Source organism: Zoogloea ramigera (genome assembly GCF_006539865.1).
GTDB lineage: Bacteria > Pseudomonadota > Gammaproteobacteria > Burkholderiales > Rhodocyclaceae > Zoogloea > Zoogloea ramigera.
The window spans coordinates 1-45,028 of record NZ_BJNV01000041.1 but is presented as its reverse complement, the minus strand read 5'-3'; the positions used below and the strand labels follow the sequence as shown (position 1 = coordinate 45,028).

At 68.2% G+C, this 45,028-nt stretch carries 34 protein-coding genes, 4 tRNA genes and 2 riboswitches; of the genes, 23 read left to right on the top strand and 15 right to left on the bottom strand.

The window, feature by feature from the left end; all coding sequences use genetic code 11:
- The 11 genes from ZRA01_RS12280 to ZRA01_RS20555 form a co-directional block, all read left to right on the top strand.
- On the top strand, positions 1–849 hold an 849-nt coding region (locus ZRA01_RS12280), incomplete at its 5' end, for an energy transducer TonB (protein ID WP_141352582.1).
- Between the two features lie 21 nt (positions 850–870).
- Positions 871–2,151 (top strand): Tol-Pal system beta propeller repeat protein TolB, encoded by a 1,281-nt coding sequence (gene tolB / locus ZRA01_RS12275; protein ID WP_141352580.1) that lies wholly within the window; start codon positions 871–873, stop codon positions 2,149–2,151.
- Between the two features lie 63 nt (positions 2,152–2,214).
- Positions 2,215–2,766, top strand: a complete 552-nt coding sequence (gene pal / locus ZRA01_RS12270) for a peptidoglycan-associated lipoprotein Pal (protein WP_141352578.1) — start codon at positions 2,215–2,217, stop codon at positions 2,764–2,766.
- Positions 2,766–3,557: a tol-pal system protein YbgF gene (ybgF, locus tag ZRA01_RS12265; protein ID WP_141352576.1), complete on the top strand. Its 792-nt coding sequence runs from the start codon at positions 2,766–2,768 to the stop codon at positions 3,555–3,557. Before pal ends, ybgF begins: the two co-directional genes overlap by 1 nt.
- Positions 3,558–3,631: 74 nt before the next feature.
- Positions 3,632–4,291, top strand: coding sequence for a 7-carboxy-7-deazaguanine synthase QueE (gene queE, locus ZRA01_RS12260; RefSeq protein WP_141352574.1), 660 nt, complete (start codon positions 3,632–3,634; stop codon positions 4,289–4,291).
- Between the two features lie 66 nt (positions 4,292–4,357).
- Positions 4,358–5,035, top strand: coding sequence for a 7-cyano-7-deazaguanine synthase QueC (queC, locus tag ZRA01_RS12255; protein ID WP_141352572.1), 678 nt, complete (start codon positions 4,358–4,360; stop codon positions 5,033–5,035).
- Positions 5,036–5,050: 15 nt separating this feature from the next.
- Complete coding sequence (locus ZRA01_RS12250; RefSeq protein WP_141352570.1) at positions 5,051–6,142, top strand: YeeE/YedE family protein; 1,092 nt, start codon at positions 5,051–5,053, stop codon at positions 6,140–6,142.
- A 41-nt stretch (positions 6,143–6,183) separates the two neighbouring features.
- A tRNA-Lys gene (locus ZRA01_RS12245) sits at positions 6,184–6,259 on the top strand.
- Positions 6,260–6,268: 9 nt separating this feature from the next.
- Positions 6,269–6,344, top strand: a tRNA-Lys gene (locus ZRA01_RS12240).
- Positions 6,345–6,401: 57 nt separating this feature from the next.
- Positions 6,402–6,477 (top strand) — tRNA-Lys (locus tag ZRA01_RS12235).
- A gap of 294 nt (positions 6,478–6,771) precedes the next feature.
- A complete protein-coding gene (locus ZRA01_RS20555) occupies positions 6,772–7,299 on the top strand; it encodes a hypothetical protein (RefSeq protein ID WP_170182969.1) in 528 nt (175 codons plus the stop codon).
- A gap of 16 nt (positions 7,300–7,315) precedes the next feature.
- On the opposite strand, the gene ZRA01_RS12225 is transcribed toward ZRA01_RS20555, so the two are convergent.
- Both ZRA01_RS12225 and ZRA01_RS12220 read right to left on the bottom strand, forming a co-directional pair.
- The gene (locus ZRA01_RS12225) at positions 7,316–7,570 is read right to left on the bottom strand and encodes a type II toxin-antitoxin system Phd/YefM family antitoxin (protein WP_141352568.1); all 255 of its coding nucleotides are present in this window, start codon (positions 7,568–7,570) and stop codon (positions 7,316–7,318) included.
- Between the two features lie 120 nt (positions 7,571–7,690).
- Positions 7,691–8,317, bottom strand: a complete 627-nt coding sequence (locus ZRA01_RS12220; RefSeq protein ID WP_141352566.1) for a pentapeptide repeat-containing protein — start codon at positions 8,315–8,317, stop codon at positions 7,691–7,693.
- A gap of 383 nt (positions 8,318–8,700) precedes the next feature.
- A riboswitch (cyclic di-GMP riboswitch) is annotated at positions 8,701–8,785 on the bottom strand.
- Between the two features lie 239 nt (positions 8,786–9,024).
- Positions 9,025–9,104: riboswitch (cyclic di-GMP riboswitch) on the top strand.
- A gap of 328 nt (positions 9,105–9,432) precedes the next feature.
- Here ZRA01_RS12220 and ZRA01_RS12215 point away from each other — a divergent pair.
- The 6 genes from ZRA01_RS12215 to ZRA01_RS20770 all read left to right on the top strand — a co-directional run bounded on the left by ZRA01_RS12215 (position 9,433) and on the right by ZRA01_RS20770 (position 17,287).
- On the top strand, positions 9,433–10,170 hold the full coding sequence (locus ZRA01_RS12215) for an OmpA family protein (protein WP_141352564.1): 738 nt from the start codon (positions 9,433–9,435) through the stop codon (positions 10,168–10,170).
- Between the two features lie 81 nt (positions 10,171–10,251).
- A complete protein-coding gene (locus ZRA01_RS12210) occupies positions 10,252–11,625 on the top strand; it encodes a caspase family protein (RefSeq protein WP_141352562.1) in 1,374 nt (457 codons plus the stop codon).
- Between the two features lie 60 nt (positions 11,626–11,685).
- On the top strand, positions 11,686–12,552 hold the full coding sequence (locus ZRA01_RS12205) for a DUF4384 domain-containing protein (RefSeq protein ID WP_141352560.1): 867 nt from the start codon (positions 11,686–11,688) through the stop codon (positions 12,550–12,552).
- 41 nt (positions 12,553–12,593) lie between these two features.
- Entirely contained in the window at positions 12,594–15,605 is a 3,012-nt protein-coding gene (locus ZRA01_RS12200) for a tubulin-like doman-containing protein (protein WP_141352558.1), read from the top strand.
- A gap of 45 nt (positions 15,606–15,650) precedes the next feature.
- A complete protein-coding gene (locus tag ZRA01_RS12195; protein WP_141352556.1) occupies positions 15,651–16,409 on the top strand; it encodes a tetratricopeptide repeat protein in 759 nt (252 codons plus the stop codon).
- Positions 16,406–17,287: a TPR end-of-group domain-containing protein gene (locus ZRA01_RS20770; protein WP_174851613.1), complete on the top strand. Its 882-nt coding sequence runs from the start codon at positions 16,406–16,408 to the stop codon at positions 17,285–17,287. The genes ZRA01_RS12195 and ZRA01_RS20770 overlap by 4 nt, the downstream gene beginning before the upstream one ends.
- A 124-nt stretch (positions 17,288–17,411) precedes the next feature.
- Here ZRA01_RS20770 and ZRA01_RS12185 read toward each other — a convergent pair whose 3' ends face one another.
- From ZRA01_RS12185 to ZRA01_RS20855, 3 genes are all read right to left on the bottom strand, one after another.
- On the bottom strand, positions 17,412–19,049 hold the full coding sequence (locus ZRA01_RS12185; RefSeq protein WP_170182968.1) for a ShlB/FhaC/HecB family hemolysin secretion/activation protein: 1,638 nt from the start codon (positions 19,047–19,049) through the stop codon (positions 17,412–17,414).
- A gap of 98 nt (positions 19,050–19,147) precedes the next feature.
- Positions 19,148–23,629, bottom strand: coding sequence for a beta strand repeat-containing protein (locus ZRA01_RS12180; protein ID WP_141352552.1), 4,482 nt, complete (start codon positions 23,627–23,629; stop codon positions 19,148–19,150).
- Complete coding sequence (locus tag ZRA01_RS20855; RefSeq protein WP_141352550.1) at positions 23,550–24,611, bottom strand: two-partner secretion domain-containing protein; 1,062 nt, start codon at positions 24,609–24,611, stop codon at positions 23,550–23,552. The genes ZRA01_RS12180 and ZRA01_RS20855 overlap by 80 nt, the downstream gene beginning before the upstream one ends.
- A gap of 945 nt (positions 24,612–25,556) precedes the next feature.
- On the opposite strand from ZRA01_RS20855, the gene infA (ZRA01_RS12170) reads away from it, so the two are divergent.
- The 5 genes from infA (ZRA01_RS12170) to ZRA01_RS12150 all read left to right on the top strand — a co-directional run bounded on the left by infA (ZRA01_RS12170) (position 25,557) and on the right by ZRA01_RS12150 (position 28,971).
- The gene (infA, locus tag ZRA01_RS12170; RefSeq protein ID WP_141352548.1) at positions 25,557–25,826 is read left to right on the top strand and encodes a translation initiation factor IF-1; all 270 of its coding nucleotides are present in this window, start codon (positions 25,557–25,559) and stop codon (positions 25,824–25,826) included.
- Positions 25,827–25,994: 168 nt separating this feature from the next.
- Entirely contained in the window at positions 25,995–26,810 is an 816-nt protein-coding gene (locus tag ZRA01_RS12165) for a class I SAM-dependent methyltransferase (protein ID WP_141352546.1), read from the top strand.
- Positions 26,811–27,052: 242 nt separating this feature from the next.
- Positions 27,053–27,127, top strand: a tRNA-Thr gene (locus tag ZRA01_RS12160).
- 126 nt (positions 27,128–27,253) lie between these two features.
- Complete coding sequence (gene infA / locus ZRA01_RS12155; RefSeq protein ID WP_141352544.1) at positions 27,254–27,517, top strand: translation initiation factor IF-1; 264 nt, start codon at positions 27,254–27,256, stop codon at positions 27,515–27,517.
- Positions 27,518–27,786: 269 nt separating this feature from the next.
- Positions 27,787–28,971, top strand: a complete 1,185-nt coding sequence (locus ZRA01_RS12150; RefSeq protein ID WP_141352542.1) for an MFS transporter — start codon at positions 27,787–27,789, stop codon at positions 28,969–28,971.
- 97 nt (positions 28,972–29,068) lie between these two features.
- Here the strand turns inward: ZRA01_RS12150 and ZRA01_RS12145 are convergent, their stop codons facing one another.
- The 10 genes from ZRA01_RS12145 to ZRA01_RS12100 all read right to left on the bottom strand — a co-directional run bounded on the left by ZRA01_RS12145 (position 29,069) and on the right by ZRA01_RS12100 (position 42,781).
- Positions 29,069–31,069: a protein kinase domain-containing protein gene (locus ZRA01_RS12145; protein ID WP_141352540.1), complete on the bottom strand. Its 2,001-nt coding sequence runs from the start codon at positions 31,067–31,069 to the stop codon at positions 29,069–29,071.
- Positions 31,070–31,082: 13 nt separating this feature from the next.
- On the bottom strand, positions 31,083–31,955 hold the full coding sequence (locus tag ZRA01_RS12140) for a Tll0287-like and HAMP domain-containing protein (protein WP_141352538.1): 873 nt from the start codon (positions 31,953–31,955) through the stop codon (positions 31,083–31,085).
- Positions 31,956–32,113: 158 nt separating this feature from the next.
- Entirely contained in the window at positions 32,114–33,394 is a 1,281-nt protein-coding gene (locus ZRA01_RS12135; RefSeq protein ID WP_141352536.1) for an ATP-binding protein, read from the bottom strand.
- Between the two features lie 39 nt (positions 33,395–33,433).
- Positions 33,434–36,796, bottom strand: a complete 3,363-nt coding sequence (locus tag ZRA01_RS12130; RefSeq protein ID WP_141352534.1) for a CHASE domain-containing protein — start codon at positions 36,794–36,796, stop codon at positions 33,434–33,436.
- A gap of 143 nt (positions 36,797–36,939) precedes the next feature.
- Positions 36,940–38,508: an ATP-binding protein gene (locus ZRA01_RS12125; RefSeq protein ID WP_141352532.1), complete on the bottom strand. Its 1,569-nt coding sequence runs from the start codon at positions 38,506–38,508 to the stop codon at positions 36,940–36,942.
- A 139-nt stretch (positions 38,509–38,647) separates the two neighbouring features.
- Positions 38,648–39,277: a thiamine phosphate synthase gene (gene thiE / locus ZRA01_RS12120; RefSeq protein WP_141352530.1), complete on the bottom strand. Its 630-nt coding sequence runs from the start codon at positions 39,275–39,277 to the stop codon at positions 38,648–38,650.
- Positions 39,270–40,103, bottom strand: coding sequence for a hydroxyethylthiazole kinase (gene thiM / locus ZRA01_RS12115; protein WP_141352528.1), 834 nt, complete (start codon positions 40,101–40,103; stop codon positions 39,270–39,272). Before thiM ends, thiE begins: the two co-directional genes overlap by 8 nt.
- A 61-nt stretch (positions 40,104–40,164) precedes the next feature.
- Complete coding sequence (locus ZRA01_RS12110) at positions 40,165–40,923, bottom strand: SDR family oxidoreductase (RefSeq protein ID WP_141352526.1); 759 nt, start codon at positions 40,921–40,923, stop codon at positions 40,165–40,167.
- 398 nt (positions 40,924–41,321) lie between these two features.
- Positions 41,322–41,948, bottom strand: coding sequence for an oxidoreductase (locus ZRA01_RS12105; RefSeq protein WP_218028713.1), 627 nt, complete (start codon positions 41,946–41,948; stop codon positions 41,322–41,324).
- Between the two features lie 47 nt (positions 41,949–41,995).
- A complete protein-coding gene (locus tag ZRA01_RS12100; protein ID WP_141352524.1) occupies positions 41,996–42,781 on the bottom strand; it encodes a PEP-CTERM sorting domain-containing protein in 786 nt (261 codons plus the stop codon).
- Between the two features lie 352 nt (positions 42,782–43,133).
- On the opposite strand from ZRA01_RS12100, the gene ZRA01_RS12095 reads away from it, so the two are divergent.
- Positions 43,134–44,984, top strand: coding sequence for a bifunctional diguanylate cyclase/phosphodiesterase (locus tag ZRA01_RS12095; RefSeq protein WP_170182967.1), 1,851 nt, complete (start codon positions 43,134–43,136; stop codon positions 44,982–44,984).
- Positions 44,985–45,028 lie beyond the last annotated feature (44 nt).

The following is a 45,028-nucleotide window of genomic DNA, read 5'->3' as shown; positions in this document are numbered from 1 at the left end:
CCCGCCGCGGCACAGCTTGCCCCGCCGCCTCCACCAGCCCCTCCGGCCCCTGCCCGCCCGGCGCCCCCGCCGCCGCGCCCCGAGCCCGACGACGAGCCCGAGCCGCCGCCCCGCAAGCAGCCCGACATCGCGATCAAGGCCCCCGAACCCAAGAAGCAGCCGCCCAAGCCCGAGAAGGAAATCGTCAAGCCGGAGCCCAAAAAGCCCGAGCCGAAACCCGAGCCCAGGAAACCCGAGCCCAAGCCGGAACCCAAAAAACCGGAGCCGAAAAAGCCCGAGCCCAAACCCGAGCCGAAGAAGCCCGAACCCAAACCTGAACCCAAAAAACCCGACCCCCGCGAAACCGCCAAGGCCGAGGCCCAGGCGCGGGCCGAGCAGGCACGCCTCGACAAGATCCGGGCCGACAAGGAAGCGAAGGACGCCAAAGTTGCCGCCGAGCGCAGCCGCGCCCTCGAAGACCGCCGGATGCGCGAGCTGATGGCCCGCGACAGCGAGAACGCCAAGCAATCGGGCGAGATCCAGAAAGAGCTGGCCCGCATCGCCAACGAAAAAGCCAAGGCCGCCGACAGCCGCGCCCTGAAGGCCTACACCGCCAAGATCGCCGCCAAGGTGCGGGGCAACATCATCCTGCCGCCCGGCGTTTCCGGCGACCCGGTGGCGCTGTTCTATGTAGACCAGCTGCCCGACGGCTCGGTGATCGAGGTGCGCCTCAAGCGCTCCACCGGCAACGCCCAGCTCGACGCCGCGATCGAACGCGCCATCCAGAAATCCAGCCCGCTGCCCAAGCCCGACCGTTCCGAGCTGTTCCAGCGCACCCTCAACTTCGAGTTCTACCCGCTCCGCGACTAACCCCTCCCCGAGCCCACGCCCATGAACCTCATCCTGTCCATTCTGCGCAGCGCCCTGCCGGCCGGCGTCCTGGTGCTGGCCAGCACCTTCGCCCACGCCCAGCTGACCGTCGAGGTGAGCGGCGCCGGCAGCAACCGCGTGCCGGTGGCCGTCGCCGCCTTCGAGGGCGAAAGCGCCCTGCCCCGCGCCGTCACCGACGTGGTCCGCGCCGACCTCGAACGCAGCGGCCTCTTCAAGCTGGTCGAACTCGGCCCCACGCCAATGGGCGCCGACGCCCCCGACTACGCCCGCGTCCGCTCACGCGGCGCCGACTCGGTGGCGGTGGGCACCATCTCGCCGGCCGGCGGCGGCCGCTATCAGGTGCTGGTGCGCCTGATGGACGCCCCCAAGCAGGTCAGCCTGGGCAGCCAGGCCATGACGATGACGCCCAACCAGTACCGCACCACCGGGCACCGCATCGCCGACTTCATCTACGAGAAGCTCACCGGCGAGCCCGGCGTGTTCTCCACCCGCATCGCCTACGTGGTCAAGTCCGGCTCCCGCTACGAGCTCCAGATCGCCGACGCCGACGGCAGCAACGCACAAACCGCGCTGGCCTCCCGCGAGCCGATCATCTCGCCGGCCTGGTCGCCCGACGGCACCCGCCTCGCCTACGTCTCCTTCGAGGCCAAGAAGCCGGTGGTGTATGTGCACTCCCTCGCCAGCGGCCAGCGCAACGTGGCCGCCAACTTCAAGGGCTCCAACTCCGCCCCGGCCTGGTCGCCCGACGGCCGCCGGCTGGCGGTGGTGCTCACCAAGGACGGCCAGTCCCAGCTCTACTCGGTCAATGCCGACGGCTCCGGCGTGCAGCGCCTCGCGTCCTCGTCGGGCATCGACACCGAGCCCGCCTGGTCTGCCGACGGCATGATCTATTTCACCTCCGACCGCGGCGGCAGCCCGCAGATCTACCGCGTGCCAGCCGGCGGCGGCGACGCCCAGCGGGTCAGCTTCGAGGGCAGCTACAACGTCAGCCCGCGCCCCTCCCCCGACGGCAAGAGCCTGGTTTACGTCTCCCGCAACGGCGGGCGCTTCCAGGTCACGCTGCTCGACCTCGCCTCGCGCCAGACCCAGATCCTCACCGATTCGTCCAAGGACGAGTCGCCCAGCTTCGCCCCCAACGGCCGCATGGTCCTCTACGCCACCGAAGTCGGTGGGCGCGGCGTGCTCTCCGCCGTGTCGTCCGACGGTCGTGTCAAGCAGCGTCTGTCGGTACAATCGGGCGATGTACGCGAGCCGGCGTGGGGGCCGCAGCCGCGCAACTGAGGTCCAAGCCCCGTCCCGCATCCAAATTTTTTGCGACCACCCGGCCGCTCACGGAGTCAAACCATGAAGTACGCCCGTCTCACCCTGTCCCTCCTCGCCGCCGGCCTGCTGGCCGCCTGCAGCTCCGCCCCCAGCACCGACGGGCAGGGCGCCGCCGTGGAAGACCGCTCCAGCGCCAACGCCTCCGGTGTCGGCGGCAGCGGCGTCACCACCGTCAATGCCGACGGCCGGACCCCGGGCGCAGCCTACCCCGAGCTCAAGGACCCCAAGAACATCCTGTCCAAGCGCAGCGTGCTGTTCGACTACGACAGCTACGTGATCAAGGACCAATACCGCCCGCTGGTCGAAGCCCACGCCAAGTTCCTGGTGTCCCACCCCAAGGTCAAGATGCTGATCCAGGGCAACACCGACGAGCGCGGCAGCCGTGAATACAACCTCGCCCTCGGCCAGAAGCGCGCCGACGCCGTCAAGAAGGCCCTCGGCCTGCTCGGCGTCTCCGAAGGCCAGCTCGAATCCGTCAGCCTGGGCGAAGAGAAGCCCAGCTGCTCCGATTCCGGCGAAAGCTGCTGGGCCGCCAACCGCCGCGGCGACATGCTCTACTCGGGTGAATTCTGATGTTCCCCCGCCTTCTGCCCGCGCTGATGGCCGGCCTGTTCGTCGGCCTCGCGGCTGGCCAGGCCCACGCCGGCCTGTTTGACGACGAGGAAGCCCGCCTGCGCATCAACGAGATGCGCAACGAGTTCAACGGCCGCGTCAGCAAGCTCGAATCCGGCGCCCGGGCCCAGCTCGAGCTGGCCGACCAGATCGAACTCCTGAAGACCGAGATCGCCCGCCTGCGCGGCGAGAACGAAGTCCTCAGCAACGATCTGGCCAACGCCATCAAGCGGCAGAAGGATTTTTACGTGGATCTCGACAACCGCCTGCGCAAGCTCGAGCCCCACGCCGACGCCGCCGCTGCGGCGCCCCAGCCGGCCACGGCCGCGCCGGCGGCCGCCCCGGCAGCTGCGGTGGCGCCCCCGGTGACCGCCGCCGACCCCGCCGCCGAGAGCCGCGACTACGAAGCTGCCCTCACCCAGCTGCGCGGCGGCAAGTACAAAGAGGCCGCCACCGGCTTCATCGGCTTCATCCGGCGCCACCCCGGCAGCAGCTTCCAGCCCAGCGCCCACTTCTGGGCCGCCAGCTCGCTGTATCAGCTGAAGGACAACGCTGCGGCCGCCGAGTACTACGCCAAGGTCGCCAACCAGTGGCCCGACGACAACCGCGCCCCCGACGCCCTGCTCGGCCTCGCCAGTGCCCAGCAGGCCCAGGGCGACGCCAAGGCCGCCACCCGCAGCCTCGAGCGCCTGGCTGCCAAATACCCCAGCAGCTCCGCAGCGCAGATCGCCCGGCAGCGCCTCAAGAAGTAATCCGGCCCGGGCCGCCCCGCAACACCACCGCGGGGCGGCCCCGCCATCGCATCGCCAGTCAAGCACTCCCCGTCATGACCCAATCCGGCCGCACCACCAGCCTACGCATCACCGAGATCTTCCACTCGCTGCAAGGGGAAACCTCGCGCAGCGGGCTGCCGACGGTCTTCGTCCGCCTCACCGGCTGCCCCCTGCGCTGCAGCTGGTGCGACACCGAATACTCCTTCACCGGCGGCACCACCCGGGCGCTCGACGACATCCTCACCGAAGTCGCCAGCCACCACTGCCCCACCGTCTGCGTGACCGGCGGCGAGCCCCTCGCCCAGAAGGGCTGCCTGGCGCTGCTCACCGCCCTGTGCGACGCCGGCTATTCGGTGTCCCTCGAGACCAGCGGCGCCCTCGACATTGCCGGCGTCGACCCGCGCGTCTCGCGCATCGTTGACCTCAAGGCCCCCGGCTCCGGCGAGGAGGCCCGCAACCTGCTCTCCAACATCCCGCTGCTCAGCCCCCACGACGAGCTCAAGCTGGTGCTCGCCAGCGAGGCCGACTACGAGTGGGCCAAGGCGCGGATCGCCGAACACCGCCTCACCGAACGCTGCCCGGTGCTGATGGCCCCGGTGCAGGGCCAGCTCAAGCCCGCCGAGCTGGCCGCCTGGATCCTCCGCGACCGGCTGCCGGTGCGCATGCAGGTGCAGCTGCACAAAGTCATCTGGGGCAACGAACCCGGGCGCTGAGCCCCTGAACAAACGGGCGGCACGGCCACGCGCCGGCCCCCCGCGCGTCCATCACCAGGAACCACCATGACCAAACCGCGCGCCCTCGTCCTGCTGTCTGGCGGGCTCGACTCCGCCACCTGCCTGGCCATCGCCCGCGACGCCGGCTTCGAAACCTACGCCCTGTCGGTCGAGTACGGCCAGCGCCACGCCGCCGAGCTCGCCGCCGCCCGGCGTGTGGCGGCCGCCCTCGGCGCCGTCGCCCACCGGGTCGCCCACGTCGACCTCGGCCAGTTCGGCGGCTCGGCCCTCACCGACCCGGCCCTCGCCGTGCCCACCGACGGCCTCGATGGCGGCATCCCGATCACCTACGTGCCAGCCCGCAATACCATCATGCTGTCCATCGCGATGGCCTGGGCCGAGGTGCTGGGCGCCCGCCACATCTACGTGGGCGTGAATGCCGTCGATTACTCCGGCTACCCCGACTGCCGCCCGGCCTTCATCGAAGCCTTCGAGACCATGGCCAACCTCGCCACCAAGGCCGGCGTCGAGGGCCACCGCCTCACCATCCACGCGCCACTGATCGATCTCTCCAAGGCCCAGATCATCCAGCGCGGCACCGAGCTCGGCGTCGACTACGGCCTCACCGTGTCCTGCTACCAGGCCGACGACGACGGCCGCGCCTGTGGCCTGTGCGACGCCTGCCGCCTGCGCCGGGCCGGCTTCGAAGCCGCCGGCCTGCCCGACCCCACCCCCTACCGCTAAGCCCGGCGCCCCGCCATGGAAACGCCCCTCGCCCTGCCGACGATCGCCTGGATCGCCTTCGCCATCGGCTCCGTGTTCGGCGCGGCGGCCCAGCGCAGCAACTTCTGCACCATGGGCGCCGTCGCCGACATCCTGCTGATGGGCGACTGGACCCGCCTGCGCATGTGGGCGCTGGCCGCCGCGGTCGCCATCACCGGCACCAGCTGGCTGCAGCTCGCCGGCCTCATCGACGTGCATGAATCCATCTACACCGCCCAGCGCCTGCAATGGCTGTCGCACCTGGTGGGCGGCGGGCTGTTCGGCGTCGGCATGGTGCTGGCCTCCGGCTGCGGCGCCAAGACCCTCATCCGCCTCGGCGGTGGCAACCTCAAGTCGCTGGTGGTCTTCGTCTTCCTGGGGCTCTCCGCCTACATGAGTCTGCGCGGGCTGTTCGCCGACGGGCGCCTGTGGCTCAACACCGTCGCCGTGCAGCTCCCCGCCCCGCAGGACCTGCCCGCCCTCGTCGCCGAGCGCTACGGCCTCGCCCCCGGCAGCGCCCTCCTCGCCTGCGCCGTGGTGAGCGCCGGCAGCCTCGGGCTGTTCGCCCTCTCCAGCCGCGACAGCTGGCAGCCCGGCCCGCTCATCGGCAGCGTGCTGATCGGCGCCACCGTCGTCGCAGGCTGGTACCTCAGCGGCCAGCTCGCCTTTACGGCCGAAGACCCCGAAACCCTCGCCCCGGCCTTCCTCGCCACCCACAGCGGGCGCATGGAATCCCTCAGCTTCGTCGCCCCCTACGCCTACAGCCTCGAGCTGCTGATGCTGTGGACCGACGCCAGCCGCCACGTCAGCATCGGCATCGCCACCACCGCCGGCGTGATTGCCGGCGCCCTGGCCGCCGCCGTAGCCAGCCACAGCTTCCGCGTCGAAGGCTTCCGCGACACCCCCGACCTCGTCCGCCACCTGGCCGGCGCCGCCCTGATGGGCTTCGGCGGCGTCACCGCCCTCGGCTGCACCATCGGCCAGGGCCTGAGCGGGCTGTCCACCTTGTCGGCGGGCGCCGCCCTCACCGTCGCCGGCATCATCACCGGTGCCGCCCTCACCCTCAAGGTCCAGCTAAAAAACGCTTGACGTCCCTGTAAAATCCGCTAAAATGCGCGCTTCGTTTTGATGGGTCGGTAGCTCAGTTGGTAGAGCAGCGGACTTTTAATCCGTTGGTCGCGAGTTCGAATCTCGCCCGACCTACCATCAAACGTTGGGTTGTTAGCTCAGTTGGTAGAGCAGCGGACTCTTAATCCGTAGGTCGAGTGTTCGAGCCACTCACAACCCACCACAGAATTCCCTCCCGCAGCCCATGGGTTGCAGGACGCAGCAAAAAACAGCAGTAGCCGGGTTGTTAGCTCAGTTGGTAGAGCAGCGGACTCTTAATCCGTAGGTCGAGTGTTCGAGCCACTCACAACCCACCAAGCTTTCAAAGACTCAGGCCACCTTCGGGTGGCCTGAGTCTTTTTGCGTGGGCTTTCGGTACGCGGCGCTGCCCATTCCCCGGGCAGGGCAGCGACAGACCGACACGCCGCGGGCCGACCACCGCCGTGCACCCATCAGCCCATACGGCGTCCAGAAGCACGGGGCGCGCCGGAGCGCCGCCAAAACGCCCTCGCCCAGCCACAGAAGGCGGGCGAAAGATCATTTTTTCACGCAAAAAAAACCCCGGGGCGGCATCGCAAAAACCTCGGGGCGCGTCACAAAAACATTTGTTCATGTCGCGGAACGATTTTTTCTGCCTGCCCGGATTTTTTGTGGCGCGACAAAAAAGCTGCGAAGGCCCGCCAACATCTTTTGTGACGTCGCCAAAAAAATTATTTTGTCCGCCGGAAGTTTTTTTCATGCGAAAAAAACATTTTTTCCCTCTGCTGGCGGTTTTTTACACGCTGCCAGAAGTTCCAGTCACGCCTCTCGGATTTTTCGTCACCCCGCCGGATGGTTTTGTCAGGCATCCCGCATATTTTGTCATGTCACAAAATCGTTTTTACACGCTGCCAGAAATTTTCGTCACGTCGACAGGGAGTTTTTTCACAACAAAAAAAGTCCCCCAAAACGCTATTTTCGCGCACCTCCAGTCTCCCCTTGAAGCCGTAAAACCCTGCCCTGGCGCGGGTTTCCAGCGAAACGGCGGTTCGCAGACGGGCAAGCGCGGCGAAGGCGCTGCTCAAGGTTCTGGACAAGGCGCCCGAAGCCGCATTGGCAGCGCTCCGCTGACTCGCCGGATCGGGTCGGAGCCCCTTTGACGGGTCAACGGCTCAATCAGTCGCGGCCGCCCTCGATCGCTTCACGCAAACTGCCACCCAGCGCCCTCCCCTGGCGCAGCCCCCGCAGGCGCGCAAAGATGCCGGCGACCCGCTCGCGCTGGGTGAGGGCGACGGCGGAGGCGTCTGCCACCGCGACGATCCGGGCAACGGGCCGGCCATGTCGGGTGATGGTGATTTCCTCACCGAGTTCGACGGCAGCCAGCAACTCGGAGAGCCGGGTTTCAGCCTCGTGGACGGGAACAGTCTTCATCGCGGGACTCCAGCCAGGGTCGATCGGCAGATTGCAGACCGACAGCCGACAGCAACGCCCACACCGAGAATAAAGGGCTCATTGCCCCACGGATCTCCCCAGGGGTTCCCGCCACCCGCCTTATCTCATCAGGCTCAGGGCCATCTGCGGCGCTTGAGCCGCAGCCGCCAGCTCGGCGGTGGGCGCCTGGGACAAGACCTTGTCGAACTGGGCGGCAAATGTGTTGGCCCGGCTGAAATCGACATCCCTGATGGCCGCCCCTCTCAGGTCTGCCCCCTGCACGTTCGCATCGCCGATCTTCGTCTCTAGGAGGCTGGCGCCCCTCAGGTTGGCGCCGAAGAAGTTTGCGCTGTTCAGGTTGGCCCCCTTCAGGTTCGCGCCGCTCACATCTGCGCCCTGAACCGTCGCGGACGTCATGCTCGCGCCGCTCAGGTCGGCGCTCTTGAGGTTGGCGCCGAAAAGGTTTGCGCTGTTCAAGTTGGCGCCTTTCAGGTTCGCCCCGCTCAAATTGGCGCCCTGCAGGTTGGCGCCAGTGAAGTCCACCCCGCTCAGATCCTGCCCGCTCAGGTCTGCGCCAAAGAGATTGGCGTTGGTGTAATCGGTGCGCCGGGTAAATGTCGCCGACGCCGCAGCCTGGGCGGGAGCCTTGGCGCTCGCCGACTGGATGCCACTGCTCTGCCGGATACCACTGGCAAGGCTTGTGCCTTGAAGAATGCCGGATAAGGCTGAACCGAGACCGGAGATCATTTTGTGCCTCGTCTTTGTTCAAATGAATCGGAAAGCAGGCGGGAGGCCCGCTTGTTTCGACTGGCTGCAAGCGCTCGCCACGAACCACCGGCCAAGCTCCAAGCCAACCTCTACAACGGGATGCGTGGCGGGCTGCGACGGGGATTGACGGGCGAGACAGGCCCCACGCGCAGTGACCGCCGACACCCGGGAAGGGAGCAGATGTGACCCCGAGGCCCCCTGCGGAACAGCTGGCGGGACGACCCCTGGCGGCGTTTCGACACGCGGGCCCGAAAGACGATGTTGTCGGTTCTTGCGCTCAGTCATGATGCCCCCGGGAGAGGACAAGCTGAAGACACAGCCCAGAGGGAAGCAACAGAAGCCGGGCGCGAAGGCGCTCTGGCTGAGGCAACCCGGCCACCCGCCATGATCTGGTTGGGGCCCGAGGCTTTGCGTCCGGGGCTTACACCCCGTTTGCTTTTCTCTGACAACTGCAAACAGTTACAGACTACCCCTGCGCGCCGTCGGCGGTTTGATATGTGTCAAACTGTGACGCCAGCCCCAGCACGACACGCGGGCGCACCGCCGATCACACCGCAAGAGCCCCTTCCGTCGCACCCCCCTCCCCCCAGCGAGCTCGAAGCCACGCAGAGGCCACCCCCGCGAAATACGTCACGCAGGCACGCGCCGCGCTTAGGCCTGTCGCATTTTTTGTGTTAATGTGTTTCGCAATTCAAAGGCAAACTGCAGGTAACTGCAGGACGCAAAGCCACGGGCCCTTTTGAGCAAGGGTAGCCGGGTTGCAATTGACTGATCCCTCCAGGGTCAGTGCGTCAATTCAGCGTTTCCTTTGATGAGCAGCCCGGCTCAGGACTCATAGGAAGCGCAAAATTCTTCTCCCGCCCCCCACCGTCGATTGCACCCGGCACCGCGCCCAGCGCGCTGCAGGCCACAGGTCGTCCGTCGCCCTGACTGGCGTCCGGGTGCAGCCCTCCGCACTTCGGCGAACCTCCGCGCCCTTTGAATCCGTGCCGCCGGGCTTTCTGCCGGAGCGCCCTACTTTGCCCATCCCGTTGTGGCTCATGCCCGCCCGGGGCTGCGTGCCGGCGTCCTCTCATTCGTCCAGAGAACTCATCATGCACGACCGCAAAATGAACCCCACCCGCCACCTCGCCACCAGCCTCGTCGCCTCCCTGATGTGCCTGTCCCTGGCCGCCCACGCCCAGGAATCCGCCAACGCGGATCTGGACGCCTGCGTGAAGGAGCAGCAGATCGTCCTGACCGCCAAGGGCGCCGGGATGGGCGCCCTCGCCGGCCTGGGCACCGCGCTGTTCTCCAAGAACAAGGACGCCCTCAAGAACGCGGCCATCGGCGCTGTCGTCGGTGGCGCGGCGGGCTTCGCCACTGCCTACTTCACGGCGATCGACACCTGCTACAAGCAAAACCCGGCCTGGATCCCCGAATCGAAGATCGAGCGCACCAAGGCCTACGCCCAGGTCAAGAAGGAGACCAAGTACAAGGCCAGCGAGGGCATCAAGGCCCAGGCGACCAAGCTCGCCATGCCGGCCACCGTCAAGGCCGGTGAGGCGCTCGACATCGCCAGCACCTTCATCGTGCTGACCCCGAACGGCGCCGAAACCCCCGTGACCCTCGAGCGCAAGCTGTTCGCCATCGTCGAGGGCAAGGAGACCCCGCTCACCTTCACCGGCAAGAACAACGAGGAGCGCACCGTCGAGCCGGGCGAGCACCAGGACACCGCCCGCCTGCCGATTCCGCCGGACGCCAAGGCCGGCACCCAGTATCGCTACGAGTTCGGGGTGATCGCCGGCGGCAAGCCCGTCTCCAGCGTCACCTCGACCGTCACGGTCCAGTAAGGCCGCCGGGGCCGTGCCGCGCTGGCCGGCCCCGCAGCGCCCGCTTCAACTCCAGAGCGCGCCAGGCGCCCGAGCTACGCCATGAACCTCAAGTCACTGCACAACATCCTGATCCTTGCCGGCCCGATCCTGCTGGGTGGCTGCGCTGCCAGCCAGATGCACGGGTTCGAGAACGCCTACCAGGGCTACAGCGTGCCCGAGCCGCTGGTCGAGCAGATCCGGCTCGAGCTGAAGCGGGTCGGCCTTACCAACGCCCAGGTCACGCGGGACAACGTCGGCCGCATCCGCCTCGTCGGCAACTACCGGAACGAGGACGAGGTCGATCGCGCCTACCTCATCGTGCAGAGCCTGGTCGGCCTCAAGTCCACCTCGCCCTTCTACCCCGAGAACATCCAGGAGAAGCGCTGGGAAGCCGACGCGAAGCGCGCCCTCGCCCAACACGCCAGGGCGAGCCGCAGCCCGACGGCCGGCGCCGGCGTGAAGCGCGCGCTGATCGTCGGCATCAACACCTTCCAGGACAGCCGACTGAGCCCGATCCTCGGTGAGGACGACGCCCGCCTCGTCCAGCGGGAAGCCGAAAAGGCCGGCTACCGCAGCGTCACCCTGCTCGGCCGCGAGGCCACCAAGGCCAACATCGAGGCCGCCCTCGAACGCATGAAGCGCGAGCTCGGCCCCCAGGACAGCCTGCTGATCTACATCTCCAGCCACGGCACCCAGCCCGTGCCCAAGCCTGGCTCCCGCGACGCCCGCAAGATGTCGATCGCCGCCTACGACACCGGCGACGCCACCATGCGCGCCAACCTCGACTGGCGCTGGAAGGTGCACTCCAGCTCGGTGCCCGACACCAGGGTGCAGGAGCTGGCCCAGCTCCCCACCCGCCAGACCCGGGTCATCATCGACACCTGCTACAGCGGCGAGATCCTCAAGGACATCCCCGACGAGAGCCAGCGCTACATCCTCAAGACCAACGGCGGCGTGCCCGAACGGGCCGGCATCTCGATGGCGGCCTGGAGCGGCGAGGCCTACGCGGCCAAGGGCATCTTCGCCACCGACGACGGCGCAGCCCCGGCCGCCACGGGGGCCGACAAGGCCCGCCGCCCGCGCACCACCGGCCCCCGGGCCGCCCCCGGCGCGAGCCGCTACACCATCATCACCGCCACCAGCGACGGCCAGCTCTCGTGGGGGCCCTCGGGCACCGGTTCGGGTGAATTCGACAGCCCGGTGACGCCCGGCAAGCGCCTCAAGGGCTCGTTCTTCACCCAGGCCTTCTTCGAATACCTGGGGCGCCATGACGGCCACATCGAGCCGGCCTTCGCGGCGGCCAGGGCCTACACCCAGCAGAAGGTCAGCACGATCACGCCGGCCCGCGACTGGAAGGGGCCGGTCCCCATCCAGCAGGTCCCCCGCCTCAACCCGCCCCTGCCGGCCAACGACCCGAGCACGATCTACGACTGATGCCCGGCCCGGCACGCCCCTGAACCGCACCCTGAATTGCCATCCGGAGAACCCGACACCATGCGACAAACCCTGACGATCCTGCCCCTCCTGCTGCTTGCCGGTGGCGCCTGCGCCGAAGAAAGCTACAGCGCCAAGTCACTGTTCTTTGGCGAGGACGACTCGGTCATCGCCGTCTCCACCGCCCAGAAGGGCAAGCCCGCCGCTCCGCTCGCCAGCGCCCCGGAGGCCGACAAGAAGCCCGCCAAGGCCGTTGCCTACAAGAAGCCGGCGGCCCCGGCCCACATCGGCGCCAGCTACTTCATCCGCCTCAAGCAGCCCGACGGCAGCACCCGTGACGTGCTGGCCAACCGCAAGTTCAAGTCGGGCGAACGCTTCCAGCTCGGCGTGAAGGTCAACACGCCCTCCTACATCTACATCCTCAACGAAGACCCCAACGGCCAGATCACCCAGATCTACCCCCAGCCGGGCCGCGACAACTTCGTGAATGCGATGGGCGTGGTGTTCCTGCCCAGCCAGGGCGCCTTCGAGTTCGACCACAACCCGGGCACCGAGCAGCTGCTGGTGTATGTGTCGAAGAAGCCGATGCCGGGCGCGATGCCCGAGCGGGTCAAGACCATGCGGCCGGACATCGTGTCCACCCTCGCCGACGCGCCGGCGGCCAACTGCGCGGCGGTAGCCCTGGACACCGACCCGACCCTCAACCGTGACCGCGAGTACGCCTCGAAGGCCATCAACTTCACCGACGACAGCCGCTGCACCGCCGACGCGGCCGCCCCGGCGGGCGAGAGCTACGCCTCGAAGGGCATCGCCTTCAGCGACGACCCTGCCCCCGCCGCCGGCGGGCAGGTGGCCTCCTACGTCGTGAAGACCAAGGCCACCCGCGACGCCGGCCTGTTCCTGAAGATCAAGCTGGCCCATCAGTAAGCCCCCGCGGCCCCTTCCCCCTTTTTCGCAGAAAGACGCTCATGAGCAACAACCACCTGATCATCGGCCTCGGCGGCACCGGCGGCAAAGTGATCCGCCAGTTGAAGAAGACCATCGAACGCAGCAAGGACGCCCACGGCAACAGCCCCTCGGACGCCCGCTTCGAGTTCCTTTATGTCGACACCTCCCGCGACGAGCTGGACAAGAAGGAGGAGTGGAAAGTCCTCGGCAAGGAGATCGATCTGGCCCGCAGCCAGTACCTCATCAACGAGGTCAGCAGCGTGCGCCCGGTGCTGAGCGACCCGAACTCCTTCCCCGGCCTCAAGGGCTGGATCGAGCCGCGCAGCGTGTTCGACCTGTTCATGGCCACCACTGCCGGCGCCGCCCAGCGCCGCAAGCTCGGCCGGCTGGTGTTCGCCCAGAACGCCTCCAACTTCGTGAAGGCCGTCGAGGACCGCCTGGCGGTGCTCGAATCCGGCCCCGGCGGCAAGGTCGGCGCGGTGATCCATGTGGTCTGCGGCCTGGCCGGCGGCACCGGCAGCGGCTCGGTGGTGGACGCCGTGGCGCAGATCCGCCACAAGTGCCCCGACGCCAACCAGTACCGCATCCTCATCTACGCGATGCTGCCCGAGAAGAATTCCCGCCGCGTCAAGGACGTGGCCGGCTTCTCGCCCTACTACGCCAACGGCTACGCCGCCCTCTCCGAGCTCAACGCGCTGGCCGTGGGCAAGTACAAGCCGACCCACCTGCTCGACGGCTCGCGCCTCGACCACGACATCTACTTCAACGGCTGCTACCTCGTTAACAACATCAACGAGCACAGCATCCAGTTCGAGGTCGAATCGGAAGTGCCGCGCATCATGGCCGAGTTCATCTTCCAGAAGACGATGAACAAGGAGTGGGAAGGCCTCGGCCGCGCCGAGAAGGGCGAGAACGACATCAAGAACTTCGAGAGCGAGGACGGCATCGGCAAGGCCCGCGCCAAGCTCTTCCTGTCCTTCGGCATCAAGCGGGTGGTGGTGCCCGAGCAGGAGATCAAGGAGTTCCTGGCCTACGGCTTCGCCGAACAGGCCACCCGCCAGCTGATGTACAACAACTTCCGCCAGGGTGAAGGCTACGCCGACGAGGCCATCGAGAAGGACTGGGGCTTCGAGGCCCGCAAGCCCGACACCCTGCAGTCGCTGCTGCTGAGCGACGCCCACCTGACCCTCGAGACCGGCATCCTCGAGGACGACGCCAGAAACGCCAGCTGGAAGCCGCCGCGCGAGTACTGGAAGCAGATCGTCAGCCTGCAGGTGCCCGACATCAAGGCCGACAAGACGATCGAGGAGACCAACTGGATCCACGTCCTCAACAGCCGGCTCGCCAAGGTCTTCGACGACACCTACCGGACCATGGGCGGCGTGCGCAAGTTCTACGAGGTGAAGGGCAACGCCCGCCTCGAGATGGCCCGCCACATCGGCCGCCACATCGAGAAGGAGCTCTTCGGGCGCTGGAAGTCGGGCACCGCCTCGCTGATCCAGCTGCGCCAGCTCACCGACGCCCTCGTCGCGATGCTCGACGAGCGGCTGGAGCTGCTCACCGAGAAGCTCACCAAGATGCCCACCGAGATGCAGGCGGTGCAGACCCGCATCGCCGAGCTGTCGGCCCAGTTCAACAAGGTCGGCTTCCTCGGCAAGCACCTCACCGACAAGCGCGGCGCGCTGTTCTCGGACATCGGCACCCAGCTGCAGGACCAGTACATCCTCAACACCAGCTACCAGGGCCTCAAGTTTGCCTGCAGCCTGCTCCCCTTCGTCAAGGAGCAGCTCACCGCGCTGCGCGGCGCCATCGACGCGCTGCACCAGAACCTCGCCGCCGCCACCGAGAAGGTCAAGCTCGAGCGCGCCGCGCGCCTCGGCCCCGCCGACGCCGCCTACCAGAAGCGCATCTTCGACCAGAACGCCATCGCCGGCATCCTGAAGGCGCTGATCACCGACGAGGCCGCCCAGGCCGCCCGCACCCAGCGCGTCCGCCAGACCCTCATCGACCTGGCCGGCACCGACGTAGATGGCTTCGACCAGCTGCTGCAGGGCATCAGCCTGGGCAGCGTGATCTCGACCCTGTCGCAGGAATCGGCGCAGATCGTCGAGATGGCCCACGCCGAGATCGCCAAGACCCTGCCGCCGGTGCTCCACGTGAACATCGTCGAGCGCCTGCAGAAAAAGTACGACGCCAACCCCAGCGGCCTCAAGGCCTTCGTCTCCGAGCTCTACGACGAGGCCGGCAGCCTGCTCACCTTCAACAAGACCGAGGTGGACCGCAGCGTCGCCAACAACGCCGGCGGCTCCCGCGGGCGCACCCAGACCATCGGCGTGTTCCTGCCCGAGTGCGAGAACCAGAAGGACTTCCGGGGCAGCCTGGCGGCGCTCTTCGACGCCCAGAAAGACCCGGCCTCGGACACCAAGGTCGCCGTCGGCAAGCTCTCCAACCAGATCGTCATCATGAAGATCGCCTCGCTGATGCCGGCGCGCTTCGTCGAGTCGCTGGGCGAGCTCAAGCGCCACTACGACGGCCTGCTCGCCGACGACAAGGAGGCGATCCTGCTGCACGGCGAGGGCGACGGCAAGAAGCTGCCGCCGCTGTTCGCCCGCTCCAGTGCCGAGGTCAACGCCGAAGCCCGCCGCAAGCCCTACCTCCTCGTGGCCCGCCTGCTGGGCATGGTCAAGGAGCGCCAGAACAAGACCACCGGCCTGATGGAGTGGGTCTTCAGCTACATCTCCGGCGGCCTGCCGAAGGTGGTGGTGCTGAAGGGCAAGGGCTGGACCGACATCATCGAGGGCGACCACCCGGCCGACGTCCAGGCCGCCATCGAGAAGGAAGTCGCCAAGCGCATCGACGCCGACTACAAGCACATCGACAAGAAGACCGAGCTGCGCAGCGCCTACGAGCAGCTGGTGCTGGCCCGCTTCACCGACTCGGGCGAAGACGACCAGGACGCCGAGTTCCTGGCGCTGGCCGCGATGCAGAAGCCGCTGCTCGAGATCGTCGGCCTGCCCGCCCAGGACGACTGAGACCACCGAACCCAAGCCAACACCGACATCTGAAGAGGCCTAAAAATGGCGAAATACAAGTGCCCGACCCTGGGCGATTGCGACCACGCGAACCGCGGCGAGATCTTTGAACGCGCCCCCGGCGAAGACCTGAAGTGCCCCGGCTGCAACACCCTCCTGAACCCCGTCGCCGCCCCCGACGGCGGTAGCCGCGGCGCCAGCCGGACACCGCTGATCGCCGCCGGCGCCGCCGTGCTGGTAGCCCTGACCGGCGGCGGCTACTACTTCACCGCGATGGGCAAGCCGGCGCAGGAACCCCCGCCGCCGCCCGCCCCGGTCGTCGAACAGGCGCCCGCGCCGGCACCGGCCCCCGTGGCCCCGACGGCCCCCGCGGAGCCCCCGGCGGCCGCCCCCGGCATCGCCCCCTCCGAAGCGGAAACCAAGGCCCTGCGCCAGGAAAGCCAGGACAAGCTCACCGCCGGCGACGCCGCCAGCGCCGAGCAGGCCGGCAGCCGGGCCGCTGCCAACGAGATGCTCAAGCTGGCCATCGCCAAGATGACCCAGGGCAAGCTCGACGAGGCCGAGAAGGACCTCCTCGAAGCCCGCGCCCGCGACCCCAAGCAGGCGCTGGTGGCCTACAACCTGGCCGTGCTGCGCCTCAAGCAAGGCCGCCGCGACGACGCGCTGAAGGAGTTCGAAGCCAGCTTCATGGCCGGCTTCAGCCACTTCGACAAGATGGACCAGGACCCCGACCTGGACGGCCTGCGCAAGGACGCGCGCTTCACCGAGCTCGTGGCCCAGTACCGCAACGCGCCCGCCAGATGATCCGGCGAACCTCCGGGCGCTGCCGCGGCCTCGCCTCCGCGCTGCTGCTGGCCACCCTCCTCACGGCCTGCGGCCGCGACGACGGCCAGCGGATCCTCGGCCACTGGCGGGCCGACCGCCTCCAGGTTCAGAGCGTCAGCCTGCCGATGGGCCCGGAGTTCGTGGTCACCCCCCGGGAGCTGATGTCCGCCGAGGGCGACATCCGCATCCCGATCTCGTCGATCGAGGCCGAAGGCGAGGTGGTCACCCTCGGCGCCCCCTTCGGCATCGGCCTGTCGTTCTACTTCGAGAGCGCCGACCGGATCTACTTCGACATGCCGCTGGCCGGCCGGGTGTATTTCCAGCGCGTCGCCGACGCCGTTCAGCCTGCCCGCGCCAATCCGGCCCCGGCGCCCCAGGCCCTGGCGCCGCTGGCCGCGCCGGCACCGGCCCCAACGCCGGCGCCGGTCGCGCCTCCGCCAGCTGCCGTACAAGCGCCCGTCTTGCCGGCACCCGTGGCGGCCGCCGCGGACCGGCCCGCACCTGTAGCACCGGCCAGCGCCGCAGCACCCGCGCCAAAACGGGGCGCCCCCGCGGCCCGGGGCGCCAGCACCATCGACCTGATCCGCCAGGCCGAACAGAAGATCGCCGGCAACGCCCTCGCCGAGGCCGAAGCCCTGCTCATCGAGGCTCACCGCCAGTACGGCGACGACCCGATGATCGACTACCAGCTGGCCGTGCTGACCATGCGCCGGGGCGACCCGGACGGCGCCGTGCGCAAGCTGCGGGATGCCTTCCAGAACGGCTTCCGCGACTTTGCCCTGCTCGAAGCCGCAAGCGACCTCACCGCGCTCCGGAACGACCCACGCTACAACGCCCTCGTCACCCGCTACCGCTGAGGGCGGCGGGTAGTGGCGCCAGCATGGCAGACACCTGGGGCAGACCGACAGGAAGCCCAGGCGTCTGCCAAGCGCGGTTCCGGCCAAGCAGCAGCGGGGCTCGCCAGAACCCCGTGCCGCAGGTTCAGAAACGGCGGCCGAGCATCACAAAAATGCGCGGATTACGATCGACGTCTTCCGCCGTTGAGGCACCGCCCTGCGAGCGCCAGGCGACGCTCGCATCGAAGCTCCAGCCATCCCAGATGGAGCGGACACCGATACCGGAGCCCGCGAGCTTGCGCTTGGCGGTGGATGCAGCGTCCCACGGGTTGGCATTGGTGTCGGACTGACCGAGGTCGTGGAAGACGAAGGGCGTCACCGGGCCGAGCGCGTAGCGGAACTCAAGCTGGGCGAACCAGCCCTCGTCGCCGACGCCTTCGCCCAGCGGGTAAGCGCGTACGCCATAGAAACCGCCGAGGTTGAACTTCTCGGACGAATCCAGGTTCTTGCCTGCCCACTGCCCAGAATAACGCACATAAGCGCTGAGCGGGCCGACGACCTGCTGGATGCGGGCGACGTCGAGATTAACCTTGTTGAAGCTGCCTTCGGTCCGGGCAGTGATGCGATCCAGCGCCGCCATGTCGGCGTCGAGGCTGAGGCGGCCGGTGAGCCAGGTGAGCGAGCCGTAGGTCACGCCGCCGCCAAGCAAGGCGTCGCGCCTGTCGAACTGCAGGGCCACCGGAAAGCCGTCGCTGTGCTTCCTGCGAACGGTGTCGGTGCTCTCGTAGCGGTCCTCGAGTTTCTTGTGCTGGTAACCCACCGAGAACAGGACGTTAATTGCCTGCGAGCGCATCAGGGGGTAGCTCAGCCTTGCACTGGCGATGTCCGCGTAGCCCTTGGCATTGAGCGCGGCAAACTGTGCCCCGAGCTGGTAGTTGGTGTGAGCGAAGCCGACATGACCGCGCAGCCCGGAAGGCCCTAGCGGGGTTTCGTAGTCAACCGACCCCAGCCACATGTCCTTGTCGGTGTACAGGCCATTCAGCGAGATCTTGTCACCGTACCGGAAGGGGCTGTTGACAAACAACGCACCGCGAGCACGGTGCTCGCCCGTGGAGCGGGCACCGGTGTTGTCCAGGCCGACTTCACCGCTCACATGGGAGACCCGCTCGACGTTAACCTGCAAATCGGCCTCGCCCAGCCTGGCACCGGGCCGGACCAGCGGGCGGACCTTCATGCCCGGCTGGTCGTCGAGGATGAGCAGCGTGCGTTCGAGCGCCTTGTTCTCGATCGCGTCGCCCGGCTGCAGGGCGTGATCGAGAAAAGGCTGGGCGCCGGCCGGCAGCTCATCCTTGCCCACGGCGCGGATGGAACCGTAGCGGCCTTCGATGACGCTGATCTTGAGCACGCCGCCGTTCAGGTCCTGCGGCGGCAGGAAGGCCTGGGTGAAGGGATGGCCGGCGGCGCGATAGCGGGCCTCGACTTTAGCCGCCAGAGCGTTGAGACCGCCGATGTCGAAGGACTTGCCGGCGACCTCGCCGAGCTCGGCGAGCAGGCTCGCGCTGTCGAGAATGGTGTTGCCGGAGATCTCGACCACCTTCAGCACCACGCTTGGCCCCGCTGCCACCGGCTTGGCCGGGGTCGCGGGCGGGCCGGCCGGTAGCGCACCGGCATCGGAGGGCAGCGGCTGCGGCGGCGGCGTACCCTGCAGGGCGTTGCCCTGGGCCGCAGCCTGCGCAGCGAAGGTCGCCACGGCCAGCGCCAGGCAGGTACCAAGCGCCCCCATGGCCGGGCTTCGTCCAGCCGGCCCCCCGCAGGGGCCAAGGAAGCTCGGGACGACCCTGCGTACCCTTGAGAGAGTGTTCTTCTTCATACGACTTCCTATCAGTTATTCAGCGAATTGAGCGTACCCAAGCGGCCGGTATTGATGCCGCTGTCGATGACGAAGACATCGAGCGGGCCGGACGAACTCGGGACGGTCACGTTATTGACGTTGAGCTCCTGGGCGGCCTTGCGTGTGCCGCCGGCCGCCGCCTCGGGGGCACCTTCCGTCGAGCTGTCGGCCACGAAGTTCAGGGAGGAACGCGCGGCGGGCGCCTGTTCGCTGCCCGCATCGGTCGGCGCGCGGCGCTCTGCGGTGGGGCCATTACCCGTCTGGCCGTTGGTGGCCCCACTCGCGGCGGCCGGGCTGGCTTCGGCCGAGCTGCTGGCGACGAAGTTGAGTGCGGAGCGGGGGGTGGCGGCCGGCTCGCTGCCGGCGTTGCCCGGTGCGCGCGGGCCCACGCCCTGCGCGCCAGCCTGGCCACCACTGGCCGGAACGTAGTTGAGACCGCCGAAGGTAGCCGGCACGACCCCGCTGCTGAGCGCCGACATGCCGTTGTCGATGAAGGCCGGGACGATTATCGGCGTCGGCGGCGGCGGCGGTTCGACCGGAGCGACGATGGTCAGCGTGCCGTCGATCGCAGTGATCGCGTAGTTGCCATTGGCGAGGCCCACGGCCGAGATCGGATAGGCGCCAAGGTTTTCACCGGCGCGGCGGGCAACCTGACCCAGCAAGGCATCGCCGGCCAGCAGCGCGCCGCTGCTCACCTGATACGTGAACTCAGGGTCGGGCTGGCCGAAGGTCTTGGCCTTGTCCTCCGCGACGAGGGTGAGGGCCCGTGCGCCGATCGTTGCAGCGTTGGTGGCGCCGGAGCCATCCGACGCCGTGCCCGCCGTGGCGGGAGTGGTATTGACCGAGCCGTCGAGCACGTAGTTGGCCGGTTCGAAACCCGCCGGCCCGGCGATGGACACCACCCTGTTGGTTCCGGCGTTCCTGGACGCCAGGGTCGCGCTCGTCAGCTGCACGTTGACGTCCTGACCAACCAGGCCGTAGGCGGCGATTGTGGTGCCATTCAACCCCTGCACGAAGCTGGTGCTGCCGTTGTAGGTGCCGCTCACCGCCACGCCCAAGGGCGCGCGGCGGAGGGTGACGCTATTGTGCGTCGTCGAGATGCCAGCTCCAGTAGTGGTGGTGTCGATGCTGCCGGAGATGCGGTAGTTGCTCAGGCTGGCGGTGCCGCCGGTGAAAGCGGTGATGTAGTTGCCGCCGTTCCCGACCACGTTGGCGTCATTCACCGTCACCCCGATCAGGGTGTCGCCGCCGACCAGGCCGTTGGTGGTGAGCGTGGCGTTGGTCGAGTCGAAGCTGGTGCTGCCGTTGTAGGTGCCGCTTACTGCCACACCCAGCGCAGCCCTGGAGAGGGCCGCCGTGTTGGTCGCGCCGGAGCCGTCGAGCACTACGCCAGCGGTGCCGGGAGCCGTGTTCACGGCGCCGTTGAGCACATAGTTGCGCTGGTCGAAGGAGCCGGAGCCCGTCAGCGCCACGACCTTGCTGGCTTCCGACACGTTCTTCGCGTTCAGCGTCGCCGTGGTGAGGCTGACGCCAGCGTCCTGGCCCACCAGGCCGTAACCGGCGATCGTCGCCCCCTCGGCCGAGGACAGCACGGTGCTGCCGTTGTAGGCGCCGCTCACCGCCACGCCCAGGGGCGCCGGAGTGAGGCTGGCGGTGTTGTTGCTCGTGGTGATGCTGCCACCGCTCAGGCTCTGGTTGTAGGCCGGGGTGCCGGCGCCGTAGAGCACGTAGTTGCTGGCGAGGAAGCCATTGCTGCCAGTGACGCTGGTGACGAACTTGGCCGCCGTCACCGCATCGACGTTGGCGTCGGAGACGGTGACCCCCGTGACCGTCTCGGCACCGATCAGGCCGGCGGTGGTGAGGATGGCCCCGCTACCGTGGGTGAAGCTGGTCGTCCCGTTGTAGGTGGCGTTCACCGCGATGCCCAGCGGCGCAGCGGCGAGGCTGGCCACGTTGGTGGCGGCGGAGCCGTCGGCGAGGGCACCAGCGCTCACCGATGCGGCGGAGCCGAAGACGCTGCCGTTCAGCACATAGTTACGGGCGTCGATGCCGCCGCCGAGGGTGACGTCGGTCACCTTGCCGGCGCTGGCGACGTTGGCGCTGTCGAGGCTGAAGCCGGCAAGGGTATGCCCATTGACCAGGCCGGCAACGCTGACGCTGCCGCCGGTGACGAGGCTGCCGGTGCCGCCGCTGGCGACGCCGGCCGTCGTGGCGAAAGCGGTTGTGCCGTTGTAGGTGGGCGCTGCGGCGATGCCCAGGGGCGCCGGGGCGATGCTGGAGGTGTTGTTGCTCGTGGTGATGTTGCCGCCGCTCAGGCTCTGGTTGTAGGCCGGGGTGCCGGCGCCGTAGAGCACGTAGTTGCTGGCGACGAAGCCGTTGCCGCCGGTAACCCCCGTGACGAACTTGGCCGCCGTCACCGCGTCGACGTTGGCGTCGGAGACGGTGACCCCGGTGACCGTCTCGGCACCGATCAGGCCGGCGGTGGTGAGGGTGGCCCCGCTACCGTGGGTGAAACTGGTCGTCCCGTTGTAGATGGCGTTCACCGCGATGCCCAGCGGCGCGGGATTGATGAGCGCGGAGACCGCGCCGCCGATGAGCGTGTAATTCGAGGCGCCAGAGCCCGTCAGAGACAGATTCGACGAGGCCCACTGGGTGTAGGCACCAATGTCCTTGCTGGCCACTGCGGCGCTGCCAGCTAACCGGACGATATCGCCGTCGACCACGCCGCTGCCAAGGCTGAGCTGACCGGCGCTGAAGCTCGCGGTGCCGTCGTAGTTTTTGCTGCCGCCGACCCCCAGAACGGTCAAGCCGACAGGCGTGATGCTGGCAATGTTATGTGCACTACGTGCTGCCAGGGAGGGCAGCACGTAGTTGGAAGCCAGGCCCTGCGTGCCGGACACACCGTTGGCGAGCATCAGGTCTCCAATGGCCGTCAGGTAATTGGTGGCGTTGTCGACCACGTCGGGCGAGTTGGCCGTTGCCGGGCCGCTGCCCGTCAGGGAAAGGGTTTCCCCATTCACACCCGATGCGGTGACCTTGGCGGGCGTGAAGCTGGCGTTACCATCGTAAGTCTTGACGGCGCTCAGGTAGGCCGTGGCAGGCATGATGGCGTAGCTGGGTGACACCGTGAAGTTGTAACCCACTACGTAGTTATTGCCGTTGGCCGAGTAATTGCGCGACAGGGAGGAGGCGCTCAGGTTCGAATACTCGCCGACGTTCGCGCTGGGTGTAACGTAGCTGGCCGAGGTGACGCTGGAGCTCAAGTAGCCCGAAGAAGCGGGGTCCAGGATCGCAATATTGCTGAAGCTGAGGCCCGAAGCGTTGAGCGTCCCATCATAGACCTTGGTGCCGGTGAGGGTTGCAGACACGTAGATCGGCCGCGTCGCCATGTTTACGGCGTTGTAGGTGGCGTACAGATACGAGTTGTTGGCGCTGGAGGTGACCGACAGCAAGCCGCAGTTCGGGTAGCCGCTACGGCAGCCGGAGTTCGGCCCACTGTATGTGAACACCACCCCTTTGAGACCCCCATTCAGGATGAAGATCAGGTCTGCTACGGAATACGCGTTGAAGTAGATGTTGCCGGCCAACCCGCCGGTTGCCATGTTGAGCGCATAGGAGCCGTCAACGTCGTAAGTGCTGCTGCCTTCAATGCGAATGCTGCCCGTGGTGGTCGATGCCGAAAGGGTCGTCTGCCCGCTGTTGCCGCTCGGGTTTTCGATCTTGACCCCGAAGACCGTGCTCGCGGGGCCGGCGTACTTGCCCGAGATGTTGATGTAGCCACCACTCGCCGCGTCGACGGCGCCAGGGGCATAGTAACCGCTGTCGATGATCGCGCTGGCGCCGATGCGAACACCGGTCGTATCGTTGCTGCCGGCCTTGGGCTGGGTTGAGTAGCCGTTGATGGTGATGTCCCCGCCGCGCGACAGGACGCGGGCGCTGCTGCCAATCGAAACTGCCTCCAGGCTTGCGGAGGCGTTGAGAGCGTATCCAATACCGTTGGAGAGCGTCTGGGCATCCGCAAGGCTCCCGCCGGCACCGCCGATCAGGATCTTTCCGCCGTTCGAATCGAGGGTCACGCCGCTGGCGACGCGGACGCCGCCAAGCGCCCCGGACGCGTTGTTGGCAGCGCTCAGGGTCAGGCCGAGGGCGCCGCTGGTCGAGGTGATGCTCTGGTTGACCGCGATGTTGCGGTCGGCGCGCAGCGTCAGGGTGGCATCGCCTCCGGCGGTCTTGGCGATCGCGCTGTTAACGGTGATGTCGCCGGAACCGGAGGGCGCGGTGTAGCCGGAGAGACCGCCCGGCGCCACCGTCGACACGGTGACGCTGGTGCCGTTGTTGAGCGAGCTGACGATGGTCGCAGCCTGACTGGCGCCGATGGTGTAGTCGTAGGGGTCAATCAGCCATTCCCCCCCCCCTGCCGGCCGCCGCTCCGGCGTTGATCGCCAGATCGGGCAAGGTGTTAACCCGGGCACCGGACGTCTCGATCAGACCTCCGTCGCCCCCCTTGGGCGCACTGGCATCCAGGCTGCCGCCCACATTGAGCACGCCATGCTGCATGTCGGCGATCAGGCGGAGCTCGCCCTTAGCGCCACTTGCCAGGGTTTGCGCGCGGATTGCGCCGGTATTGTTGACCGTCGCACTGGTCAGCTCGTTAACGGCTTTTGCCGTCAGGTAGACCAGCCCGCCGTCGGCCCGGACGCCGCCGCCGTTGTCCACCTGGGCGTTGAGCGCGCCCTGGCTCACCTCAAGCTTCACCGGACCGCCGAGGTCGAGGGTCACATTGCCACCCGCCGCCATCAGCACGTTGCCGCCGTTGGCACTCAGCGCGCCATCGTTGCTCACCCGGGCGGCGATCAGCGCGATGGTGCCCCCCTTCGCGCCGTCACCGACGGCGGTGATGTTGCCCTGATTAACGACCGCGTTGCTGCTGGCGCCCTCGAAGGTGTAATGGCCGGCCATGAAGTCGGCGGTGCGCATGTTGAGCGTCGAGGCTACCAGGCTGCCAACATCCACCTGGCTGGTCGGCGAAAACAGCAAGCCGTTCGGATTGATCAGGAAAACCTGGCCATTGGCCTTGATCGCGCCCTGGATGCTCGACACGTCAGCGCCCAGCACACGGTTCAGCGCGACGGCGCTGGCACCCGGCTGAACGAAGTTCACCGTGTTGCCCGCGCCAACGGAAAAGCTCTGCCAGTCGATCGCAAGCCTGTTCGACGCCTGGTTGATCGTCATGGCGTTACCGCTCTGGCTGATGTTACCGCTACCGGCGACGACGCTCCCCCCCGTGGGAAGGATACCGGCCGCCTGGCTCTGGCCGGCGCCAGCCAGCACCAGCAACGCGGCGGCGAGCAGCGGCTTCACGGACCGGGACTTGCCGCGGCCGCGGGCGCACTCCGCCACAGCCTGCCATGTGCCCATGACGGAATTCCAAACGACGCGATAGATATGGTTCACAACTGACCTCTTCTGAAAAGACCAGGCCTTGCAACACCCCTCCTTGCCCCCATCCTTGGGGCACAGGGATGCGCACAACCCGAAAATGCGTAGCCGAACCGTTATGTCGGCACATTTTGAGAAAAATTAACTAATTCATCAAATACAACATTACCTTTTCAACATTTCCAGGAGCGCGCACCAAGACATTGCCGGGCGCGCCCACGAACCCGCAGCGACAAATGCCGCCCTCCGGCTCTTGAGAAACATGCAATGTTTCTCTGTCCACGCCGGGGCCGACATGACTTTGGAGGTCTCTCAAGGAAACGCAGGGCCACAGCAAGTGCCCTTGCCCTCCACGGAGGGTAGGCTGGGCGGAGCCCAACCCCGGGAGCGCTCAAAGGCCACCCATAAAATTATTTACTGCACGTATTAACGGAAGGTCGGCCACGAGCTTTAGAGTCAAGCGCACAGGGCAGCGACCTCCGCGCGCGAATGCGCACCGACCAGCAAGCCGGGAATTACGCTATACTTCAAAAGCTAAGAGGTACCGAATGGGCGACCAGGGGTAAAAGTAAGGAGCAAAAATCTTCCGGTCGTGCTTCTGAAGAGCTCATAAAAGCTCCGACGAACGCAAAGACACACTCACCCTAGGGTGGCCTGTGCCTTTAGGGTAGGTTCACGCACAACTCCATGGCCGCGCACCTGCCGGCGCACTCCCAAGGAGCGCGCCAGACGCCCCACCGCGAGGCGCGTGTCAGCACAGCGCCCACCTCCTTCATCTTCGCCTGCGAGACTGCTCGCTGGCACACCCTTCACCGGCCCGCCGATCTTCGCGCCGACATCCAATCGCGACAGCCACCAATAGCTGGCCGCGAAACACCAGGCCCACCATGGCGGTGGCAGGCCGTGGCCGACGCACCCCAGACACGGGAAACCGCCGGCCAGCTCACCAGGAGCCCCATAATGGCCAAGGAAGAACTCATCGAAATGCAGGGCACGGTCACCGAAGTGCTGCCCGACGGTCGCTATCGCGTCACCCTCGAAAACGACCACACCCTGATCGCCTACGCTGGCGGCAAACTCAAGAAGAACCACATCCGCATCATCGCGGGCGACGCGATCACCCTCGAGATGTCCTCCTACGACTTCTCCAAGGGCCGCATCACCTTCCGGCACCTCCCGCCCCGCACCGGCAGCGCGCCGGCCCGCCCGGCCTTTCAGCGCCGCCGCTGAACCCAGCGCAGTGCAGCGAAAGCCCTTGCCGGAAACGCCAAGGGCTTTTTTACGCGCTGCACGGCCCTGCAGCGCTGCGTCCGGAGCACGCCGCCCACCCGCACCTTCGGGCGCGCAAGCACACTACAATGGGCCGCCGCGGCTCTGCCGCCCGACGGAACACGCCCCATGCGCAGCCTCAAGCACCTCCTTCTGCCCGCCCTGCTCTGCCTGCCCCTCCTGGGGCCCGCCCACGCCGCCGACAGCACGCTGCAGCACTGGCTCGACGGCACCCAGCGCAGCGAGGCCAACCGCACCCGGGACGCGGCACGCAAGCCCGCCGAGACGCTGGCCTTCTTCGGCCTCCAGCCCGGGCTCACGGTTATCGAGATCTGGCCCAGCGTCGGTGCCTGGTGGTTCGAAGTCCTCGCCCCCTACCTGCGTGACACCGGGCAGTACATCGCCGCCCTCCACGCCGGCGCCCACAACCCGCCTGCCGCCCGGGCCGAGCACGAAGCCATCGAGGGGCGCATCGCCCGCCAGCCCGCGCTCTACGGCAAGGTCCGCATCGCCCACAGCCCCGGCCTGCCGGACAGCGTCGCGCCCGACTCCGCCGACCTGCTGCTGACCTTCATGAACCTGCACAACTGGATCACCGACGGCAACGCCGACGAGGTGATCCAGGAATTCCACCGTGTGCTCAAGCCCGGCGGCGTGCTCGGCGTGGTGGACCACCGTGCCGACCCTGCCCGCCCGGCCGCCGAACAGCTCAAGGCCGGCTATCTGCGCGAGGACGACGTGATCGCCCTGGTCGAGAAGGCCGGCTTCCGGCTCGTCGCCCGGGCCGAGATTGCCGCCAACCCCCGGGACACCAAGGACCATCCCCAGGGCGTATGGACCCTTCCGCCCAGCCTGCGGCTGAAGGCGCTCGACCGCGAGCGTTACCTCAAGATCGGCGAGAGCGACAAGTTCACGCTCAAATTTGTAAAAATCGCCCCACAATGAGCCGCCTGGGCGAAAATCTTCACGGCGCAGGCCGGCTTTCCCCTTGACTTGCGGGGGCGGCTCGCTGAAAATGCGCGCCGGCATGTGTTTTAAGCCGCTTGATGGCCTCCCGGCAGCGACAGGGGCTACCCGGCGGTAGCCCAGAATTCAACACTCGGGCCGGCAGTCGTCGGCCTGATGTTATTTGATCCGAGCAGCGTCTATACGCCATCGCTGCAATACCGGATTCGACAAGCGTTTTCGCTCATGTAGCTCAGTGGCAGAGCACTCCCTTGGTAAGGGAGAGGTCGGCAGTTCAATCCTGCCCATGAGCACCACTTTCCGACGCGCCTGCGCTGGCGCGCAGATGCAACGAAACTTGGCCCACCCAAGCGGTGGCGGGCCATGGCCGGACCCTTCCCGATCAGCCCGGGACATCGCGGCCACCCTCAAGGAGCCCGAAGATGGCCAAAGAAGAACTCATCGAAATGCACGGCAGCGTGACCGAAGTGCTGCCCGACGGCCGCTACCGCGTCACCCTCGAAAACGGTCACAACCTGATCGCCTATGCGGGCGGCAAGCTCAAGAAGAACCACATCCGCATCATCGCCGGCGACGAGGTCACCCTCGAGATGTCGCCCTACGACCTCACCAAGGGCCGCATCACCTTCCGTCACCTGCCGGCCAAATCGGCTAACATGCCGCCGCCGCCTGCCCGCCGCTACTAAGACGGGCTCCCGCCCGCAGGGCACAAGGCCCGGACCAGACATGAAGCCCTTGCCATCGGCAAGGGCTTTTTGTTTGCCATGTCACGGCTGTCCGTCGAAACGCCTCAAACCGGCAATCGCCTTTGCAGACGCGGGATCATCCGCAGTCAGCCGGTAGCGCCGGGCCAGCCCTCCCGCTCAGCCTGCTCCCGCGAAGCGCATCGAAGGCGGGCCCCGGCAGACGTCACCGGCGACACCCGGAAACCACCTTCGCGCTTGCCGCCCACGCCATGCCCTCCGCCCCCACCTCCGATACCCGCCAGCTGCTGTTTCTGCTGACCCTGGCGGCCTTCGCCAGCTCAGCCTCGTTTCGCGTCTGCGATCCGATGCTGCCCCAGCTGGCGGGGCAGTTCGCCGCCTCCACCGCCGAGGTGGCACTGATCATCACCAGCTTCACGATCGCCTACGGCGCGATGCAGCTGGTCTACGGCCCCCTCGGCGAGCGCTTCGAGCGCTTCCGCATCGTCACCCGGGCCACCGCCCTGTGCGCCGTCGGCAGCCTCGGGGCCGCGCTGGCGCCCAGCCTCGAGATGCTCACCGCCTGCCGCATCCTGACCGGCGTGGCGGCGGCCGGCATCATCCCGATGTCGATGGCCACGGTGTCCGATCTCGTGCCGGCCGAGCAGCGCCAGGCGACCCTCGCCCGCCTCTTCTCGGGGCAGATTCTCGGCATGGTGTTCGGCCAGGTGCTGGGCGGCCTGTGCGTGGACTTCGGGCTCTGGCGGCTGGCCTTCGGGGTGCTCACCGGGCTGTACCTGCTGATAGCCTTTGCCCTCTGGCGCAAGGCCCACCTGGGGGCGACAACCCGCGGCGCGGCCGGCCCGGCTGGCAGCATGGCCAGCCTCTACCGGAGGGCCCTGGGAATGCTCCACGCCCGCGAGACACGGGGCGTGCTGGCCTGCTTTTTCGTGGAGGCGGTGCTGGTCTTCGGGGTGCTCGCCTTCCTGCCCCTCTACCTGCATGAGCGCTTCGGGCTGGCGCTGTCCCAGGCCACGCTGCCGCTGCTGCTGTACGGCGCGGGGGGCCTGCTGTTCTCCTTCGTGGCGGCGCGCCTGGGCCGGCGGATCAACCACTGGGCGTTTCCGGTGGGCGCGGCCGGGCTGGTGGCGCTGGCCAACGGTGTCGCCCTCTACGCCGGGCACCCGGGCTGGATCTTCGCCGCGGCGCTGCTCTCGGGCTTCGGCTATTACCAGCTGCACAGCGCCCTGCTGTTCCAGATCACCCAGCGCGCGCCGGAAGCCCGCAGCCTGGCCCTGGCCTTGTCCGTCTCACTGTTCTTCGTGGGGCAATCGGTGGGGGTCAGCGCAGCCGGCTGGCTGGTGGACCAGGGTCGGATCACACTTGTGTTCGCCATCGCGGCCCTGGGGATGCCGCTGCTGGGCGTCGCCGCAGGCCGCCAGATCAGGCCGGCCTGACCGGAGCCCGCCGGGAGCTCGAGGAAACGCAGGACCGCACCAAGTGCCTCTGCCCCCCGACGGGGGCGGGCTGGGCGGAGCCCGGCACTGGGAGCGCTCAGAAGCCGGCTTCGGCCATGAAGCGCCGGCGGTCGGCGTCCTTGTCGATGTGGCTGGCGAGGGCCCGGCACAGGGTGTCGAGGCTGTTGGCGTTGCGCGATTCGCGCCGCACCAGCACCTTGGCCATCGGCCCGATGTAGCGGGCGAACAGCTTCTCCATGCGGGCCAGGTCGGCGTCGGGGATCATGCCCGGCGCCGTGGTGGCCGGGCCGCTGCGGTTGGCGGCGAGGTCGGTGCGCATCTCGGTGGTGCCCGGTAGCGGCCGCGAGTCCATCGTCACCACCGCCGACAGGAAGGCCGTGCGGGGCTCCGACTCGGGGATCAGCGCGCCGAGCCGGCGGTGCAGGTCGAAGAGGTTCGCGGCCCGGGGCACCGTCCGGCGCACCAGCAGCCTGGCCATCGGGCCGATGTGCTGGGCCAGCACCCGCTCGGCGTGCTCGACGGCGGCGGCGTCGATGCCGGGTAGCGGCGCGTCCCCGCGGTCGACGGTGTCGGGGCCGCGCAGACCTGTGGTGATGCTCTCGCCGCTGTAGAGGTAGAGCTCGTGGTTGCGGGCCTGCGGGTCACGGTGCACGCCCAGGTAGCGGAAACGCTCGCCGACGCTGCGCCCCAGGTTCTGCATGACCTCGACGTAGGAGCGGCCGGCCAGCACCTGGCCGGGCTCGGAGAAACGCATGATGCGGAAGGCGATGGTGATGCCGTCGCCGAGGATGCGCGAACGCCCGTCCGGCCCCGGGTCGGGGGCCACCCGCACCGGGCCCAGGTTGATGCCCATATGCACGCCCAGGCCTTCGGCGGCGGCGATCTCGCCCAGCTGCACCGCGGCACGCAGGGCGTCTTCGGGGTCGCCCACGCAGCAGACGGCGCAACCCTCCTTGGTATTCACCACCAGACGCGCGGTAGGCGAGACATGGCCCAGCACCTGCCGCAGCAGGCGGGCGAGCAGCGCCCGGGCCTCCGAGCGGCTGGCACCCTTGTCGGCCGGCGTGGCCACGTCGGCGAACAGCACGGCACCGATGAAGGCGCGCGCCTCGTAGGCCGACAGGCCGAGGGGTAGCGGTTCGGAGCGGGGCGGCTCGGGTGGCGCCACCTCGCCCACCGGGCCGCCCAGGCAGGCGCGGCGGAAATCTGCGACTCGCCGCGGGCGGTCGTCCTCGTCGGGCTTGAGGGCCCAGTCGATGGCCCGCAGCAGCTCGATGTCGAAGACGTCCTTGTTGCCGATCTCGGCGGCCGTCGGCATGGTGTCTTCGCGCAGGCGGGCGAAGGCCTCCATCGGCCGGTTGCCGGTGACCATCCAGTACATCACGCCGGCCAGCGCGTAGAGGTCGGTCCATGGCCCCTGCTTGCCGTGGCGGTGGTACTGCTCGGCCGGGGCGAAACCCGGGGTGAGGACGGCGGTGAGCGCCTGGTCGGAGCCGTCGGCCTCGACCCGCCGGGCCGAGCCGAAGTCGAGCAGCACCGGCGAGCCGTCGGCACGTATGTAGATGTTCTCGGGCTTGATGTCGCGGTGCAGGAAGCCCGTGCCATGCACCACCTCGAGGCCATCGAGCAGCGGCCGCACGATGCGCAGCAGCATTGTCTTGTCGAGGGGCAGACGGCCCACCAGCCAGCGTTGCAGCGGCTGGCCGGTTTCGTAGTCCATCACCATGTAGGCGGTTTCGTTGGCGCGGAAATAGCGCAGCACCCGCACGATGCCCGGGTTGTGGAAGCTGGCCAGGGCCCGGCTCTCGAGCAGGAAGCGCTGCAGGCCGCGCTCGAAACGGCGGCTCACGTCCGGCGAGCGGGGCACCAGCGAGAACCCCGCCCCCCGGGTGACCAGGTTGCGGGGGGCGTATTCCTTGATCGCCACCCGGCAGTCGAGGTGGGTGTCGTGGGCCAGGTAGGTGATACCGAAGCCGCCGCCGCCGAGCACCCGCTCGATGCGGTATTCGTTCAGGGCGTAGCCGACGCGCAGCGCAAAGGCGTCGCGCTCGGCGGCCGGGTTCAGCGTTTCACTCATGGGGCGCCCCGGCTCACGAATCGATCATCTGCATGGCCTTCTCCAGGCTGCGACGCATCCGGTTGAAGGCATTCGCCAGCACTGCCACCTCGTCCTTGCCCTCTTCGGGGAACTCGGGCTGGTCGAAGTCGCCGGTGCTGATCTTGTCGGCAGCCGCCGACATGCGCGACACTGGCCCGATGATGAGCGAGGAGAGCATCAGGTTGAGCACCACGAAGACCGCACCGAACACCCCCGCCAGCGACACCATGAAGGTGCGGAAGGCCTGGTTGGCGTTTTCAAGCGGCACCGACATGGGCACCGAAACCACCTGCGCGCCCACCACCTCGTTGAGCTTCCAGCCGAAGCCGTTGGCGTTGCCGTACACCTTGATCATGCTCGGGGGCGCCACCCCCGGCGTGCTGTGGCAGGGCAGGCAGGCGGCCGTCTCGATGCGGATCGGGTGGGCGACGTACAGCGAGCGGCCGGTCGGCGTGTCACGCTGGCCGGTGATCTCCTTGCTGTCGGGGCGGTTGCGGAAGTTCTGGACCAGATCGACCTCCCAGTCCGACGCCCGGTCGCGGGGGTTGGTCGGGTTGAGGGTGGCTTCCTTGTAGTTGTAGTTGGGGTACTTCTTGCGCAGTTCGGCCAGGGTTTCGGTGGCCGCGTAAGCCGGCACCGTCTGGGGCAGGAACTGCTCATGCATGATCGGGTCGAGGTGCGGGCGCACCTGAGCAACGGTATAACCACGGATCGCCAGCGCCGCCTCCATGACCAGCCGCGCCTCGGCGAGCACCTGTTCGCGGGCGTGCCGGAAGAGCAGATCGTGGGAGATGTAACCCGCCACACCAAAGCCGGCAAGAAAGACCACCAGCAGAACCAGATTGAACTTGAGGCGCAAACCCATGAAAATCCCCCGAAAAGTGTCCAGCACACCCGAAACGGGTGACATTCTGGCACATTGCGGGGTTGTCTTGCGCTAGGACTTGCGCTTATTCAGTCCGGGAAACACCGTTCCGGGTAGCCCGGCCCTGCAATGCAGCACCGCGCCGGAGGGGCTGGCCGTCAAACGGCAGCCGCAGGGGGCTCGGTGTCGGCGTCGATGTCGAGCACCGGGTCGATGGGTAATGTCAGCGTGAACACCGTCCCCTTGCCCAGCTCGCTGTTCACCTCGATCTGCCCGCGATGGCGCTGGACGATCTCCCGCGACAGGGTGAGCCCCAACCCGGTGCCCTCGCCCACCGGCTTGGTGGTGTAGAAGGGCTCGAAAAGGCGGCGCAGGCCTTCCGGGGAGATGCCCTTGCCGGTGTCAGCGATGCTCACCTGAACCGAATCGTCGCCGACCCGCCCGGTGGTGACGGTGATCTCGCCCGAGCCCTCGATGGCCTGGGCGGCATTGACCACCAGGTTCATGAACACCTGGTTGAGCTGGGACGGGATGCAGTGGATCTGCGGCAGCTCGCCATAGCGCTTGACGAGGGTGCAGTGGTGCTTGAAGGTGCTGCGGGCGATGTTGAGCGTGGAATCCAGCCCGCCATGCAGATCGGCCCATTGCCAGCCTGACGCCCCGGCATGGGAGAAGCCCTTCATGTCGGCGACGATCTGGCGGACCCGCTCGACGCCCTCCTTTGATTCGGCGAGCAGATCGAGCACGTCCTCCTTCAAATAATCGTATTCCAGGCGCTGCATCAGGCCTCGCACTTCGGCGAGGCGCTGCTCCGCCGGGGCGCCGGATTCGGCGGCGCAGGCGTCGATGATGGAGAAGAGATCGTCAAGGTAGCGCCCGAGCGCCGCCAGGTTGGAGGCCACAAAACCGACCGGGTTGTTGATCTCGTGGGCGATGCCCGCCGACAGCTGGCCGATGGAGGCCATTTTTTCGGACTGCAGCAGCTGCTGCCGCGTGTTTTCGAGCTGCTCGGCACCCTGCTCGGCCACCCGCGCCATATGCTGGGCCTTGCGCCGCAGGCTCTCCCGGGCAGTCCGGGCGTCGATCTGGGCGCGGATGCGCGACAGGGCGACCGCTGCGCGGATAGGCTTGTGGATGAAATCGGCGGCGCCCAGCTCGAAACCGCGCTGCTCGGAGTCTTCGTCGTGCAGCGCGGTGACGAAGACCACCGGGATCGTCCGGGTCGCCTCGTCGGCCTGGAGGCGGCGCAGCACCTCGTAACCGTCCATCACCGGCATCATCACATCGAGCAGGATCAGGTCGGGGCGCGGGTCGCTGCCGGCGATGCGCAGGGCATCCTCGCCGGAGCTGGCCAGGCGCACCCGGTATTCGGGGCGCAGGAGCTCGCCCAGGGTGCGCAGGTTGGTGGCGTCGTCGTCGACGACAAGGATGACTTTCATGAGCAAATCATAACCCCGGCGCGGGGTTCAAGGAGTGAATCACGTCGCAGCCTCACAGGCGCGGGCCTCGGCGCGACGCAGCGACGCCCGCGCCGCATCAAAGCGGAGCTGCTCGATCAAGCGCCCGACCTCGTCGAACCCGCCGGCCAGCGGCGTGCCGGCAAGCAGGGCCTGCAGCTCGCGGAAGCGCACGAACACATCGAAGTCGTCCAGCGCGAGGAGCGTGTCCATCTGCTCCACCAGCTCGGCCAGCCGGGCCTGGTCCACCGCCTTCTCCGACGGCTTCGGCAGCCTGGGCGCCGCCCCCGCCGCCGGCAGCCAGCAGCCCAGCGCCGCCGCCAGCGGCTGCAGCATCACCGGCTTGGCGACAAAGGCATCCATGCCGGCCTCGAGGCACACATCCACGTTGCCGGCGAAGGCATTGGCGGTGAGGGCGATCACCGGCAGGCGCGGCCGTCCGTGCTCGGTCTCCCACTGGCGCAGCCAGCGGGTGGTGGCCAGCCCGTCGAGCTCCGGCATCTGGATGTCCATCAGGATCGCGTCGGGGGCATCGCCCGCCTGCAGGCGCTCGATGCACTGCAGGCCGTTGTTCACGCACACCGAAGCCACGCCGAGGGCGTTCAGCAGCGCCACCACCACCCGCTGGTTGATCAGGTTGTCCTCGACGACCATCACCCGCCCGCCCAGCCCGGCCACCGGCGCCTGGGGCACCTCGTCGGCCGGTTCGGGCAACGTGGTGGCGTCGGCGGCGGGCTCGACGCGCACCCGGAACCAGAAACGCGCGCCCTCGCCCGCGGCGCTGTCCAGCCCCACGCTGCCGCCCATCAGGCTGGCCAGGCTGCTGACGATGGACAGCCCGAGCCCGGTACCGCTGTACTGCCGGGTGGAGGTGTTGTCGGCCTGGGAGAACTGCTGGAACAGCAGATGCTGCTTGTCGACGGGCACACCGACGCCCGTATCGGTCACCGCAAACTCCAGCTCCACCAGGCCATCGGCCGCGCCCACCTGACGCCCCTCCACCCGGATGCTGCCCCGGTCGGTGAACTTCACCGCGTTGCCCACCAGGTTGGACAGCATCTGCACCAGGCGCTGCCGGTCGGCCAGGCAGCACAGGCCGGCCGGCCCCTGCCAGTTCACCTCGAAGGCGAGCCCCTTGCGGGTGGCCTGCTCCTCGAAGAGCTCACGCACCTCGGCCAGCAGGCTGGCCACATCCAGCACCGCGGGGCGCAGCTCGAGCTTGCCGGCCTCGACCTTCGAGAAGTCGAGGATGTCGTTGAGCAGGCCGAGCAGCAGCTTGCCCGACTTGAGGATGGTGTGCACGTACTCCCGCCGCTGGTCGTCGTCGAGGGCGGGGCGCAGCAGCAGCTGGGCCATGCCCAGGATGCCGTTCATCGGGGTGCGCAGCTCGTGGCTGACGATGGCCAGGAAGCGGCTCTTGGCGAGGCTGGCCTGCTCGGCCGACTCGCGGGCGGCGATCAGCCGGATCTCCTTGGAGATGTCCTGGATCACCTCCATGCGGGCATCCACCGCGCCGTAGGGGGCCGGCGTGGCGCGCACGATCACGTCTATCGTCGAGCCGTCCCGCCGCCGATGCCGGCACTGGGGCGGCGCATCCTCCGGCATCGGCCCGGCCGCCGGCGCGGCGTCGGGGGCCAGCACATCCGAGAGGCGCATCTGCAGGAACTCGTCCCGCGACCAGCCGTAGTGGGCCACCGCAAAGTCGTTGACCATCAGGAAGCGCAGGCTCTCCGCGTCGTACAGCCACACCGGCAACGGGCTGTCGTTGAAGAGGCGCTGGTAACGCTCCTCGCTGGCCTTCAGGGCATTGTTCTGGCGCTGGATGACCGCGGTCCGCCCGGTCATGCCGAGCATCAGGATCTGCAGCAGCAGGGTCAGCAGCAGGCCCACCACACCTAGGGCCCAGACCATGCCGGCCCGGTGTTCGTGGTGGTAGGCCCGGGTCGGATGGACCGCCAGCGTCCAGCCCCGGTCGCCCATCCGCAGCGTGGTCTGCCAACCCGGTGACTGATCGGCCATCGACGTATCGAAGCCGGGCGAGCGGTAGAGCACGCCCTGGCCCGCCGGGGCGCCGGGGTCGGTGAGCTGGAAGGTCAGCCCATCGGGGACACGGCCGTGGGTCGCGATGTCGACCATCTCGTCCACCTTCACCACCGACACGGCAAAGCCCAGCGGGCGCCGAGCCTCATCTCCGCCCCGAACGTCGCGCACCGGCAGGACCTCGAGGATGCCGACCCGCGGGCGGTTCTCCTGCACCAGCTGGATCGGCGAGGTGACCGCCACGCCCATAGAGGCCGTCGCGCGGCGCACCGCGTCCTGCCGGATCGGCTCGGAGGCGATGTCGAAACCCAGCGCCGGCCGGTTCGACGCCAGCGGCACGATGTAGCGCACCGCCACATACTCCGGGCGGGCGCCGGCCGCCACCAGCCTGCGCTCGCTGTCGCGCTCGGTGATGCGGAAGCTGCCGCCGGGCACCAGCCGGCCCATGGCCTGCTCGTAGGCCGGCCGATCGGCGGCCCGGACGATGTCGTTGAAGCTCAGCGCAAAGATGTCCGGGTCGTCGCGCAGCGTGATGCGCGTGAAATGCTCGAACTGCTGAAAGCTGAAATCGGGCGTCGCCTCGATGAAATTGCGCAGCGAGGCGAGCACCTCCCGGTGGGTCACCAGGCGGTCCGCGATCACCTTGGCCACGCCCTCGCCGTCGGCCTGCAGATGGTTCTTCTGGATCTGCTGCTCCCACTGGCTGACGCCAAAGAAGGCCAGCCCGACCAGCCCGAGGGTGAGCAGCATCGGCCCCACGAAACGCCGCCGGCGCTCGGCCCACAGGGGGCTGTGCCGATCGAGAAAGCACAGCGAAAGGGGCGCGAAGACGATCACCCCCAGCGCGTCGCCCACGTACCAGTTCCACCACGCGTAGGCGTATTCGACCGGGTCGATCACCCCGAGGCCATACAGGCCCGTGACCCCGACCGAGGCCGAGACCAGGCAGGCCAGCACGCCGCCCAGGAGCAGGAAACGCAGAGCATCGCGCTCACGGGTCAGCTCGCGCCAGCCCTCGCCGATCGAGCGCCGCACCAGCCACGCGCCGACGCCGGCCTGGAGCGCGCCCCCCAGCGCGGTGCTCAGCCCGACGCCAAGCGCCGTGGCCGGCGGCTGGCCGATCAGCAGCGCATGGGGCAGATTGAGCAACAGGGAGCCGAGGGCGACCCCCACCAGCCCCGTGCGCCCCATCCACAACACGCAGGCCAGCGCCACCCCGGCCGACGGAAAGACCGGGCTGGCAAAGCCGGGGGCGATGGCCAGCAACATGCTGAACGCACCGAGCAGCGCGTAAACAAGCGCAACCCGGATCACACCGCGCGGGGATATCTGACGTGGACGCATGGCAGGCAAGGCTCCGGCCAAGCCAATGCGTAGCGGCAAACGAGCACGCCTCGAACAGACCAGGCTTCTATTTAAATTGACAAATTTATTATATACATCAAAACGATATTTCGTGACACATTCTGACAGATGCCGAAGGTATTTCACTCGCCCCGTGAACTAGTTCTCACAGGCAGACAAACCCGAAAACAGCTGCCCTGCCCCGGCTCGCTCCTCACCTCGATGCGTCCGCCGTGCTTGCGTACGATGTCATAGGAGATCGACAGCCCCAGTCCCGTCCCCTTGCCCACCGGCTTGGTGGTGTAGAAGGGGTCGAAGATATGCTTCTGCACCTCGGGGGGCATCCCGCTGCCGCTGTCCTCCACCTCGATCCACACCCACTCGGCGTCGTGGCCGGTGCGCACTGTGATCACGCCCCGCTCGGCGATGGCGTGGGCCGCGTTGACCAGCAGGTTCATCACCACCTGGTTGATCTGCGCCGGCAGGCAGGCCACGCGGGGCAACGACGGGTCGTAGGCGCGCACCACCTCGGCCTTGTACTTCAGCTCGTTCCACACCACGTTGAGGGTGCATTCGATGCCCGCGTTGAGGTCGGCGTCCTGCCACTGGGCCTGGTCCACCCGCGAGAAATCCTTGAGGTCGGAGACGATCTTGCGCACCCGCTCGAGCCCATCGCGGGATTCGCGGATCAGGTCCGCCAGGTCGGTCTTGAGGTAATCGAAATCGGCGGCGGCGAAATCCGCCTCGGTCGCCCGCCCGGCCCGGCAAGCCTCGAGGAGCGCAATCATCTCCTCGCTGTAAGACTTCAGCGTGCCCAGGTTGGAGCCGACAAAACCCACCGGGTTGTTGATCTCGTGGGCCACCCCGGCCGCCAGCACGCCGATCGAGGCCATCTTCTCGGACTGCAGCAGCTGGCCGTGGGCCTCCTCCAGCTCGGCCATCTTGCCGGCCAGTTCGAGCCAGCGCCGACGCAGCAGCTCAAGCAGGCCCCAGCCGATCACCACCACCACCATGAAAGCCGCCCCGTGGGCCAGCGCCGACTGGCGGATGGCCTCCGCCGAAGCTGCCTCGATGGGCGCATGGCGCTGGGAGACGCTGAGGCCACCGCGGATGTCCCCGACCTTGTAACCCTGCTTCTCGTGGCAGGAGAGACAGCTCTCCCGCACGATCAGGGGCGCCATGTAGCGCAGCTCGGGGCCGTCGGGCCCGGCCTCGATGGAGGTGGCCTCCCGTGCGCCCCGCTCGAAAGCCTGGAGGGACTTCACCTCCCAGGGGTCGGCCCGATTGGCAGGCTGAACCGGGTGCAAGCTGGTGAGGTGAAAGGACACCCCGCCGTCCTCGGTGGACATGTTGCCGATCAGCCGCGTCATGTAGGCCGGGTTGATCATCGTCAGCGCGACCCCGTCGGTAGTCGTCACGTCGCGGCGGGGGTGTTCGAGGTAGCGATTGGGCTGGGTCTGGGACGTTACCGGCACATAGACGCCGCCGTGGCTGGCGTTCCAGTTGCGGGCGAGCATCACCATGCGGAACATGTTGCGGGCACCTTCGAGGGCCACCTCGACGGATTGCTCGGAGATCCGGGTCACCTGCATCTGCAGCGACAGGGCCACCAGCAGCCCCCACAGCACCACGGGCAGCAGCCACCAGCGACGATCCTGGATCAGCCGGGGGATCTGGCGGGTGGTGGCGCGGGGCGGCAAAGCATCGGTCATGGCAGCACAAAAAGAGCGGCAGCCGAACGCCGCCGAACGAGCGGTTAACGGCAGCACGCAGCGCCCCCTGAAGCGCTTTGCCCCTCAACCCCGGCACACCACAGGTGACGGGGTTGCGCGCAGCCCCGGCGCGGCGCCCTCAGCCCATGCGCGCGCTGAGCAGCCGCGCGGCCGCAGCGGGATCGGCCGCCGCACACAGCGCGCTGACCACCGCCAGGCCGTCGGCGCCGGCCGCCAGCACCGCCGCCGCGTTACCCGCGTGGATGCCGCCGATGGCCACCAGCGGGCGGGCCGTGCGCGCCCGGATCGCCGCCAGCCCGGCCAGGCCCAGGGCCGGCGCGGCGTCGGCCTTGGTGGCGGTGGAGAACACCGGGCTGACGCCGTAGTAATCCACCGGCGCCGCCTCGGCGGCCTCGAGCTGGGCCAGGGACTCCACCGACAGGCCGATCAGCGCGCCGGGCATCAGCCGGCGCACGTCGGCGGGGGCCATGTCGCTCTGCCCCACATGCACGCCGTCGGCGCCGCTGGCCAGGGCCACGTCCACCCGGTCGTTGATGATCAGCGGCACGCCGCGGGGCGCCAGCCAGGCCTTGAGCGCCCGCGCCCGCTCGACGAAGGCGCGGGTTTCCAGCTGCTTCTCGCGCAGCTGCACGCAGCTCACGCCACCGGCCACCGCCGCCTCGACCACCGCCAGTACGCCGCGCTCTCCGCACAGGGCACTGTCGGTGACGAGGTGCAGGCGCAGGGTCTCGACGAGGCGTTCACGCATCGACGACCATCCTCAGGCGGCCGGTGAAGGACGCCTCGTCGAGCAGCTGCAGCCCGTCGAGCAGCTCGATCTGCAGCCGCCCGACCCCGGCCCCCGCCGCCTGGACGCGCTCGACGGCCAGCTCGCCGACCACTCCCAGCACCGCCATCGCAGCCACCGTGGCCCGCCACGGGTCGGGCTGCACCGCGGCGAAGGCGCCCACCAGCGCGCTTGCCGAACAGCCCACGCCGGTGACCCGGGTCATCCACGGGTGGCCGTTGGAGAGCACCGCGCGGCGGCCGGCGGCATCCACGATCAGGTCGTCGGCGCCGCTCACGCACACCACGGCACCCAGCTGCCGGGCCAGCGCCGCGGCGGCGTCGCTGGCGTCGGCGGTACTCGCTGCGCTGTCGACGCCCCGGGTGGCCGCGGCCAGGCCGGCCACGCTCATGATCTCGGAGGCGTTGCCGCGCAGGATGCCCGGCGCGCCGGCGCGGATCAGCTCGGCCAGCGCCGCGTTGCGGTAGGGCGTGGCGCCGGCGCCCACCGGGTCGAGCACTACCGGGATGCCCCGCGCCCGGGCGGCCTGCAGGGCCACCTGCATCGCACTGATCCAGGCGGGCTCGAGGGTGCCGATGTTGAGCACCAGGACCTGGGCGATGCCGACCATGTCGCGCACCTCCTCGTGGGCGTGGGCCATCACCGGCGAGGCGCCGACCGCCAGCAGCGCGTTGGCGTTGAAGTTCATCACCACCAGGTTGGTGATGCTATGCACCAGCGGCGCGTGCGTGCGCACGGCCTGCAGGTCGGCCCACAGGGCGCGGGCGTCGAGGGGGGTGGAACTCATCGCAACAGACTCCTCGCCGGCAACCGGCGTCAACCAAAGCCCGCAAGGCTACACCAGGCGCTCACTCCCGGTGGATCGCGAAGCCGGCCCAGGTCTGGCTCACCGGCATGATCTCGAGGTTGTTGATGTTGAGGTGGGCCGGCTGGTTCATCAGCCAGAAGATCGTCTCGGCGATGTCCTCGGGCTGCACCGGCTTGGCGCCGGCATAGGTGGCGTCGTAGCGGGCCTGGTCGCCACCGAAGCGTACCAGCGTGAACTCGCTCTCGCAGAGGCCCGGCTCCAGGTCGGTGACGCGCACCCCGGTGCCGGCCAGGTCGCAGCGCAGGCCCAGCGAGAACTGGCGCACGAAGGCCTTGGTGCCGCCATACACGTTGCCGCCCGGGTAGGGCCAGTTGCCCGCCACCGAGCCCACATTGACGATGCTGGCCCCTGCGCCGTGGGCGATCAGCCGCGGCAGCAGCATTCGCGTGGTGTACATCAGGCCCTTGATGTTGGTGTCCACCATCGTCTCCCACTGGTCCAGGTCGCAGCCCTGGGCGGGGTTGATGCCGAGGGCCAGACCGGCGTTGTTGACGAGGCCGCGCAGGGTGGCGAAGTCGGCGGGCAGGCCGTCGATGGCGGCCTGCATGGCGGCGCGGTCGCGCACGTCCACGGCCAGCGGCAGCACCGAGGTGGTGGCCGACAGCTCGGCGGCCAGCGCCTCCAGGCGGTCCTGGCGGCGGCCGGTGATGACCAGTTTCCAGCCAGCGGCGGCAAAGCGCCGCGCGCAGGCCTCGCCGAAACCCGAGGTAGTGCCGGTGATGAACAGGGTGGGCTGCATGATGTCTCCTCTCGATGGAAAGCCGCGCGGCGTGAGGCACGGTGAAAGCGTGGATTCTGCTTGTTCGCCCCGCCTGGATAAATAGGCTGGGCACTGCAACACTATTCAGCCGGGTCGAACAATCGTCGGCGCACCTGCACGTGGCGCCCGTCGTGGCGGCGCCTCACCAGCGGCGAGGCGACATCGGCGGCACGCCGCTGGCCTCAGGGTGCGTGGCGCGGGTGCGCTCGTGGCAGCAGCCGGGGTAAGGTGTCCAACGGAAGCCGCCATCGGATGCACCCGGGCGCTCGCCTGGGCTACGGGCGTCGACGGGCTGGCCGGCCTGCCCGACGCCCTCACCCTGCGGCGGCCGACTGCTTCGGCGGCAGCCTGTCGATGCCTCGCGAGCGCTGCGGCGTTCAGACGTTCGGCCGGTATTTCTCCAGCCAGTGGGCGTAGGGTGCGGGCAGCACCCAGGAGGCCTTCTCTTCACTCAGCTGCAGGGCGGCATGGTAGGGCCAGTGGGGGTTGGCCAAGTGGGCGCGGCCGACCATCACGAGATCCATCAGCCCGTCGGCAAGCACCCGGTCGGCCGTCGCCGGGGCGTCGATGCCCCACGATGACGCCACCGGCAGGCCGCTCTCCCGGCGCACCCGCCCGGCCACCGGGGCCAGGAAGGCCGGGCCCCAGGGAATGCGGCTGTCGGGGATCGTGAAGCCGACGCTGACGCTGAGCAGGTCGAGCCCGCCGCGGCGGAAGGCGCGGGCGAGCTGGATGGATTCGGCCAGCGTCTCCTCGTCCCGGCCGTCGTATTCGATGACGCCGAAGCGGGCGGTGAGGGGCAGCCGCTCGGGCCACTCACGGCGCACCGCCGCCAGGGTCTCGAGCAGGAAGCGGCTGCGCCCTGCGAAGTCGCCGCCGTAGGCGTCGGTGCGCCGGTTGGCGTGGGCCGAGAAAAAGCTCTGGCCCAGGTAGCCGTGGGCGAAGTGCAGCTCGAGCCATTCGAAGCCGGCCTCCCGGGCGCGCCGGGCGGCGGCGATGGGCAAAAAAACGGGAGCCTCGGCTCCCGTCGCTGGCCAGCAGCAAACGCGTGTCAGGCCCTGCGGCGACGCGCGGCCAGCAGGCCCACGAGGCCGAGGCCGAAGAGGCCCACGGAGGCCGGCTCGGGCACGTGGTTCAGCGGGGTGCACTGCGGGTCGGTGGGGTTGGCGACGCAGAACGCGACGGCGGTCTCCTGGACACCCACGGTGAAGCCGTTCCAGCCCTCGTTGCTCAGGCTGCGCCAGCTGACCGTGTCGAAGGTGCCGGTGAAGCGCAGGGTGCCGTGGGGCTCGCCGGTGCCGAGCAGCTGGTATTCGGTCTTGCCGTTCACCGTCACGATGTTCTTGTACGAGGTGCCGCAGCCCCAGTAGCCGCAGGCATTGCCGTCGGACGCATCGCCGAAGCTGAGGATGTCGAAATCCTGGTCGAAGCCATAGCCGTTGCCGTTGAGGCTGACGAAGGCAAACACCGGATTGGCGATGGCCTGGGAGAACACCAGCGACTGGGTGCCGGCATATTGCAGCGCGACGATGTCGGCCGTCGGCGGCCGGTTGTCCACCTGGGCGCTGGTGTAGGGCGAGGTGCCGGCGGGGCCGTCGCTGCCGTTGCTGTAGTAATAGGTGCCACCGGCGGCCTGGTAGAAGGCGATGCCCCTGGCGTTGGTGTAAGTGACATTTACGGTTGAGGTGGGCGTGGTGATCGTCCCGCTGCCGATGAAGCCGACGCCGGGGTCTTGATCGCTACCAGTCCAGTCCATCCAGTAAATGGGGGCTGCCGAAGCGCCACCCGCCAGGAGGGCCAGGGTCAGGGCGCAGCTGATTTTGAGAGACGACTTCATTGTTGGCTCCTCGCAGGGTATTGCTGGATCGGTGAAATATTCGGCAAGTGCAGCGAGATCCGTGCCAATTTTCTCAACACATCAAAAAATCCATAAAAAACAAAAAGATGTCAAAAACGGGATTTTTACATCGCCGCCAAACAGTGGAGATCTGTAAAAAATCTCGACACCCCGCCATTTTTTTGCAGTACAAAAACCTAAACACAGGGAAAAACCACGCTCGCGCCACGCCCACCCGGATCCACGACACCGCAAACCGCACGCACTGCCTCACTTCAGGCAAACTGGTGGAAAAAAGGCGGCCCCGATGCCCATCCAGGCGCCATCAACCAAGACGTCTGACGAGGGAGGCATGGACTCGCGGCTTTTTCTTTCCCGGACCTTCCACCGCATCCTCGAGCACCCCCTCGGCCTCGTGCGGCTGATCATCGTGCTCACCAGCATCCTGGCCTTCGGGGTGGTGGCCTACGACCTCGTCACCGACCGGCAGCGCACCGAGCAGGCGGCGCTCGACTCCGCCCGCCAGCAGGCCCTGGTCCAGTCGCGGGCAGCCGCCGAGATGGTGCAGGCCTCCCTCGACCGTTTCGACTTCGCCCTGCAGACCGCCCGCGAGGCGGCCATCGCCGGCCCCGGCGCCATGGCGTTCCAGGAACAGGTGATCGCCCGCACCCTGCCCTCGAACCTGGCCCTGCAGCAGTTTCGCATCGGGGCCGACGGCTATCTCGAGTACTCGTCCCTGGGGCCGGCCCCGCACAACTATCTGGGCGACCGGGATTACTTCAAGGAGCTCGCCGCCGACAAGGCCGACCGACTGGTCGTCAGCCCTCCCGTGCTGGGCCGGCTCACCAAAAAATGGAGCATCCAGGTCGCCCGGGCGATCCAGCGCGACGGCCGCTTCGACGGCGTCGTCGCGATTGCCGTGTCGCCCGAGGAATGGGCGAAGCAGCTGGCCAGCTTCGAGGCCGGCCCGCGCGACACCCTGACCCTTGTGGACGCCCGCGGGCACGTGCTGCTGCGGACCCTCGACGGCGCCTCGCACTTCGGCAAACAGGCGCCCCAGAAACGCGAGTACATCCTGCACCCGGAACAGCGGGAGGGGCACTACGTGGCCCACGCCTCGGTGGATGGCGTCCTGCGCGTGTATGGCTGGACGCGCCTGCGCAACCCCGAGCTGGTGATGCTGTCGGGGATCGCCCTTGAAGACGCCCTCGCCCCGGTGCGTGAGATGAGCAACCGGATGCGAATGCGCGCCGTGGTATCCGCCGTCCTGTTCACGGCGCTGATCGGCGCGCTGCTGCTGGCGCTCGCCCGCTACGAGGGCGCCGGGCGCCGGCTCGCCCAACAAGAGGCGCACTCCCGCCACATCGTCGAGCACATGGCCGATGGCATCGTGGTGGTCGATGCAGACGAGCGCATCGTGCGGGTCAATCCGGCCTTCTGCGCCATCACCGGCTTCAGCCCGGGCGCCCTCGAGGGGCAGCCCGTCTCCAGCCTTTGCGCCGACGGCGAACCGTGCGAGCTGGGCAGGCTGGTCAGCCAGACCGGCAGCGGCCACTGGTCCGGGGATTTCGATGGCCAGCGCGCCGACGGGAGCCACTACATCGGCCACGCGGTGATCTCCGCGGTGGCCGACAGCGACGAGCACCAGGTGCGCCGCGTGGTGCTGCTCTCCGACGTCACCGAGCTGCGCCGCAAGGACAGGGAGATGTGGCACCAGGCCAACTTCGACCGCCTCACCGGCCTGCCCAACCGGGCCCTGCTGGCCGACCGCATCGACGGCATGCTGCGCCGCGCCCGCCGCAACCACACCGAGGTGGCGGTGCTCTTCATCGATCTGGATGACTTCAAGCCGGTCAACGACGACTTCGGCCACGACGTGGGCGACCTGCTGCTCCGCGAGGTGGCGGGCCGCCTGCGGCGCCTGTTCCGCGACGAAGACACCGTCTCGCGCCTGGGCGGCGACGAGTTCGTCGTGGCGATGCACACGGAGCCAAACTCCGGTCTCAGCCAGAACGCCGCCGGCAAGATCGTGGCCAGCCTGTCGGAACCCTTTCAGGTGGCCGGCCGCAGCCTGACGATCTCCTGCAGCGTCGGCATCGCCCGCTTCCCGGACGACGGCGACACGGCCGACAGCCTCATCCAGTACGCCGACCACGCCATGTACCGCGCCAAGAAGCAGGGCCGGGCGCGCTGGAGCCTGTAAGCGCCCCCGGGGCCAGGCTCCCCCCCGTGGGGGTCAAGGAAACT

What these genes read in the sequence shown, in the direction of transcription:
- ZRA01_RS12250 (WP_141352570.1), top strand. Translation starts at nt 5,051, where the DNA reads ATGGAAACGCCCCTCGCCCTGCCGACGATCGCCTGGATCGCCTTCGCC.
- ZRA01_RS20770 (WP_174851613.1), top strand. Translation starts at nt 16,406, where the DNA reads ATGATCCGGCGAACCTCCGGGCGCTGCCGCGGCCTCGCCTCCGCGCTG.
- ZRA01_RS12165 (WP_141352546.1), top strand. Translation starts at nt 25,995, where the DNA reads ATGCGCAGCCTCAAGCACCTCCTTCTGCCCGCCCTGCTCTGCCTGCCC.
- ZRA01_RS12195 (WP_141352556.1), top strand. Translation starts at nt 15,651, where the DNA reads ATGGCGAAATACAAGTGCCCGACCCTGGGCGATTGCGACCACGCGAAC.
- queE (WP_141352574.1), top strand. Translation starts at nt 3,632, where the DNA reads ATGACCCAATCCGGCCGCACCACCAGCCTACGCATCACCGAGATCTTC.
- ZRA01_RS12150 (WP_141352542.1), top strand. Translation starts at nt 27,787, where the DNA reads ATGCCCTCCGCCCCCACCTCCGATACCCGCCAGCTGCTGTTTCTGCTG.
- infA (WP_141352548.1), top strand. Translation starts at nt 25,557, where the DNA reads ATGGCCAAGGAAGAACTCATCGAAATGCAGGGCACGGTCACCGAAGTG.
- tolB (WP_141352580.1), top strand. Translation starts at nt 871, where the DNA reads ATGAACCTCATCCTGTCCATTCTGCGCAGCGCCCTGCCGGCCGGCGTC.
- ZRA01_RS12220 (WP_141352566.1), bottom strand. Translation starts at nt 8,317, where the DNA reads ATGATCTCCGGTCTCGGTTCAGCCTTATCCGGCATTCTTCAAGGCACA.
- ZRA01_RS12095 (WP_170182967.1), top strand. Translation starts at nt 43,134, where the DNA reads ATGGACTCGCGGCTTTTTCTTTCCCGGACCTTCCACCGCATCCTCGAG.
- pal (WP_141352578.1), top strand. Translation starts at nt 2,215, where the DNA reads ATGAAGTACGCCCGTCTCACCCTGTCCCTCCTCGCCGCCGGCCTGCTG.
- ZRA01_RS12225 (WP_141352568.1), bottom strand. Translation starts at nt 7,570, where the DNA reads ATGAAGACTGTTCCCGTCCACGAGGCTGAAACCCGGCTCTCCGAGTTG.
- thiE (WP_141352530.1), bottom strand. Translation starts at nt 39,277, where the DNA reads ATGCGTGAACGCCTCGTCGAGACCCTGCGCCTGCACCTCGTCACCGAC.
- ZRA01_RS12130 (WP_141352534.1), bottom strand. Translation starts at nt 36,796, where the DNA reads ATGCGTCCACGTCAGATATCCCCGCGCGGTGTGATCCGGGTTGCGCTT.
- ybgF (WP_141352576.1), top strand. Translation starts at nt 2,766, where the DNA reads ATGTTCCCCCGCCTTCTGCCCGCGCTGATGGCCGGCCTGTTCGTCGGC.
- ZRA01_RS12125 (WP_141352532.1), bottom strand. Translation starts at nt 38,508, where the DNA reads ATGACCGATGCTTTGCCGCCCCGCGCCACCACCCGCCAGATCCCCCGG.
- ZRA01_RS12210 (WP_141352562.1), top strand. Translation starts at nt 10,252, where the DNA reads ATGAACCTCAAGTCACTGCACAACATCCTGATCCTTGCCGGCCCGATC.
- ZRA01_RS12185 (WP_170182968.1), bottom strand. Translation starts at nt 19,049, where the DNA reads ATGGGGGCGCTTGGTACCTGCCTGGCGCTGGCCGTGGCGACCTTCGCT.
- ZRA01_RS12200 (WP_141352558.1), top strand. Translation starts at nt 12,594, where the DNA reads ATGAGCAACAACCACCTGATCATCGGCCTCGGCGGCACCGGCGGCAAA.
- ZRA01_RS12140 (WP_141352538.1), bottom strand. Translation starts at nt 31,955, where the DNA reads ATGGGTTTGCGCCTCAAGTTCAATCTGGTTCTGCTGGTGGTCTTTCTT.
- infA (WP_141352544.1), top strand. Translation starts at nt 27,254, where the DNA reads ATGGCCAAAGAAGAACTCATCGAAATGCACGGCAGCGTGACCGAAGTG.
- ZRA01_RS12215 (WP_141352564.1), top strand. Translation starts at nt 9,433, where the DNA reads ATGCACGACCGCAAAATGAACCCCACCCGCCACCTCGCCACCAGCCTC.
- thiM (WP_141352528.1), bottom strand. Translation starts at nt 40,103, where the DNA reads ATGAGTTCCACCCCCCTCGACGCCCGCGCCCTGTGGGCCGACCTGCAG.
- ZRA01_RS20555 (WP_170182969.1), top strand. Translation starts at nt 6,772, where the DNA reads ATGTCGCGGAACGATTTTTTCTGCCTGCCCGGATTTTTTGTGGCGCGA.
- ZRA01_RS12135 (WP_141352536.1), bottom strand. Translation starts at nt 33,394, where the DNA reads ATGAAAGTCATCCTTGTCGTCGACGACGACGCCACCAACCTGCGCACC.
- ZRA01_RS12205 (WP_141352560.1), top strand. Translation starts at nt 11,686, where the DNA reads ATGCGACAAACCCTGACGATCCTGCCCCTCCTGCTGCTTGCCGGTGGC.
- ZRA01_RS12145 (WP_141352540.1), bottom strand. Translation starts at nt 31,069, where the DNA reads ATGAGTGAAACGCTGAACCCGGCCGCCGAGCGCGACGCCTTTGCGCTG.
- ZRA01_RS12100 (WP_141352524.1), bottom strand. Translation starts at nt 42,781, where the DNA reads ATGAAGTCGTCTCTCAAAATCAGCTGCGCCCTGACCCTGGCCCTCCTG.
- queC (WP_141352572.1), top strand. Translation starts at nt 4,358, where the DNA reads ATGACCAAACCGCGCGCCCTCGTCCTGCTGTCTGGCGGGCTCGACTCC.
- ZRA01_RS12110 (WP_141352526.1), bottom strand. Translation starts at nt 40,923, where the DNA reads ATGCAGCCCACCCTGTTCATCACCGGCACTACCTCGGGTTTCGGCGAG.